This is a genomic window from Bradyrhizobium sp. CCH5-F6, assembly GCF_001556045.1.
GTDB lineage: Bacteria > Pseudomonadota > Alphaproteobacteria > Rhizobiales > Xanthobacteraceae > Bradyrhizobium.
Map to the genome: position 1 here is coordinate 55,335 of NZ_LSIC01000200.1, position 56,326 is coordinate 111,660.

The 56,326-nt window shown below is 64.2% G+C and carries 55 protein-coding genes and 2 pseudogenes (2 of these 57 only partly in view); 23 read left to right on the forward strand and 34 right to left on the reverse strand.

The window, feature by feature from the left end; all coding sequences use genetic code 11:
- From AX729_RS35265 to AX729_RS35280, 4 genes are all read left to right on the forward strand, one after another.
- Positions 1–96 carry the final stretch of an antibiotic biosynthesis monooxygenase gene (locus tag AX729_RS35265; RefSeq protein WP_061029095.1) on the forward strand. It extends 192 nt beyond the left edge of the window, so 96 of the gene's 288 nt are visible here — the last part of the coding sequence; its start codon lies beyond the left edge, outside the window; it ends in the stop codon at positions 94–96.
- A 104-nt stretch (positions 97–200) separates the two neighbouring features.
- Positions 201–971: a sulfite exporter TauE/SafE family protein gene (locus AX729_RS35270; protein ID WP_061029097.1), complete on the forward strand. Its 771-nt coding sequence runs from the start codon at positions 201–203 to the stop codon at positions 969–971.
- Positions 972–1,143: 172 nt separating this feature from the next.
- Positions 1,144–1,482 (forward strand): hypothetical protein, encoded by a 339-nt coding sequence (locus AX729_RS39220; protein ID WP_082770620.1) that lies wholly within the window; start codon positions 1,144–1,146, stop codon positions 1,480–1,482.
- Between the two features lie 2,583 nt (positions 1,483–4,065).
- A complete protein-coding gene (locus tag AX729_RS35280; RefSeq protein ID WP_061029101.1) occupies positions 4,066–4,818 on the forward strand; it encodes a Crp/Fnr family transcriptional regulator in 753 nt (250 codons plus the stop codon).
- Between the two features lie 32 nt (positions 4,819–4,850).
- Here the strand turns inward: AX729_RS35280 and AX729_RS35285 are convergent, their stop codons facing one another.
- The 7 genes and pseudogenes from AX729_RS35285 to AX729_RS35315 form a co-directional block, all read right to left on the reverse strand.
- Positions 4,851–5,054 carry a hypothetical protein gene (locus tag AX729_RS35285; RefSeq protein ID WP_061029103.1) on the reverse strand — a complete coding sequence of 68 codons (204 nt, stop codon included), beginning with the start codon at positions 5,052–5,054 and terminating at the stop codon, positions 4,851–4,853.
- Positions 5,055–5,717: 663 nt separating this feature from the next.
- Positions 5,718–6,027, reverse strand: a pseudogene (locus tag AX729_RS41910) (transposase); the annotation flags it as partial.
- 8 nt (positions 6,028–6,035) lie between these two features.
- A complete protein-coding gene (locus AX729_RS41915; protein WP_082770624.1) occupies positions 6,036–6,641 on the reverse strand; it encodes an XRE family transcriptional regulator in 606 nt (201 codons plus the stop codon).
- An 18-nt stretch (positions 6,642–6,659) separates the two neighbouring features.
- Entirely contained in the window at positions 6,660–7,622 is a 963-nt protein-coding gene (locus AX729_RS35300; RefSeq protein WP_061029107.1) for a PDR/VanB family oxidoreductase, read from the reverse strand.
- A gap of 7 nt (positions 7,623–7,629) precedes the next feature.
- Positions 7,630–8,148 carry an MOSC domain-containing protein gene (locus AX729_RS35305; protein WP_245325507.1) on the reverse strand — a complete coding sequence of 173 codons (519 nt, stop codon included), beginning with the start codon at positions 8,146–8,148 and terminating at the stop codon, positions 7,630–7,632.
- Between the two features lie 8 nt (positions 8,149–8,156).
- Positions 8,157–9,494, reverse strand: a complete 1,338-nt coding sequence (locus AX729_RS35310; protein WP_063817330.1) for an MFS transporter — start codon at positions 9,492–9,494, stop codon at positions 8,157–8,159.
- A gap of 6 nt (positions 9,495–9,500) precedes the next feature.
- Positions 9,501–10,616 (reverse strand): acetamidase/formamidase family protein, encoded by a 1,116-nt coding sequence (locus AX729_RS35315; RefSeq protein WP_061029113.1) that lies wholly within the window; start codon positions 10,614–10,616, stop codon positions 9,501–9,503.
- A 124-nt stretch (positions 10,617–10,740) separates the two neighbouring features.
- Between AX729_RS35315 and AX729_RS35320 the strand changes: the two genes are divergently transcribed.
- Positions 10,741–11,241, forward strand: coding sequence for an MOSC domain-containing protein (locus tag AX729_RS35320; RefSeq protein ID WP_061029232.1), 501 nt, complete (start codon positions 10,741–10,743; stop codon positions 11,239–11,241).
- 296 nt (positions 11,242–11,537) lie between these two features.
- Here the strand turns inward: AX729_RS35320 and AX729_RS35325 are convergent.
- Both AX729_RS35325 and AX729_RS40850 read right to left on the reverse strand, forming a co-directional pair.
- Positions 11,538–11,892 (reverse strand): annotated as a pseudogene (locus tag AX729_RS35325) (DDE-type integrase/transposase/recombinase); the annotation flags it as partial.
- Positions 11,850–12,032, reverse strand: coding sequence for a hypothetical protein (locus tag AX729_RS40850; RefSeq protein WP_197433752.1), 183 nt, complete (start codon positions 12,030–12,032; stop codon positions 11,850–11,852). The gene AX729_RS40850 and the pseudogene AX729_RS35325, both read right to left, overlap by 43 nt.
- A 114-nt stretch (positions 12,033–12,146) precedes the next feature.
- Between AX729_RS40850 and AX729_RS35330 the strand changes: the two genes are divergently transcribed.
- Positions 12,147–12,911 (forward strand): Crp/Fnr family transcriptional regulator, encoded by a 765-nt coding sequence (locus AX729_RS35330; RefSeq protein ID WP_197433750.1) that lies wholly within the window; start codon positions 12,147–12,149, stop codon positions 12,909–12,911.
- A 293-nt stretch (positions 12,912–13,204) separates the two neighbouring features.
- Here the strand turns inward: AX729_RS35330 and AX729_RS35335 are convergent, their stop codons facing one another.
- The 5 genes from AX729_RS35335 to AX729_RS35355 form a co-directional block, all read right to left on the reverse strand.
- On the reverse strand, positions 13,205–13,405 hold the full coding sequence (locus tag AX729_RS35335; RefSeq protein ID WP_061029117.1) for a DUF2158 domain-containing protein: 201 nt from the start codon (positions 13,403–13,405) through the stop codon (positions 13,205–13,207).
- 345 nt (positions 13,406–13,750) lie between these two features.
- A complete protein-coding gene (locus AX729_RS35340) occupies positions 13,751–14,503 on the reverse strand; it encodes an HAD family hydrolase (protein WP_061029119.1) in 753 nt (250 codons plus the stop codon).
- Positions 14,500–15,387 (reverse strand): oxygen-dependent coproporphyrinogen oxidase, encoded by an 888-nt coding sequence (gene hemF / locus AX729_RS35345; RefSeq protein ID WP_197433751.1) that lies wholly within the window; start codon positions 15,385–15,387, stop codon positions 14,500–14,502. The genes AX729_RS35340 and hemF overlap by 4 nt, the downstream gene beginning before the upstream one ends.
- A 68-nt stretch (positions 15,388–15,455) precedes the next feature.
- The gene (gene queE, locus AX729_RS35350; protein ID WP_061029121.1) at positions 15,456–16,088 is read right to left on the reverse strand and encodes a 7-carboxy-7-deazaguanine synthase; all 633 of its coding nucleotides are present in this window, start codon (positions 16,086–16,088) and stop codon (positions 15,456–15,458) included.
- A gap of 18 nt (positions 16,089–16,106) precedes the next feature.
- Positions 16,107–16,565 carry a tRNA (cytidine(34)-2'-O)-methyltransferase gene (locus AX729_RS35355; protein ID WP_061029124.1) on the reverse strand — a complete coding sequence of 153 codons (459 nt, stop codon included), beginning with the start codon at positions 16,563–16,565 and terminating at the stop codon, positions 16,107–16,109.
- Between the two features lie 281 nt (positions 16,566–16,846).
- Between AX729_RS35355 and petA the strand changes: the two genes are divergently transcribed.
- The 6 genes from petA (at position 16,847) to AX729_RS35385 (ending at position 24,207) form a co-directional block, all read left to right on the forward strand.
- Complete coding sequence (gene petA / locus AX729_RS35360; protein ID WP_061029127.1) at positions 16,847–17,377, forward strand: ubiquinol-cytochrome c reductase iron-sulfur subunit; 531 nt, start codon at positions 16,847–16,849, stop codon at positions 17,375–17,377.
- A gap of 61 nt (positions 17,378–17,438) precedes the next feature.
- Entirely contained in the window at positions 17,439–19,511 is a 2,073-nt protein-coding gene (gene fbcH / locus AX729_RS35365) for a cytochrome b/c1 (protein ID WP_061029129.1), read from the forward strand.
- 273 nt (positions 19,512–19,784) lie between these two features.
- Positions 19,785–20,459, forward strand: coding sequence for a dienelactone hydrolase family protein (locus tag AX729_RS35370; RefSeq protein ID WP_061029236.1), 675 nt, complete (start codon positions 19,785–19,787; stop codon positions 20,457–20,459).
- 58 nt (positions 20,460–20,517) lie between these two features.
- Positions 20,518–21,108 (forward strand): hypothetical protein, encoded by a 591-nt coding sequence (locus tag AX729_RS35375; RefSeq protein ID WP_245325508.1) that lies wholly within the window; start codon positions 20,518–20,520, stop codon positions 21,106–21,108.
- Positions 21,109–21,353: 245 nt separating this feature from the next.
- Positions 21,354–23,519, forward strand: a complete 2,166-nt coding sequence (locus AX729_RS35380; RefSeq protein WP_061029132.1) for an anthranilate synthase component I — start codon at positions 21,354–21,356, stop codon at positions 23,517–23,519.
- 148 nt (positions 23,520–23,667) lie between these two features.
- On the forward strand, positions 23,668–24,207 hold the full coding sequence (locus AX729_RS35385) for an adenine phosphoribosyltransferase (protein WP_061029134.1): 540 nt from the start codon (positions 23,668–23,670) through the stop codon (positions 24,205–24,207).
- 13 nt (positions 24,208–24,220) lie between these two features.
- On the opposite strand, the gene AX729_RS35390 is transcribed toward AX729_RS35385, so the two are convergent.
- From AX729_RS35390 to AX729_RS35440, 11 genes are all read right to left on the reverse strand, one after another.
- Entirely contained in the window at positions 24,221–24,553 is a 333-nt protein-coding gene (locus AX729_RS35390) for a GIY-YIG nuclease family protein (protein WP_061029137.1), read from the reverse strand.
- 82 nt (positions 24,554–24,635) lie between these two features.
- Complete coding sequence (locus tag AX729_RS35395) at positions 24,636–25,304, reverse strand: hypothetical protein (protein WP_061029139.1); 669 nt, start codon at positions 25,302–25,304, stop codon at positions 24,636–24,638.
- Positions 25,305–25,364: 60 nt separating this feature from the next.
- A complete protein-coding gene (locus tag AX729_RS35400) occupies positions 25,365–26,117 on the reverse strand; it encodes a P-loop NTPase family protein (RefSeq protein ID WP_061029141.1) in 753 nt (250 codons plus the stop codon).
- 198 nt (positions 26,118–26,315) lie between these two features.
- Positions 26,316–27,503, reverse strand: coding sequence for a M48 family metalloprotease (locus AX729_RS35405; protein ID WP_061029143.1), 1,188 nt, complete (start codon positions 27,501–27,503; stop codon positions 26,316–26,318).
- Positions 27,504–27,535: 32 nt separating this feature from the next.
- Positions 27,536–28,096 carry a LemA family protein gene (locus AX729_RS35410; RefSeq protein ID WP_028179392.1) on the reverse strand — a complete coding sequence of 187 codons (561 nt, stop codon included), beginning with the start codon at positions 28,094–28,096 and terminating at the stop codon, positions 27,536–27,538.
- Between the two features lie 136 nt (positions 28,097–28,232).
- Complete coding sequence (locus AX729_RS35415; RefSeq protein WP_061029144.1) at positions 28,233–29,210, reverse strand: small ribosomal subunit Rsm22 family protein; 978 nt, start codon at positions 29,208–29,210, stop codon at positions 28,233–28,235.
- A 124-nt stretch (positions 29,211–29,334) separates the two neighbouring features.
- Positions 29,335–32,799 carry a chromosome segregation protein SMC gene (gene smc / locus AX729_RS35420; RefSeq protein ID WP_061029146.1) on the reverse strand — a complete coding sequence of 1,155 codons (3,465 nt, stop codon included), beginning with the start codon at positions 32,797–32,799 and terminating at the stop codon, positions 29,335–29,337.
- Between the two features lie 217 nt (positions 32,800–33,016).
- Entirely contained in the window at positions 33,017–33,673 is a 657-nt protein-coding gene (locus AX729_RS35425; protein WP_061029148.1) for a DsbA family protein, read from the reverse strand.
- A gap of 126 nt (positions 33,674–33,799) precedes the next feature.
- On the reverse strand, positions 33,800–34,291 hold the full coding sequence (locus tag AX729_RS35430; protein WP_061029150.1) for a DUF721 domain-containing protein: 492 nt from the start codon (positions 34,289–34,291) through the stop codon (positions 33,800–33,802).
- Between the two features lie 11 nt (positions 34,292–34,302).
- Positions 34,303–34,626 (reverse strand): HigA family addiction module antitoxin, encoded by a 324-nt coding sequence (locus tag AX729_RS35435; RefSeq protein WP_028179397.1) that lies wholly within the window; start codon positions 34,624–34,626, stop codon positions 34,303–34,305.
- Positions 34,598–34,882, reverse strand: coding sequence for a type II toxin-antitoxin system RelE/ParE family toxin (locus AX729_RS35440; RefSeq protein ID WP_061029152.1), 285 nt, complete (start codon positions 34,880–34,882; stop codon positions 34,598–34,600). Before AX729_RS35440 ends, AX729_RS35435 begins: the two co-directional genes overlap by 29 nt.
- Before the next feature lie 83 nt (positions 34,883–34,965).
- Between AX729_RS35440 and mutY the strand changes: the two genes are divergently transcribed.
- Together mutY and AX729_RS35450 are read left to right on the forward strand one after the other, a co-directional pair.
- Entirely contained in the window at positions 34,966–36,063 is a 1,098-nt protein-coding gene (gene mutY / locus AX729_RS35445; protein ID WP_061029154.1) for an A/G-specific adenine glycosylase, read from the forward strand.
- A gap of 67 nt (positions 36,064–36,130) precedes the next feature.
- Complete coding sequence (locus AX729_RS35450; RefSeq protein ID WP_061029156.1) at positions 36,131–36,553, forward strand: PaaI family thioesterase; 423 nt, start codon at positions 36,131–36,133, stop codon at positions 36,551–36,553.
- A gap of 210 nt (positions 36,554–36,763) precedes the next feature.
- Here the strand turns inward: AX729_RS35450 and AX729_RS35455 are convergent, their stop codons facing one another.
- A complete protein-coding gene (locus AX729_RS35455) occupies positions 36,764–38,041 on the reverse strand; it encodes a flavin-dependent oxidoreductase (protein WP_061029158.1) in 1,278 nt (425 codons plus the stop codon).
- Positions 38,042–38,169: 128 nt separating this feature from the next.
- Here AX729_RS35455 and AX729_RS35460 point away from each other — a divergent pair, with 128 nt between their 5' ends.
- Complete coding sequence (locus AX729_RS35460) at positions 38,170–38,790, forward strand: glutathione S-transferase family protein (RefSeq protein WP_061029239.1); 621 nt, start codon at positions 38,170–38,172, stop codon at positions 38,788–38,790.
- A gap of 116 nt (positions 38,791–38,906) precedes the next feature.
- Here the strand turns inward: AX729_RS35460 and AX729_RS35465 are convergent, their stop codons facing one another.
- Complete coding sequence (locus tag AX729_RS35465) at positions 38,907–39,821, reverse strand: LysR family transcriptional regulator (RefSeq protein WP_061029160.1); 915 nt, start codon at positions 39,819–39,821, stop codon at positions 38,907–38,909.
- 91 nt (positions 39,822–39,912) lie between these two features.
- Here AX729_RS35465 and AX729_RS35470 point away from each other — a divergent pair, with 91 nt between their 5' ends.
- From AX729_RS35470 to AX729_RS35485, 5 genes are all read left to right on the forward strand, one after another.
- A complete protein-coding gene (locus AX729_RS35470; RefSeq protein WP_061029241.1) occupies positions 39,913–40,356 on the forward strand; it encodes a nuclear transport factor 2 family protein in 444 nt (147 codons plus the stop codon).
- 53 nt (positions 40,357–40,409) lie between these two features.
- Positions 40,410–40,577: a YjiS-like domain-containing protein gene (locus AX729_RS39235; protein ID WP_082770626.1), complete on the forward strand. Its 168-nt coding sequence runs from the start codon at positions 40,410–40,412 to the stop codon at positions 40,575–40,577.
- A 261-nt stretch (positions 40,578–40,838) separates the two neighbouring features.
- The gene (locus AX729_RS35475) at positions 40,839–41,288 is read left to right on the forward strand and encodes a biliverdin-producing heme oxygenase (protein WP_349643778.1); all 450 of its coding nucleotides are present in this window, start codon (positions 40,839–40,841) and stop codon (positions 41,286–41,288) included.
- The gene (locus AX729_RS35480; RefSeq protein WP_061029165.1) at positions 41,285–43,831 is read left to right on the forward strand and encodes an HWE histidine kinase domain-containing protein; all 2,547 of its coding nucleotides are present in this window, start codon (positions 41,285–41,287) and stop codon (positions 43,829–43,831) included. Before AX729_RS35475 ends, AX729_RS35480 begins: the two co-directional genes overlap by 4 nt.
- A 267-nt stretch (positions 43,832–44,098) precedes the next feature.
- On the forward strand, positions 44,099–46,108 hold the full coding sequence (locus tag AX729_RS35485; protein WP_061029167.1) for a methyl-accepting chemotaxis protein: 2,010 nt from the start codon (positions 44,099–44,101) through the stop codon (positions 46,106–46,108).
- A gap of 51 nt (positions 46,109–46,159) precedes the next feature.
- On the opposite strand, the gene AX729_RS35490 is transcribed toward AX729_RS35485, so the two are convergent.
- The 3 genes from AX729_RS35490 to AX729_RS35500 all read right to left on the reverse strand — a co-directional run bounded on the left by AX729_RS35490 (position 46,160) and on the right by AX729_RS35500 (position 48,610).
- A complete protein-coding gene (locus AX729_RS35490; RefSeq protein ID WP_061029169.1) occupies positions 46,160–46,840 on the reverse strand; it encodes a glutathione S-transferase family protein in 681 nt (226 codons plus the stop codon).
- Between the two features lie 126 nt (positions 46,841–46,966).
- The gene (locus AX729_RS35495) at positions 46,967–47,293 is read right to left on the reverse strand and encodes a hypothetical protein (protein ID WP_061029170.1); all 327 of its coding nucleotides are present in this window, start codon (positions 47,291–47,293) and stop codon (positions 46,967–46,969) included.
- A gap of 186 nt (positions 47,294–47,479) precedes the next feature.
- A complete protein-coding gene (locus tag AX729_RS35500; protein ID WP_061029172.1) occupies positions 47,480–48,610 on the reverse strand; it encodes a site-specific DNA-methyltransferase in 1,131 nt (376 codons plus the stop codon).
- A gap of 414 nt (positions 48,611–49,024) precedes the next feature.
- Between AX729_RS35500 and ypfJ the strand changes: the two genes are divergently transcribed.
- Together ypfJ and moaB are read left to right on the forward strand one after the other, a co-directional pair.
- The gene (gene ypfJ, locus AX729_RS35505; protein ID WP_061029174.1) at positions 49,025–49,966 is read left to right on the forward strand and encodes a KPN_02809 family neutral zinc metallopeptidase; all 942 of its coding nucleotides are present in this window, start codon (positions 49,025–49,027) and stop codon (positions 49,964–49,966) included.
- Positions 49,967–50,040: 74 nt separating this feature from the next.
- Positions 50,041–50,604, forward strand: a complete 564-nt coding sequence (gene moaB, locus AX729_RS35510) for a molybdenum cofactor biosynthesis protein B (protein ID WP_061029175.1) — start codon at positions 50,041–50,043, stop codon at positions 50,602–50,604.
- Between the two features lie 217 nt (positions 50,605–50,821).
- Here the strand turns inward: moaB and AX729_RS35515 are convergent, their stop codons facing one another.
- Together AX729_RS35515 and AX729_RS35520 are read right to left on the reverse strand one after the other, a co-directional pair.
- Complete coding sequence (locus AX729_RS35515; protein WP_061029177.1) at positions 50,822–51,781, reverse strand: bifunctional helix-turn-helix transcriptional regulator/GNAT family N-acetyltransferase; 960 nt, start codon at positions 51,779–51,781, stop codon at positions 50,822–50,824.
- Positions 51,782–51,843: 62 nt separating this feature from the next.
- Entirely contained in the window at positions 51,844–52,404 is a 561-nt protein-coding gene (locus tag AX729_RS35520; RefSeq protein ID WP_061029179.1) for a glycosyltransferase family protein, read from the reverse strand.
- 322 nt (positions 52,405–52,726) lie between these two features.
- Between AX729_RS35520 and AX729_RS35525 the strand changes: the two genes are divergently transcribed.
- Entirely contained in the window at positions 52,727–53,566 is an 840-nt protein-coding gene (locus AX729_RS35525; protein ID WP_061029181.1) for an RMD1 family protein, read from the forward strand.
- Here the strand turns inward: AX729_RS35525 and AX729_RS35530 are convergent.
- A complete protein-coding gene (locus AX729_RS35530; protein ID WP_061029183.1) occupies positions 53,560–55,170 on the reverse strand; it encodes a PEP/pyruvate-binding domain-containing protein in 1,611 nt (536 codons plus the stop codon). The two genes, AX729_RS35525 and AX729_RS35530, sit on opposite strands and share 7 nt — an antisense overlap.
- Positions 55,171–55,180: 10 nt before the next feature.
- Positions 55,181–56,326: the 3' portion of a hypothetical protein gene (locus tag AX729_RS35535; RefSeq protein WP_061029244.1), read on the reverse strand. Its footprint extends 783 nt past the window's final position; only the last 1,146 of its 1,929 coding nucleotides appear in the window; the start codon falls outside the window, past its right edge; it ends in the stop codon at positions 55,181–55,183.

A 56,326-nucleotide genomic window follows, 5' to 3' on the forward strand; every position in this document is an offset into this window, starting at 1 on the left:
TCCGACGCCTCGGTGCCGGCGACGATGGCCAAAGGCGGCGCCAAGGGCCGCCCGCGGTTCACCCCCGTCATCAGGGCGGGCCGGTTCGCCGCATGACGCTGGACGCGGCAGCCAGTTCGCCTGCCGCGTGCCTCGCCGGCGGTTGCCTTGCCGCGGATTCTCCCCTAGACGAGGCCGCAAATCAGCCGCGATCAGAAAAATTGACCATCGTCTCAGGCTTCGCCGACATCTCGCTTCCACAGCTCCTGCTGGTCGCAACGATGGCGTTGTTTGCTTCGGTCATCGGCGGTCTCGCCGGTTACGGCACCGGCGCCCTGATGCCCTTGGTGCTGGTGCCGCTGGTCGGTGCCGAGCCGGTGGTGCCGATCATCGCGATCTCCGCGATCTTCACCAATCTCAGCCGCGCAATCGCTTACCTGCGCTACGCCGATCGTCGCCGCGCGCTGATCGTGCTCGCCTGTGCGGCGCTCACCACGGCGCTCGGCGCCTACGGCTATACGCGGCTGACCAATGCGGGCGCCGCGCTCGTGATCGGCACCATGCTGATCCTGAGCGTGCCGCTGCGTCGCATGCTCCGCCGCCGAAGGGTACGGATCGGTGACGCCGGCCTTGCCGCCGGCTCTGTCGGCTACGGCGTCCTGGTCGGCGGCACCTCCGGCTCCGGCGTGATCCTGCTGTCGCTGCTGATGGCTGCGGGGCTCGAAGGCGCCGCGGTGATCGCGACCGATGCGATGATCTCGCTCGGCACCGGCCTCATCAAGATCTCGGTGTTCGGCCTCGCCGGCGCGGTGACGGTGCAGGTGCTCGCCTTCGCGCTGCTGATCGGAGCAATTGCGATCCCCGGAGCATTTGTCGCAAAAGCCTTCGTCGAGCGGATGCCGGTGCACATCCACGCCGCGATCCTCGACGTTGCCGTCGTCACCGGCGGGGTGGTGATGATCTCGGCTGCCGCGCGGCAGCTCGTCGGGTAGAGGGCGCCGGTTCGGTACGGTCGCGCGAGGATCGGCTCAGTCTCCCTTCCCCATACAGTCGGGTTCGCAAACCGGAATCTCTCTGGGTCTGGGTTCTTGCCGTGATCATGGCGATTGTTCTCGCGGCCCGGCTTCATCGGTGGTATCCTGTTCCGCCAAGGGAGCTGGCGCCATGCACCAATATGTCGCGCGGGCAAACATAGATCATTACATCGGTCTTCTGTACCGGCATGATCTCAGTCCCCACGATCGGAGCGTCGTCACGACGTTGCTCGTGGCCGAGGGCGAAAAGCTCCGTTTCGACGTTGCGGATCTGGAATTTGCCGAGCTCAGGGCTGCGAGTTGCCGCGAAAGGCTGATGCGCTCCAAAGCGGTCCGCGATGCCTGCGTTTTCGGAACCCCGGAACGGGGGCGCGCGGATAGCGCGTTCATCAACGTCGAGAATGTGCAGACTCAACTTGAAGGTATCTGCCACCGCTTGCGCGCTGGGATGGCGTCGTCTCGCAAATAGCGCCTGCCTTTTGAGGACACGGTGCGTGTCGTCGGGATCCGGAGCGGGTTCTTGAGCCCGCGCAAATAGCGGGAACATGTCCTGCCAAGCGCCAAAATTGGCGCCGCTCGTTCACCGGAAGCGAGGACGCGTCGCAATCGACGATCGGCCAACATTGGCCTCGCTAGTTCGCGAGAGGAGTGGTACACCGCCGGCATCACCGCGCGCTACGTGGCTGTTATCGGTGACTGAGAGCTTTGCGTGCTCCCGCCTTAACCCTGGTGAAGGCGGTCAGATGTCAGGTCCCGACAGATTCGACGTTCGTGAGTGGCTCGTACCACCCTTGTTGGTACCGATCTTCCTCGCACTGCTGATCGCGGTCGTCGCTGTTCTATGAAGTAGGCCGTTCATCCCCATGCGCCAAAGAGGCTCGCGCGGGCGCTGTTGCAGCCGACGCGAGCCGGGACAGGAGCCGACATTGGCAAATACGGCAATCATCAGGGATGCCTACGGCGTTCCCGCAATTTTCGTTGGTTCGAAAACGGGGCGGGACGACGCTCCCTTTGTCTTCGTGAGGGTCGGAGACGAGGAGCGCCGGATGCGTTGGTCCGAATGGGATGCCCTTCCGGCCTGGACCGGCGAGCGTCCCACCTGGGCGAGCAAGACCAGATAGCGATGGAGTCTTCCAGCATGGTGGTTCGAACAGGCACATGGACCGCGGCGCTTTTGCTGGCATCGGCACTGGGCGCATCCACGCCAGCAGCTTTTGCCGCGGAGCCGAACTGCCGTTCGATCGAAAGCGCCAACGCGCGCCTCTCCTGTTACGATGCGGCATTCCCTCCGAGAACAGGGAAGCCTGCCGAAGCCAGCATGGACCTGTCGTCACGCGACAAGGATCCATTTCTCGCGGAAGAAACCCGGACCGCCGCAAAGCTGAAGAATATTTGCCGCGGTTGCTGAGTGACACCGACCGCGGCGTGCTCCTGAACGTCGTGCTCCACAGTTCAGAGGGCCATCCAATGACGAAAGAAAATGCGAAAGGTGGCCGAGTGGTCCGACAACGAACGCGTGCCATTCACCTGGCCGGGCCGGTATTGGATGACAGGGCCGACAGTTCCGCGAGTTCCAGGGACCAATCGACGAGAAAACGGCGCCTGCTTGATGGGCCGAAGGAATTCAGGACAGTCCGCGTCGATCGCTCGAAGACGTCAGGCGATGACGATTGATCCAGCGAGCGACAAATCTTGTCTCGCCTGAGCCCGATGTGATGAACTTCACCACGCCGCGCCGCGACTAATCCTTATCGGGATTTTACTCTCACCCTCCCGGGGCTGGTAACCCGCCGCCTGCGCTTCATTTCAAGCGGGCGGCGTTTTTGCGCGTGGCAGCCGAGCAGCCGTGACCCTTTGCGAATGTCCGACGAAATCGAAGACGTCCGAAGGGCGACCGGATATGTGCGCCGACGGCAACCAGCGTTTTTTCGTCATTTGCATCAGGTTCCGCCCTCGTAGGTCTGTCCGGTAACGGACATGGCTGCTATCATGTGCCGGCACATCGCACCCGTCGATGACTGAGAGCGCGACGGCTCCCGCCTGATCACAAGGTGAGGTAATGGCAGATGACCGAAGCAGACAGGTCGGATGCGCCTCGGGCAAATGGCCCACATTGTCCCTCTTGCTTCCTGCCACTCGGGGAGCGGGCAGTCTTTGCGCTATTCGATGCGAATACAGACCGAAACGTTCGCCTATTCCAATGTAAGAACTGTCGCAAGCACGTTTGGGACGACGAGGCAGCTTGAGATTGCTCGAGTTCGTATTGCAGACGCGCCAGTCGGCAGTGCCGTTTTATGAGGAATTTGTGGATGCGACATTGGCTGGAGACGGGGCGTGAAGCTGCTGGCGAACGAGCTACGATCGAGGCCCGGCTTGTAGCTATAAACAAAGTCCTCGAGGCGTTGCAGCAGGTGAAGATCGCCGCAACGGAATGGCAGATTGAAGTGAGTCCGCCGCACGGCGGAGTCACTGCCCGAGTTTGCCTTCCGCGCGTTCGACGAGCTTCAGATCGTTGGCGGCGTCGCAGAGTGTGAAGACGGTCAGGCTGGATTGGCCTGATCACATTACGAACGCATGTCTTGCGAGACGCAGGTCAAAGGCCGGTTTCTTCATCATTGAGGCCGCGATCGGCCCCAACGCTCAGGGGCTGGGGACAAGCGCTGGGGCCGTCGCGCGGCTGAGCGGCTACCAGCCGCGCATGCAGTCGAAACGAAGTTTGGGGTTTTGTCTGTTCGGTCCCGAACATGCTGATCGCATCTCTTGAGTTATCCGATTTCAGACGCCTGCCTTTCGGCACTGGCCTTGGTTGGTGAAACCAAACACGATTGGTGTCACCACGGGCCTTATGCCCTGCACCGGTCATAGATGCCCAGGATCGCAAGGGACCCACCATGACCGAGCGACTTCGATTGCGCGGAAGCCATCAGACCTTGATCTGATATTTCGATACGTTGCGCACTATATTAGCTTCTTGCCGCGAGGAGCGTGCTCTCGGAACGTAGATGTAACCCCCTCGCGGAAGTCGGCCCGACCGATCGGGCGGAATGCTGCGATGTTGCAATCCGGGTTCGCTCACCCCAACGAGCTTCTGTCCTCCTTGCCAGCCGACCAGCTCGACCGGCTTCTGCCCTATATGATGCCGGAGGTCATACCCCAGGGTACGGTGCTGATGGAGGCGGGTGACGAAGTCGACTTCGTCTACTTCCCCCACAGTGGCATGGTCTCCTTGCTCGACGTTCTGGCGGATGGCCGGGCCATTGAAACCGAAACCGTGGGACGGGAGGGGGCATTGGGCGCCATGGCGGGGCTAGGGTCGCCCATTTCGCTGGCGCGAGTCATCGTGCAGGTGCGCATTGAGACCAGCAAGATACCCGTCAAGCGCTTTCAACAAATCGCGGGTGACAGCGAAGCTATTCGGGCACTCTGTATTCATCACAACGATGTGCTTCTGTCCAAGGCCAGGGTAACCGCTGCCTGCAATGCAGTGCACGAAATCGAAGCGCGCTTTTGCCGTTGGATCCTGCAAACCGTCGATCACGACGGCGGCGATGTTGCGGAACTGACGCAAGAGTTCCTCGCCGAGATGCTCGGCGTGCGTCGATCATCAGTCACGGAAGTTGCCGGGAAGGTGCAGCGAACGGGAGCAATCGTCTATTCCCGAGGAACGATAAGGATAAAGGACCGATCGAAACTGGAGGCGATGTCCTGCGATTGTTATACGCGGCAGAAGGAGCACGGCTTGATATTGGCCCGGTCCTACATCGCGCGCCAAAAGGCGCACGGGGCGGCCAGTGCACGGCTCTAGGTTACCTGCAGTTCGACGGCAACGCACCCGGTTCAACCTCTTGTCTCGTCGGCATCCGAGACGATTGGTATTCGGTCTTCGAGCTCCTCGTCGAGTTGGCGAGCTCGCTGCTCTATGGCATCGGCGATTGCGAGAAGAGCCTTCTTCTTGCGAGAATCGGCGGTCGCGGCAGCCAATTGACGAGTGCGGAGGATCTTGCCCTGAATCGCTGCAAGCGCGGTAATATTATCGCTCATGGCATTGCTGCCTTTCCTCAAGCTTTGAAAAGCGTTGGACAATATGGCCGTTTGATTGGAAGCGAATTGGTCCTTGGCGCTCGTAATCGCGAGCGTCGCTCGATCTTAAAAAAAGCCGTTCTCCGATTTCACTTGTGGGCATGGATGCAATGATCCGCTCAAGGCCCTTTCCGCCTTGTTCAGTCAGCAGCTCAACTGAGGCTACGTTCAGAAGCCGGTTCGACCTGTAGGGATCGCCGGCCGTTTCATCGCGAAATCTCCGACGATACCGTAATCACTTGATCGCATTTATTGCATTCAAACGAGCGAAGGTTGAGTCCTCTCGGGCCGGTCGTAATTCCAACAAGGCTGGCCAGGTCATGGCACTTCGGGCAGCGCGGAGGATCGATACGAGCGTGATGCAGACCGGGGTTTTCTGGCATGTGCTTGGTCCTGCGGTCAGGCGGGAGCACAACACTCTCTGTCACCGTTAGGGGCCTGATGAAGGACGGTGATGCCAGCCTTATAGCACAAATGTCCGGTATCCGACACAGGAACCGCGCGGTGAGAGAGCTGGTCCCGTTTTGTCTGAACAGATTTTCCGCGTCGATGAGTGGAGCCTCTGCCAAGGTCAGGCCGCCAGGCGGAGTGGCAGCGGGTTGAAGTAGGCTTGATCCGGCGTGCTGCAATGCCGTTATCGGCGAGCACGCCGGTAAAGGTCTGTCCGGTGAACTGCGAGCCCTGATCCGTGTCGAAGACGTCCGGCTTGCCGTGGCGAGCCAGGGCATCCTGAAGCGTCTCGACGCAGAACGCCGCCTCCATTGTGATCGATACGCGCCACGACAGCACGCGGCGGCTGAACCAGTCGAGCACGACCGCCAGATAGACGAAGCCGCGCGCCATCGGGATGGAGGTGATGTCCATCGCCCACATCTGGTCCGGCCGTGTGATCTCCATCCCGCGCAGCAGGTACAGGGTAGATCTTGTGGCCCGGCTCTTACTTCAGTCCTGCAGAATGACGATCAGCACGAGCGCCTTGTCGGAAAGGCGCCGCACCTGATGCTGGAGGTGCCCGGGGAATTGCAAATAGTCCCCTTGCGACATCGCGACGCTGCGGTCTGCGAAACTGATTTCCACCTTGCCTTCGAGGACATAGAAGACCTCTTCGCCAGCATGGTTGATGAAACCCTCGTCGTTGAAGACCTCGGGCGGCACCATCACAAAGCTCTCGACGCGATTGTGGTCCCCGGGTTTACTCAATGTCGCGAACGGATACGAACCGTGCTCTGGACTGGCCTTGATCATACGGCGCGATTTTGCACGCACCAGATGGATGGCATTATCGTCGATTGTCTCGCCGAAGAACGTCGCGACAGGCACTTTAAGTGCCTGCGCCAGCTTAACTACTGTAGCAACCGAAGGTGACTTCTCGCCGCGTTCAAGGCGAGACAAATGACTCTTGTTGAGACCCGTTTTCTCGGCAAGCACGTCAAGAGTCAAATTGCGATCTCGCCTCAAACGCTTCATCTGCGGTCCGATCGGCGGCACCTCGCCCGCTTCAGGGCCGGGGCGTTGGAGCGCAGTGGATCGTTTCGACTTCGAGGTCATATCGCCGAACAGCGTCAGTTAGAGGTCGAGAATGAGCATCGATCCCTTACTGCCGGACACGCATGGTATCAAGCACTGTTTCCGCTCCTCGTCATTGAGAACGTGATCGCGATGATCTGGGTCTCCTGAGATATAATTGGTCTTGCACATCCCGCATATTCCAGCCTCACAAGATGTCTTCACGGCAATCCCGTTACGTTGGAGAGCCTTTGCCATGGTTTCTCCCGAGAGCACCTCGATCACCTTGCCGGCTCGGCCAAGAGAAACTGCATAAGCAGGCCCGGAGGGTGCAGCGGCGCCAAATCTTTCATAATGGACGCAATCCGTCGGCCAGTCGGCAGATGCGGAAACAAAAGCTTCGAGCAGGCCTTCCGGCCCGCAACAATAGGCGTGCAGTCCTTCTTCATGGCGGCCGAGAGCCGCGCCTACGTCGAGCCTGCACCCCGACGGCTCATCACTATGGTGGAAGCTTGCAAAACCAGCCGCATGGAGTTCGTCCAACGTGTCGATAAAAGGCGTGTGCTTGCGGGACCGCGTGCAGACATGGAGGTGGAACGAGGCGCGGTTGGCCACAAGCTCCGGCAGCATTGACATGAACGGCGTTAGGCCAATGCCTCCCGCGATCATGATATGATGACGCGCCTCCCCGGCCAGCGCGAACAGATTTCTCGGGAGCGAAACTGGGACTATGCTCCCCACGGTGACCTGCTCGTGAAGGTGTCGTGAACCACCCCGCCCTTCATCCTCGCGCTGAACCGCGACGATGTATCGTTTGTTTTCGCCCGGGGCTCCGCAAAGAGAATATTGCCGGATCATGTGATCCGACAGGACTATGTCGATGTGCGCGCCCGCAGTGAATGCCGGTAGCTCCCAGTCATCCGGGTCGGCAAGCTCAAAAAGTCGTATTCCAGGGGTCAGATCCTTGCAGGATTTGACCACCGTCGTGACATATCTGTTGAGGAAGAACTGCTCGTAGTTCATGTCATTCTCAAAGAAGTTCGATCGTATCACCGACCCTGATGGTGCCACCGTTCAAGAGACGGGCATGCAGACCACCGCGGTTGATCAGGAGCCGTGTGACCGGTTGTCCGATCACATCCTCCATGTGTTTGCAGGGAGGCGCCGGGCTGCCCTCCATGATGACATCCCCGACACGAAACCTTCGACCGATGAGATGGCCGAGCGGCACGCCCACGGTGGTGATGTTGCGCCTATGGGAGCTCGGTCCGATCGAAATGCCGTGATCCCTGAGAAGCGCATCGATGGTCTCCTGCTCGAACAGGGAAACATCTCGTTTAGAGCGAATGCCCAGCTCTCGGATGATCTCGGTCAAATGACCAAGATCGTTCGCATATCGATCACCCTCCACACCGACGCCTTCGATGAGGTTCAAGTGATCGACGGAGCGCATCGGCAACATGGCCCGAGGCGCGTAATGAAGATGGCCGACGAGGCCGCGCCAGCCGACTATTTCGGTGGAGCGGTCCTCGGACTTGGTGCTCGGCATCCCGTCCATCATGGCCTTCGGCGAAGCGCCTGAGCGAACAGCTTGTCTTTCGGCAGGCTGACGATGATCACGGCGGCGATGATTCCGAATGATGCCAGACCGACCAGCGCGCCACCGAATGACCCAGTAAGATCCTTGAGCCAGCCGATCGCAAACGGACCCACGAAGCCACTGAGATTGGCGAAGGCGGAGATCGACGCGAATGCTCCGGCGGCGGCGGTACCCGTGAGAAAGGTCGTGCTCATCGTCCACAACATCGACATTGCCACCAGCGTGCCGGTGATCGCAAAGGCCATGCAGATCATCGCATAGAGTGGATTTGTAAAGGTCGTGCTCGCAGCGAGGGAGATCGAGACCAGAACACACGCCGCCGCAGCGTTAAACACACGCTCGCCGGATCGATCGGAGAGCCTGACCCAGGTCAGCATTGCTACGGTAGCAAACAGGAACGGCGCGGCGGTGACGAAGCCGATCGCAAAGTTGCTAAAACCGAACGTCCGGATGATCTGCGGAAGCCAGAACGTGATTCCATACAGGCCGATCGTAATGCAGAAATAGATCACGGTGAGCGTAAGGACCCGCCAGTTCAACAGCGCTTCCCAGAGCGAGAAATGCCGCACGGCCTTCCGTTCAGCCTCTTCACGCTGGAGCATGGGAACGATTACATTCTTTTCCTGCGGCAAGAGAAAATTACAGGATTCCGGCTTGTCGGGCATGATCTTCCAGGTCACGAAGGCCAACAACACCGTGGGGAGCCCTTCGAGAATGAACAGCCACTGCCACCCCTTCCATCCCCAGATCCCATCCATTGACAGCAGTGCCGAGGAGATCGGAGAGCCGATCACGCTGGCGATCGGGATGGCAACGAGATATGCGCCGATCACACGCGCCCGATATGCGCTTGGGAACCAATATGTCATGTAGAGGATCATTCCGGGGAAGAAGCCGCCTTCCGCGACGCCTAGTAGGAAGCGGAGCCAGTAGAAACTGGTCTCACCGGCCGTGAATGCCATGGCCATCGCAGCGAGCCCCCAGCTGAGCTGGATGCGCGCAATCCAGCGGCGCGCGCCGTAGCGCTCAAGCATGAGGTTGCTCGGAATCTCGCACAGGAAAAAGCCGAGGAAGAAGATGCCAGCACCGAATCCGTAGACCGTTGCAGAGAACCCCAAATCCTTGCTCATCGTCAGTGCTGCAAAGCTGACATTCACACGATCGATGAAATTCAGCATGTAGAGAACGACGATGTATGGGAGCACCCGCCAGAAGATCTTGCGGATCACATCCTTTTCCGTTGGCGCCTGGCTCAGGGCCACGCCGTCCGTTTCGGCAACAGCAACAGTAGTCATTGTGGTTCACCGGTTCATGAAGATGTCTAGGGGAAGAAAAGCGCTTACCGTGACGTTCGGAACATCGACGATCTGACTGATGCGCAGGTTCGCCGCGACGCTGATGATCGAATAGGCCTGCTCTGTGCTGTAGCCGTGCTTGTCGCAGAGATACTCCAGCATGTTGAGAAGGGCATTCCGGGTCGCGAGACTGATGTCCTCGGACAGGTTCTTGCCGTCGCGCGTGATGCAGGTCCCGGTTGTCGCGTAATACGGGCCCTTCATCTCGGTGGTGGCGAGCGTGCCGTATTCGGACCCGAACGACACATCGCGAAGTCCACGGCGTCTTGCTTCACCCTTGAGAATCTCAAACTTCGCGGTAAACACCGCCGAAGTCTCGATCGCGGTACCGCAGGACTCTCCATCGCCTTGCGCAAAATGGGCATCGCCGACCGAGAACAAGGCACCCTTCTCGTAGACGGGAATGTAGAGAGTCGTGCCAGCGACCAGCTGCTTGATGTCCAGATTGCCACCGGTCTCGTGCGGAGCGATGGTGCGGATCGCATTTGCGAATCTCTCACCGCTCGGAACTGCTCCGTCCGAATTGGGCGGCATCGCGAACCCGCCCCGGTCGATCAGCTCCTGCTCCCGCTTGATGATGTCCGCAAGCAGCTTCTGTGAGGGCGCGACCCCCATGACGCCCATGAAAGGCGCACCTGGAATCCGGATGTTCGGCAGTTGCGGCGAATACGCAAAGCCCTTCTCCATCTCCCAATGGACGATATGGGGCTCGGTAAACAGATCGCGGAGGTACCCGAAGCCCGGCATGATGACAGTAAAGCCCTCATCGTGGGGCTGCACATCCTTGACATGCACCGCGAGGAGATCACCCTCCTCCGCACCTTCGACATAGACCGGCCCCGTGAGAGGATGCGCGCGCTCCAGCTTGGCGCTTTCAAGATCCTTTGACGTCGTGGTTGCACAGATCTGACAGTCGAAAGAGTCGCGTGTCTCGATCTCGACGGTGTCTCCACTGCAAACGCGACACATCGGCTCAATGCAAGGATGCCAGCGATTATGCCCCTCGCGCGGTCTATCCGCGAGAGGGACGGTTCTATCCACCGCTAAGGAATGAAATGCCATGATACCCCATATGGACAACTAGTTGCCTCAGGGGCTACAATAATCAGACTTGCCCCGGTAGCAACATTTGCAGGCCGAGCGGCTGCTGAAATTTGCGACAAAGCTAGAGGATAAATTGAGCAACATGCCTTCTGCTCCAACATGGATCGGCGTCGTCCGTCACCTGCACCTGACACCGAGAGCGTCGCTCCCAATGCGTGCGCAAGACTCTCTCACTCTGATCGCAGGCAAGGGCATCGTGGGCGACAGATATACGAATGAGACGGGCTATTACTCGGAGCGCCCGGAAGAAGGCCGTCAAATTACGCTGTTCGAGGAAGAGACGCTCGAGGCGCTCCGCCGTGACCACGGAATTGATCTTTTTCCGGCCGAGCACCGCCGCAACGTTACGACCTTTGGCGTTCCCCTCACGCATCTCGTCGGCCGGCGCTTCTGGTTGGGCGAAGCTCTTCTCGAAGCAACTCGTTTGAGCGTGCCTTGTAAGCACCTGGAGGAAGTCACCGGGAAGCCAGTCTTCAATCCTTTGATTAATCGCTCGGGACTGAACGCGAAAATTCTGGTTGGTGGCACAGTGCGGGTAGGCGACCGTCTTTCACCCGAAAAGTGTGAGAGGGCCAAGCGATAGATTGTAGTCATCTGCGCTCAGACGGTGGGGGCTACATTGCTGACGAATGGGCGCTCGAACGCTGAAGCAAGCGTTAGCGATAGAGGCTGCTTGAGTAGCCTCGATTGTCTGCGCTTATTCTCCGCAATCTCGACCTCTGCGGTATCACCGAGAACACGGGCCGCTTCTTACGTAGCCTCCCAACCGCGACGTTCGCCGGCAAGAGGTGGTCCAGGTTGTCTGAACAGATTCTCCGCGTCGATAAGTGGAGCCTCTGCCAAGGTTAGGCTGCCAAGCGGAGTGGCAGCGGGTTGAAGATCGGTGTTGAAGACGTCTGGCTTGCCGTGGCGAGCCAGGTCATCCTGAAGCGTCTCGACACAGAACGCCGCCTCCATTGTGATCGATGCGCGCCACGACAGCACGCGGCGGCTGAACCAGTCGAGCACGACCGCCGGATAGACGAAGCCGCGCGCCATCGGGATATGGGTGATGTCCATCGCCCACACTTGGTTCGGCCGTGTGATCTCCTTCCCGCGCAGCAGGTACGGGTAGATCTTGTGGCCCGGCTCGGGCTTTGTCGTGCGGACGGCGATTGAGTGCTTCTATCCTCATCCGTCGCATCAGCGTCTTCACATGCCGACGGCCGATCTTGCACCCATCGGCAGCCAGCAGATGCGCGCCGCATCGAGGTGCGCCATTGCGATTGGAGGCCGCAGCGCTATCAGCGTCATCACCACGACATCTCCGCAAAATACCTCCATGTGTCCTGTACCGTGCTTATAGTGCGAATTGCTGCGGGTGACTCCTGTCATTTTCTGCTTCGTTCCGAGGCCTTTCGACTACGCTGACGTATGACGGTTATCGGACCGACAAGCGCGTCGAAACTTTCGATAATGCTTCTTCCCGCCGGAACGTGCCCTCGGAGCGTGACCATCCCCCCTGCGGAAGGCGGCCTGTCCGAACAGGCAGGATGCACCGTGCCGAAGAACAATGCAGGCCGCCCGTTGGATGCGGCCAACTCGATACTGTCCTCGTTACCGCATGATCAATTCGAGATGCTCCTGCCCTACATGACGCGGGAGACATTCGCGCAAGGCGTCGTTCTGGTCGAGGCTGGCGATGAGATCGATTTCGTCTACTTTCCTCACAAAGGGGTGGTGTCGCTGCTGTCGGTCTTGAAGGACGGCCGCGCCGTCGAGATCGCAACAGCCGGACAAGAAGGGGTCGTCGGCGCGATGGCGGGTCTCGGCTTTCTTACCTCGTTTGTTCGCGTCGTCGTACAACTCCCGCTCGAGGCGACCAGGGTGCCGGCGAGTCGCTTTCGAAAGGCGGCTGCCCGCTCCGATGTCATGCGGAGTCTTTGTCTGCGCTACAACGAATCTCTCTTTTCTCAGACCAGGATCGCCGCGGCCTGCAACGCCGTCCACCTGATTGAAGCTCGATTTTGCCGCTGGCTGCTGCAGACGTCGAATCGTGCAGGCACCAAGACGGTCACTTTGACGCAAGAACTGGTGGCTGAGTTGATGGGAGTGCGGCGCACCTCGATCACCGAGGTCGCGAGCAAGTTGCAGGCAGCCGGTGTCGTTCACTATTCTCGCGGGGTGATCAACATTCTCGACGCAGCCGCATTGGAAAGATTGTCTTGCGAGTGCTATTCATTGCAACTGGATCAGTCTGAAGCACTGCGGTGATCGCATTCCGCCGAAGATGTCGAGGATCCAAATTTCCAAATCCACGCGGCCTGACGGCATCATGCGGGAGATGGTGTTCAACCGGACAAGATGACGATCCGAGCGCCCATGTGCCGCGGCGATCGGCCGTCTCCGGCGCCTTTGCGGACAGCCCGAGTCCGATGACCGCGGCTGACTGACCCTCTGCGACCTCCAACGACGTCCTCTACTGCGCTGCTACCGGCAGAGAAGCGGACATTGGGAGCGCTGGAGCGGAACGCTCCGTTCTGACGAGGATGCGGCGTCAGGCGTGCCTAGTCGTCCTCGTCGTCGTCATCGTCCTCATCTTCCTCTTCTTCCACCTGCACGAGCACGGCCAGCGGCAGCGTCTCGCGGAACAGGTCGCCTTCCATGCCCATCCAGAGGCACAGTGCCTCGTTCTCCTTCACCTCCGCGACGGTCAGCGCCTGGCCGCCGGACTTCAGCATCACGATATCGCCGGCTTTCAGATCCATGGGGTGTCCTTTCGGTTGATCAACGGCCACACGCTAACAGGCCGTCATGACAGGCCGATCACGTGCGCTTCCGAACCGGCAAACTCCGCCCGCGCGTCAGATTTGCGCTCGTTCGCGATCGGCGGGTCGGGCAGGCTCGTGTAGAAATCGTCGATGGCATCGTTGAAGGCGGAACTTGATGCACGAAGCCGGTGAGGCGGATGTCGGCACGTCCCGCAATGATGACATCATGCTCCTGTTTTGCCCGACGAGTCAAAGTCGTTTCGCATATTCCGTAAGTTCTTGATTTTGCTGCACTCGGCTACTGTGCATGGGGTTGTTTTCGATGTTTTACGTTGTGCCTGGTTACGCCTGGTCAGGCAGCAGCTCGCCGAGCGAGCGGATGATGCGATCGGGCCTAACCGTCGAGCCTTCGGGCAGGCCGTCGCCGTGCACGTCGATCCAGATCGAGTAGATGCCGAGGCGCTGCGGCGTCACGACCTCCCATTCGAGATTGTCGCCGATCATCCAGGTGTCCTTTGCGGTGACGCCGAGCGCCTCCATGGCGTGCAGATAGGCGCGCTCCTCGGGCTTGCCGAAGCCGTGCTCGCCTTCGATCTGGATGTGGTGGAAGCGGTGCGCAAGCTCGAAGCGCTCGACCTTGGCGCGCTGGGTGTCGGCGGCCCCGTTGGTCACCAGCGCCAGCTTGATGCCGAGCGCCTTCAGCTGGTCGATCGCCTCGTGCGCACCGGGGAAGACGAACATTTCCTCCTCCCGATAGGCGGTGAAGCGGTCGGCGAGGCGAATGGCGAGATCGTCGGGCAGGGCGCGGTGGCCGGCGGCCGCGAGCGCGGCAAAGCCGCCCTTGACGGTCAGATGTCGCGCCTCGGCGAGCTTGAGCCGCCACGCGGCTTCCGCGTTCGCCCAGAAGTTTCGCGCGAACGCCAGCACCGCGGTTGCGACCTGGGCCGGCGGCAGCGGCGCGAGCTCTTCGGCGAATTCGTTCGCGATGGTGTTCCAGGCGATCTCGGGCCGGCCATAGGCCGACAGGATGGTATCGTCCATGTCGATCAGCATGGCGCGCGGGAGCGGCCTCGATGCCGGCTTCATCGTCGTCATGGCCACTTCACCTCCGGGGGGAGCGACGACAGGATCGAGTCCACATTGCCGCCGGTCTTGAGTCCGAAGATGGTGCCGCGGTCGTAGAGCAGGTTGAACTCGACGTAACGCCCGCGCCGGATCAGTTGCTCCTCGCGATCCTCCGCGGTCCAGCTCGTCGCGAAATTGCGCCGCACGATCTCGGGATAGATTTTCAGGAAGGCGCGGCCGACGTCCTGGGTGAAGGCGAGGTCGGCGTCCCAGTCGCCGCTGTCGTGCCAGTCGTAGAAGATGCCGCCGATGCCGCGGGCCTCTTTCCGGTGCGGCAGGTAGAAATATTCGTCGCACCACTTTCTGTACTTGTCGTAGTCGGCAACGCCATTCGGCTGCGCGCAGGCCTGTTTCATCGCGGCATGGAAGGCCACGGTGTCGGCATCGTCCTGCGTCCGCCGCCGGTCGAGCACCGGCGTGAGGTCGGCGCCGCCGCCGAACCAGGCTTTGGTGGTGACGACGAAGCGCGTGTTCATGTGCACGGCAGGGACGTGCGGATTGCGCAGATGCGCGATCAGCGAGATGCCGGAGGCCCAGAATTTCGGGTCGTCCGCGGCGCCGGGAATCTGTGTGCGAAACTCGGGCGCGAACTCGCCATGCACGGTCGAGCAGTGGACGCCGACCTTCTCGAACAGACGGCCATGCATCATCGACATCACCCCGCCGCCGCCGGGCGTGCCGCTGTGGTCGGTGCGCTGCCACGGCGTGCGCCTGAAGCGGCCGGCTTCGCCCGGATAGAGGCTGGGCGGCGCGTCGTCTTCCAGCCGCTCGAAGCTCGCGCAGATGTCGTCGCGCAATCGCTCGAACCAGGCGCGGGCGAGGGCCTTGCGATCGTCGATCAAGCTCGGGTTCATGGGGGATGCCACTCCGTCAATCTTGTGGTCCGTCATGGGTGCAGCCCTCGTTGCAGTGGTCACGGGCCTTATCTGATGCCGAGCGATTTGTGCGTCTGCACGCTGAGCCGCCATTGCGGATGGCGCAGGCAATAGTCGATCGCGCGCGCGGTGTTCTCGACGACCTCGGGTCCGTCCATCGGCTGCAGCGAGAAGCGCTCGAAGGGGAGATGCTCGAAGGTTTCGGGCGCAGCCAGCGGCTGCGGATAGACCAGCTTCAGTTCGTGGCCCTGGCGCAGCACCAACTCGCTGCCGCCCTTGGGGCTGACGCAGATCCAGTCGAGCCCGTCCGGAGGGGCAATCGTCCCGTTGGTCTCGACGCCGATCTCGAAGCCGCGGGCGTGGAGCGCGTCGATCAGTGCAGCGTCGACCTGGAGCAGCGGCTCGCCGCCGGTCAGCACCACGTAGCGGTTGTCGGCCGTCCCGCGCCATTGCGCGGCGATGGTGTCGGCGAGTTCCTCAGCCGTGCCGTAGCGGCCGCCGAGGGTGCCGTCCGTGCCGACGAAATCCGTGTCGCAGAACTGGCAGATCGCCTCGCCGCGGTCCGCCTCGCGGCCGCTCCAGAGGTTGCAGCCGGCGAAACGGCAGAACACGGACGCGCGCCCGGCATGGGCGCCTTCGCCTTGCAGGGTCAGGAAGATTTCCTTGACCGCGTAACTCACTCGTCTCTCCTCAACCTGTCAAACTTGCGGGTTCCGGACCTGCCGCAGCGCCTCGCCGGCCGCCATCGCCGCACTCATCGCCACGTTGAGCGACCGCAGCCCCGCCTTGATCGGGATCACCAGCCTCGCATCTGCGGCCTCGACCACCGCGTCGGTGACGCCGGCGCTCTCGCGCCCGAATAGCAGGATGTCCGACGTCTGGTAATGGAAATCGCGGTAGTCGGTGGCAGCCTTGGTGGTGAAGAGCAGCAGGCGGTCACCGCGCGCCGCGCGCCAGTCCTGGAACGTCGCCCATGAGTCGTGGCGGGTGATGCTGACGTGGTCGAGGTAATCCATTCCCGCCCGGCGGAAATGCCGGTCAGAGACGGGGAAGCCGGCCGGTTCGATGATATGGGCAGCCACTCCCAGGCAAGCGCACAGCCTGAGAATCGTGCCGGTGTTCTGGGGGATGTCTGGCTGGAAAAGTGCGATCTGCATGGGCGGTGGCGGGTCGGGTTGCGGGCGCAAAATGTCTCAATAAAACATCGCTCGCCCGGGAATTCGTGCATTGCACGCTCCCACGCCGTTAGCGGGCTTGCGCTCGCCCGGCAAGGGTGCCAATAGAACGATTCTGGACTGCTGTTTTCCCCATTTTGGGCGTGAGCAAGCACAAGTTCTGCCGCCGCGGGGGGCCGCGGGCGCCGGCAGCCTTTCCGGGGACCTCATGGGCGCCCCCTGGAGCGGTTCCACCGGTCGCATAAGAAGAAAGGGTTGGAATCGTGACGACAGCGTCTTCGGCGGACCATCCGACACGCCGTGATTTCTTATTCGTTGCTACCGGGGCCTTCGCAGCAGTTGGGGGCGCGGCCGCGCTCTGGCCTTTCATCTCGCAGATGAATCCGGACGCTTCGACCATCGCCGCCGGCGCGCCGATCGAAGTCGATCTCAGCCCGATTGCCGAGGGGCAGGACATCAAGGTGTTCTGGCGCGGCAAGCCGATCTACATCAGCCACCGTACCAAGAAGCAGATCGAAGAGGCGCGCGCCGTCAACGTTGCGAGCCTGCCCGATCCGCAACCCGACGACGCCCGCGTCAAGTCCGGTCACGAGCAATGGCTGGTCGTCATCGGCATCTGCACCCATCTGGGCTGCATCCCGATCGCTCATGAAGGCAGCTACGACGGCTTCTTCTGTCCCTGCCATGGTTCGGTGTACGATACGTCCGGCCGCATCCGCCAGGGCCCTGCGCCTTCGAACCTGGCCGTGCCCCCGTACACGTTCGTTTCCGACACCAAAATCCAGATCGGCTGAGCTTCGGATCTAGTCCGAAGCTTCGCGCCGTCTCGTCGTACTATTTCCTCAGGATCGCATCATGAGCGGACCATCCGACTACCAGCCGAGCAATCCGGCCCTGCAATGGATCGAGCGGCGCCTGCCGATCTTTGGTCTCATCCACTCTTCCTTCGTCGCCTATCCCACCCCGCGCAACCTGAACTATTGGTGGACCTTCGGCGCCATCCTCTCCTTCATGCTCGGGATGCAGATCCTGACCGGCGTGATCCTGGCGATGCACTACACGCCGCATGCCGATCTCGCCTTCAAGTCGGTCGAACTGATCGTCCGTGACGTGAACTACGGCTGGCTGCTGCGCAACATGCACGCGGTCGGCGCCTCGATGTTCTTCGTCGCCGTCTACGTCCATATGTTCCGCGGCCTCTACTACGGGTCGTACAAGGAGCCGCGCGAGGTGCTGTGGATCCTCGGCGTCATCATCTACCTCCTGATGATGGCGACGGGCTTCATGGGCTATGTGCTGCCTTGGGGCCAGATGAGCTTCTGGGGTGCTACCGTCATCACCAACCTGTTCTCCGCCGTTCCCTATGTCGGCGAGAGCATCGTGACGCTGTTGTGGGGCGGCTATTCGGTCGGCAACCCGACGCTGAATCGCTTCTTCTCGCTGCACTATCTGCTGCCGTTCCTGATCGCGGGCGTCGTGGTGCTGCACGTCTGGGCGCTGCACGTCGCCGGCCAGAACAATCCTGACGGCGTCGAGCCGAAGACCGAAAAGGACACGGTGCCGTTCACGCCGCACGCGACCATCAAGGACATGTTCGGCGTCGCCTGCTTCCTGATGCTCTACGCCTGGTTCATCTTCTACATGCCGAACTATCTCGGCGACGCCGACAACTACATTCCGGCGAACCCCGGCGTCACGCCGCCGCACATCGTTCCGGAATGGTACTACCTGCCGTTCTACGCGATCCTGCGCTCGATCCCGGACAAGCTCGCGGGCGTCATCGCCATGTTCGGGGCGATCATCATCCTGTGCTTCCTGCCTTGGCTGGATAGCGCGAGGACGCGGTCGTCGAAATATCGTCCCCTGGCCAAGCAGTTCTTCTGGATCTTCGTCGCGGTCTGCATCCTGCTCGGCTATCTCGGCGCACAGCCGCCGGAGGGCATCTACGTCGTCGCCGGCAGGATCCTGACATTCTGCTACTTCGCCTACTTCCTGATCGTGCTGCCGCTGCTCGCGCGCATCGAGAAGCCGCGGCCGGTTCCGAACTCGATCTCGGATGCCGTCCTGGCCAAGACCGGCAGCAGGTCGACGCCGATGGTCTCGACCGCGATCGTGCTGGCGCTCGCCGGTTCGTTGTTCGCGGGCTCGATCGACAGCGCGAAAGCGTCTGAAGGCGGCGACAAGCCGCCGGGCAACAAATGGTCGTTCTCGGGCCCTTTCGGTAAGTTCGACCGGGGCGCGCTGCAACGCGGCCTGAAGGTCTACAAGGAGGTCTGCGCCAGCTGCCATGGCCTGTCCTATGTCGCCTTCCGCAACCTCGCCGAGCCGGGCGGGCCCGGCTATTCGGTGGCGCAGGCGGCGGCCTTCGCTTCGGAGTACAAGGTCAAGGACGGCCCGAACGATGCGGGTGACATGTTCGAGCGTCCGGGCCGGCCGGCCGACTATTTCCCCTCGCCGTTCCCGAACGAGCAGGCCGCGCGTGCCGCGAACGGAGGTGCGGCGCCGCCCGACCTGTCTCTGATCACCAAGGCGCGCTCCTATAAGCGCGGCTTCCCCTGGTTCATCTTCGACCTCTTCACCCAGTACCAGGAGCAGGGCCCGGACTACGTCGCGGCGCTGCTCCAGGGCTACGAGGACAAGGTGCCCGAGGGTGTGACCATTCCGGAAGGCTCCTACTACAACAAGTACTTCCCGGGGCACGCCATCAAGATGCCGAAGCCGATCAGCGACGGCCAGGTGACTTATGACGACGGCTCGCCGACCACGGTCGCGCAATACGCAAAGGACGTCACCACGTTCCTGATGTGGACCGCCGAGCCGCACATGGAAGCGCGCAAGCACCTCGGCTTCCAGGTGTTCATATTCCTGATCATCTTCGCCTGCCTGATGTACTTCACCAAGAAGAAGGTCTGGGCCGACGCGCACTGAGCGCCGCGCGAGGCAAGACGAGAAATGAAGAAGCCCCCGCAAGGGGGCTTTTTGTTGACTACCTCGCTGTCATTCCGGGGCGATGCGTCAGCATCGAGCCCGGAATCCATTCATCGACCAACTCTGCGGCCTGATGGATTCTCAGGTGCGCAATTGCGCACCATAGCTCGCGCTGTCGCGCGCTCCGGAATGACGAGAGTGTGGATTGCGCTGCGGGCTTGCAGCGGCCAAAATACCGCCAACCGCTCCCCCAAGAACTCACCGGAGGACACCATGGGAACCGCCATCACCTTCAAGCGACCGGACGGCAAGGACGCCTCGGGCTATCTCGCCAATGCGGCGCGCGGCAACGCGCCGGGCGTGGTCGTGATCCAGGAATGGTGGGGGCTGTCGGACCAGATCAAGGGCCTGTGCGACCGCTTCGCGCTCGCCGGTTTCGATGCGCTGGCGCCCGATCTCTACAAGGGCAAGGTCGTGCCCTATCACGACACCGATTCCGCGAACAAGGAGATGAACTCCCTCGACTTCATGGACGCCACGACGCAGACGGTGCGTGGCGCCGCGCAATATCTTGCGCGCAACGGCGCCAAGGTCGGTCTGACCGGCTTCTGCCTCGGCGGTGCGGTCACTATCATCGGCGCGACCAAGATCCCGGAGCTCGCGGCCGGCGTCGTGTTCTACGGCATTCCGCCCGAGCAGGCGGCCAAGCCCGCGGACGTCAAGATCCCGCTCCAGGCCCACTTCGCCAACAAGGATGATTGGTGCACGCCGGAGCTGGTCAACGGCTTCGAAAAGGCGATGAAGGCCGCCGGCAAGTCGCTGGAGCTGTTCCGCTATGACGCCGAGCACGCCTTCGTCAACGAGCAGCGCCAGGCCGTGCACGACCGCGAAGCCGCAGAACTCGCCTGGGGCAGGGCGACGGAGTTTTTCCGGAAGCATCTCGGCTGATGCTGTAGCGACCGAGCAGGATCAGCGAAGTATGTCGGCATCGTCTATCACGCGCGGCGTGCTCGGCCTGATCGTTTGGTCGATGGCCGGTGCTGCTGGCGTCATCGCGTTGATGACCGCCCAGGCCGCCGCACAGCAGGCATTCGTCACGCTGAACGGCGACCTCAAGAAGGAGGCATGGTGGGTCATTGCGGATTTCCATCCATTCACGACCGAGGTTCGCGGCATCCCCGCGAACCAGATTCGCAAGAGCTGGTGCAAGGCAACTGAGTTCCGCAAGGACCTGATCCCGAAAGAGCTGCTGTTCGAGAATGGCGCCGATGTGATGAAGGGTGCCGACATGTCCTTTGCCATCGAAGGGCGCTTCGACGGCGCCGCCACGAAGCAAATTGCTGTGGTCGGTGTGTTTCAGGAGTGTGCGGGCCCAAAGGGAAGGTTCATGCTGGTCCTCGATCAGCCGGACGGCGAGAAGCCCAAGGTACGCTTTGTCGACGCCATACGTACGAACCGCCAGTTCGCAGCTCTTTCGAAGGACAAGGGCGGCAAGCTCGTCCTTTGGGGGTGCATGGAATGCGACGGCTATTCTGTCCTCAAATGGGATCGGAAGAAGAACAGGTTCGGCTGGGTGCCCCAGCCTGAGCAGCCGTAGCCACGCAGCGCGTCCCGGTCGCAAGGTCATCGGGGCGCCCGACCCTTGACGCCGTCCCCGCGCCATGGTGAGTATCCGCCCATGAGCACCGCCCTCCGCCCAGCCCGTCTTTGGTGGCGCACCTCCTGAAGAGGTGGCCGGTGCGATTTTCCTTTCCCAAATCGTCTGAGGTCGCCAACGCAGTGCGGCGGCCTGATCGTTTGTCCTGTGTGGCGTTCCCTCGGCAAGTTTCGTAAGAGGACCCCATGAACAGGACCGTCTTTGCCCTTCCGGCCCGAAGCGACTATGTGACCCGCGCTGGTCTTGCGATCACGCGCGTGGCCGAGCAGTTCACCGGCGGCGCCAGCAGGCTCGACGATCTCGTCAGCCTGCTCGACCGCCGCCGCGGCGTGGTGCTGTCCTCGGGTACCACCGTGCCGGGCCGCTACGAGAGCTTCGACCTCGGCTTCTCTGATCCGCCGCTGAAGCTCGAGACCGTCGGGGTCAATTTCAAGCTGGAAGCGCTGAACGCGCGCGGTCAGGTGCTGATCGCCTTCCTCGGCGACGTCCTGCGCGAGCCATGCGTGGTGATCTCCGAGAAGACGCCTGCGCGCCTCGCCGGCCACATTATCCGCGGCGACGCGCCGGTCGAGGAAGACCAGCGCACGCGGCGCGCCAGCGTGATGTCGCTGGTGCGCGACCTCGTCGCCGCCTTCTCCGCCAATGACGACGGGTTGCTGGGCCTGTTCGGCGCCTTCGCCTACGACCTCGTCTTCCAGATCGAGGATCTCGTGCAGAAGCGGCCGCGCGAGGCCGACCAGCGCGACATCGTGCTCTATGTGCCCGATCGCCTGCTCGCCTATGACCGCGCCACCGGCCGCGGCGTGGTGCTCTCCTACGACTTCGCCTGGAAAGGGAAGTCTACCGAAGGCCTGCCGCGCGAGACTGCCGACAGCCCCTATCTCAAGACGCCCCGTCAGGGTTTCGCCGACCACGGGCCCGGCGAATATCAGGCCACCGTCGAGACCGCGCGTGCGGCCTTCGCGCGCGGCGACCTGTTCGAGGCGGTGCCGGGGCAGCTTTTCGCCGAGCCCTGCGACCGATCGCCGGCCGAGGTGTTCCAGCGCCTCTGCGTCATCAACCCGTCGCCCTACGGCGCGCTGATGAATCTCGGCGAGGGCGAGTTTCTCGTCTCCGCCTCGCCGGAGATGTTCGTGCGCTCGGACGGGCGTCGTGTCGAGACCTGCCCGATCTCGGGCACGATCGCGCGCGGCACCGACGCGATCGGCGACGCCGAGCAGATCCGCCAGCTCCTGAACTCGGAAAAGGACGAGTTCGAGCTCAACATGTGCACCGATGTCGACCGCAACGACAAGGCGCGCGTCTGCGTGCCCGGCACCATCAAGGTGCTGGCGCGGCGGCAGATCGAGACCTACTCAAAACTGTTCCACACCGTCGATCACGTCGAGGGCATGCTGCGGCCCGGCTTCGATGCGCTCGACGCGTTCCTCACCCATGCCTGGGCCGTCACCGTGACCGGCGCGCCGAAGCTCTGGGCGATGCAGTTCGTCGAGGACCACGAGCGCTCGCCGCGGCGCTGGTATGCGGGCGCGATCGGCGCGGTGAACTTCGACGGCAGCATCAACACCGGCCTCACCATCCGCACCATCCGCATGAAGGATGGCCTCGCCGAAGTGCGCGTGGGCGCGACCTGCCTGTTCGACTCGGATCCCGCCGCGGAAGATCGCGAATGCCAGGTCAAGGCCGCCGCGCTGTTTCAGGCGCTGCGCGGCGATCCGCCAAAGCCGTTGTCGACCTTCGCGCCAGATGCCACCGGCTCGGGCAAGCAGGTGCTGCTGATCGATCACGACGACAGTTTCGTCCACATGCTCGCCGACTATTTCCGCCAGGTCGGCGCCAGCGTCACCGTGGTCCGCTATGTGCATGCGCTCGACATGCTCAAGCAGAAGAGGTGGGATTTGCTGGTGCTGTCGCCCGGCCCGGGCAGGCCCGAAGATTTCGGGATCAGGAAGACCATCGATGCGGCGCTGGAGAAGAAGCTGCCGGTGTTCGGAGTCTGCCTCGGCGTGCAAGCGATCGGCGAATATTTCGGCGGCGAGCTCGGCCAGCTCACTCATCCCGCCCACGGCCGGCCCTCGCGGGTGCAGGTACGCGGCGGGCGCCTGATGCGCAACCTGCCGAACGAGATCGTCATCGGCCGCTATCACTCGCTCCATGTCGAGCGCGACAGCATGCCCGAAGTGTTGTCCGTCACCGCCAGCACCGAGGACGGTGTCGCCATGGCGCTCGAGCACAAGACCCTGCCGGTCGCCGGCGTGCAATTCCATCCGGAATCGCTGATGTCGCTCGGCGGCGAGGTGGGCTTGCGTATTGTCGAAAATGCCTTCCGGCTCGAAGCGGGGGCGAATTGAGTAAAGGCCTTCATTGCGAGGAGCTCGCGACAAAATTGCGGAGCAATTTTGCGCTGGCGACGAAGCAATCCAGACTGCTGCCGCGGAGAAGACCTGGATTGCTTCGCTTCGCTCGCAATGACGGTGGAAACACCAGAGCGAGATAACCATGACCTTTGACCACGACCTCAAGGCAAGCGTCCGCACCATCCCGGACTATCCGAAGCCCGGGATCATGTTCCGTGACATCACGACCCTGCTCGCGGATGCGCGCGCCTTCCGCCGTGCGGTCGACGAGCTGGTCAATCCCTGGGCCGGCAACAAGATCGACAAGGTCGCCGGCATGGAAGCACGCGGCTTCATCCTCGGCGGCGCGGTGGCGCATCAGCTCTCGGCCGGGTTCGTACCGATCCGCAAGAAGGGCAAGCTGCCGCACACCACCGTCCGCATCGCGTACTCCCTCGAATACGGCATCGACGAGATGGAGATGCATGTCGACGCCATCCAGCCCGGCGAGCGCGTGATCCTGGTCGACGACCTCATTGCCACCGGCGGCACCGCCGAGGGCGCGGTGAAGCTGCTGCGGCAGATCGGCGCCAATGTCGTCGCGGCCTGCTTCATCATCGACCTGCCCGAGCTCGGCGGCGCCGCCAAGCTGCGCGCCATGGACGTGCCGGTGCGCACGCTGATGACGTTCGAGGGGCACTGAGCCGCTGCAGCGGTCAGATCAGCTCGGCCTTCAGTTCGGCCCGCCAATGCAGCAGGCGCTCCTTCAGGAGCGCGTTCCTGACATAGGCGCTCTCCTCATCCTCGAGACGCTCGCATTCGCCAAACGTCAGGCCCGCCTCACCATGCGTGGTCCAGGCGGCCTGGAGGCTGCGGCAAGTGTGGCTGCGCTGGCGTAGCGAGAACCAGATGCGGTTCTGGATCGTCTCCAGATTCGGCGCCTGGCCGACCCAGGCCTCGCCCGAGGCCGCGCAGCGCACGACGAAGATGCCCGCGATGGTCTTTCGCTCCTTGTAGGCGGTGATCGCTGCTTTCCGGTCGATGCTCATGGTGACGGGCCTGCTGAGGGAATATCAATGCCCGCCTCAATAAGCCCGCTGCACCCGGGAGTCAATATTATCCGGGTAAAAATCAAGACCGTTGCAGGATCAGGCTCAGCTCGAGCTCGCGGAAGGCGATGTAGTTCCGGCGGGTCCACTGGTGCAGCTCGGTGGAGGAATCCTTTTCCTGGCGCAGGTAGCCGGTGAAGGAGAAGTTCAGCCGGTCGATATAGGTCTTCAGGAATCCGGGCAGCGCGGGCAGGCGGAACAGCCGTCCGCCGGCCATCGCGGGCGGCAGCTCGCCGCGTATGACGTACTCATTGTCCACCGTGATCAGGTTCATGCGCGGAATTCGCCCGCGCAGCATCTCGTGGGCGCGCGCCGAGGCACGGTCGGTATCGGCGACGAACAGGATCTGAGGCGCGACATGGCGGCGCGCGGCTTCCTTCAACAGGCCGATCTCGTCGGTCATCTTGAAGAACTCGTCGAAGGCGTGGAAGCCGAGATCGATCACCTTGGCAACGCCGTCATCGACGATGACGCGGTCCATCAGCTGCATCTTGCCGTAGGTGTCGATCACGTCGGCGGTTTCCGTGACCCTCGGCAGATAGTCGAGCAGCGACGGCTCCTTCAGGTTGACGTCGAAGGCCGCGACGCTGCCGTTCTTGAGCAGCAGGAATTCGCTGAGGAGCCGCGCCAGCAGGGTCTTGCCGACCTGCGGGCGGGGCGAACAGATGATGTAGACAGGTGTCGCGGGCATCGACAGCTATATCAGGCCAACTCACTGCCCAATCCAGCCGTATCAGCCCGGGCTTCGCAACTATTTTTCGCTGTTGCGGGTCACGGGCTTCGAGCCGACGATGTCGGTCAGGCGGATGCGGTCGAACTCGCTCCAGACATTGGCCAGCCAGTGCCGGACATAGCCGCGCAGAACGAACGAATAGTTCGCGGCCTCGTCGTTGATGCCCTTGTTGGCGACGAATTTCAGGAACGGGACGGAGGACACCTCGACCTGCTCATAAGCCATTTCGTTGAGCTTGGGGATGGTCAGCTCGGTCGCGTCCTTGATGCGGTTGAAATACGATTGGTAAGTCGCCTGGTCCCACTGGAAGAACTGGGTGTCATTGATGAAGTTCTTCACCAGGAAATATTTCGCGCCGCCCATGAAGCCCGCGGTTTCGGCGATCTCGTCCAGCGAGGCGATCGAGGGGCCCAGGATGTGGAACACCGCAAAGGTGATCTGGCCGGCCTTGGCGGCGTCGAGGAATCCGATGTCGCGCAGCGAGGCCAGAGCCGGCGAGAGCAGGCCGGCGCGAACGTCGATCACGGTCACCGACGGGCTTGTCGCATTGAGCGTGTCGAAGATCTTCATCTGGTCGGCCGTGGTCGTCATGTCGACGATCTCGGTGATGTCGGGGTGGAAGCGCTTCAGGGTTCCGCGCGGCGACTCCGTATCGAACGCGCGCGTCGGCACGTTGTTGGCTGAGAAATAATCGAGCAAGGTGCGGGACACCGTGGTCTTGCCGACCCCGCCCTTGTCCGCGCCCACCACAACCACTGCCGGCTTTGCCATTGCTGTCCCCTAACGCGCGCCCCCCGATCGCGAGATCGCAATCGGCCGGGCCCCAAATCGATGTCCCGAGTCTGCTGTTGGGCGCGAACATGGCAGAAACAAGGGAGAATTCAATTCCGCAGGCCGCAGTTACGGCAATTCCCGAAGTTTTTCCCGATTGCTGTGAAACCCGCCACGGAGCGCGCCCGATCGCGTGCCTCAGTGGCGGCCCCACGGTCCCATCGGATTACCTGCCGGGGCTCCTGAGGGGCTTCGTGCCGGTATGGGCGGCGGACCAGCCGGGTTGCCTGCGTCGTTCCACGGCCCATGCGGCACCGGCGGCTGGGCATCCTGCGGGTCGTTCTGCGCCTCGGGCTCTTCCATCCCTTCGGTGAGGTCCGGCAGCGGGCCGGGATCATGGCCGCCGGCGAACTTGACCAGTGCGTCCACCCGGGACTGCACCGACGGGTGTGTGGCGAACAGATCGGCGAAGCCCTCGCGCGGATTGTCGACGCAGAGCTCCATGACGGCCGAGGTCGCGCCGGGCAGTTCGCCGCGGCCCTCGATCTTGCGCAACGCCGAGATCATGGCATCGGGGTCCTTCGTCAGCTCGACCGAGCCCGCATCGGCGAGATATTCGCGCGACCGCGACAGCGCGAGCTTGACCACCTGCGACAGCAGCCAGGCCAGCACGATGAGCACGACCGCGATGATGATGACGATCACCGCCCCTCCGCCGGAGCTCTTGCTGTCGCTCGACGACGAGGACGAGCGCGACGACGAGGAGCCCCCGGAGCTCCAGTTGAAGTTCGTGAACAGGCGGAAGAACAACTCGCCGAAGAAGCCGACCACGCCGGCGATGATGACGGCGACCACCATGAGCTGCACGTCGCCGTTCTTGATGTGGGTCAGCTCATGGCCCAGCACCGCCTCGATTTCCTTGTCGTTCAGCGCGTCGAGCAGGCCGGTGGTGACGGTGATGGAGTATTGCCGCGGATTGAGGCCGGTCGCGAATGCGTTCAGCGCCGGGCTCTCCATGATCTTCAGCTTCGGCATGGTGATGCCGCGCGAGATGCAGAGGTTTTCGAGCAGGTTGTAGAGCTGCGGCTGCTCCTGACGGGTGACGTCGTGGCCGCCGGTCACGGCATCGATCATCGACTGGTGGAAGAAATAGGCGATCGCGATCCAGGCGATCGCCGCAACGGTCGCGAAAGGTGCGGCCTTGAGCAGGTCCGCGAAAGCGCGGCTCAGATAGTAGGCGACCGTCCCGTTGCCGTTGATCACGACCTCGGCGACCAACGCGCCGGCATAGACCAGCACGTAGACCAGCATGAACAGGCCGGCGAGCAGCAGCATCGAACGAAACTTGTTCGAGGCGATGTGCGTGTAGAGACCATACGCGGCCATGACGCGATGCCCTGCCGGCCTATCGGCTCAGTTCAGAACTTCACCTGGGGTACGGTCTCAACCTCGGTGCGGCTCGCGCCGAGATCGAAGAAGTCCTTCTTCGTGAAGCCGAACATGCCGGCGAACAGCGCAGCCGGCAGCTGCTGGATGCCGGTGTTGTATTCCTGGACCGCGTTGTTGAAGAAGCGGCGGCTCGCCGCGATCTTGTTCTCGAGGTCGGAGAGCTCGGATGCGAGCTGCTGGAAATTGGCGTTGGCCTTGAGGTCTGGATAGGCCTCCGACAGCGCGATCAGCCGGCCGAGCGCGCCGGAGAGCTGATTCTCGGCGGCGGACACCTGCGCCGGCCCCTGCGCCGACATCGCCGAATTGCGCGCCTTGATGACGTCGTCGAGCGTGCCGCGCTCATGCGAGGCGTAACCCTTCACCGTCTCGACCAGGTTCGGGATCAGGTCGTGACGCTGCTTGAGCTGCACGTCGATATCGGCAAAGGCCTGGCCGACGCGCTGGCTCAGCGCCACCAGGCGGTTGTAGGCGCTGAAGGCGAACAGCGCGAGGACGACGATGACGCCGAGAACGATCCAGCCGGTCGACATGGAGAACTCCTGATGGGGGAATTAGGCAGCGCAGCCTAGACCAAAATGGCCCGGGATGAGAGCCCGATGCAGAGGGGAGGCAAGACTTGGTCGGATGGGGAGGCATCCGAGTTCAAGGCGAAAGCCCTGAACGAGGTTAACTTTCCGCAACGACGGCGTCGCCCCAGCGCCAGCGGCGGGCACTTGCATAGGCGGCCTTATCGCGGCGAGGCACTTTCGCGAACTCGACACCGTCCTCAGCACAGAGCTTCGCCGTGACCTCGACCTTGCCGACATCCGGCGGCGCCAGCACGCGCGCGGCGCGCGTGGCAGGCGCTGTGCGGGTCAGGGCGACGTAGATGAAGCGCTCGTCCTCGAACGGCACCTCGGCACCCTTGATCTGGCGGTGCGCCTGGGAGCGCGGCAGGCGCTGGCTGAAATGGCACCAGTCGGGCGGGGTGAGCGGGCAGGGCTTTTCGTGCGGGCAGGGGGCGGCGACATGGGCACCCAGCGCGATCAGCTGCTGGCGTAGCGCGAGGATGCGGGCATAGCCGGCGGGCGTGCCGGGCTCGATCACGACCAGCACGTGGCGCGCTTTTGCCCACATGGCTTCCGCGAGCTTGCGTTGATCGGCCTCGCCGAGCTCGCCGATGACGTAGCTGGCGAGAACGAGATCGGCTGGCGAGATCTCGGCGAGATTGCCCCCGGCGTCGCCGGATAGACAGCGGCACTCCGCGAGGCGCGAGCTGTCGCGCGCCAGTTCGAGCGCGAGCCGGCTCAGCGTGGCGTTGGCATCGAGCAGGGTGAAGTCCTGCAGCGACGGAAACGCTTCCGCCGCGGCCCAGCTCGCGGTGCCGGGCCCCGCGCCGACGTCGAGCAACGTTTCCGGAGCGAAGTCCGGCGCAATCCCGGTTAGTGCATTCAGGCTGGCGGCCACCGCCGCGTAGGTCGCCGGCATGCGCGCGAGCGCATAGGCGAGGGCATCGGCTTCCGACTTGATCGTGCCGGAGCCGCCGCCGGCGCGATAAGTGGTCGAGATTCTCTGTGACCGTTGCGCCGCATCAGTGCGCGAAAAGCCCTGGAGCTTGCTGTCGAGGGCGGCCTTCAGTTCGGCGGGGAGGGTGGGTGCGATCATTTTGGCCCACCATCGTCATTCCGGGGCGATGCGAAGCATCGAGCCCGGAATCCATCGCGCGGCAACGTCGGTCGATGAATGGATTCCGGGTTCTCGCTGCGCGAGCCCCGGAATGACGGCCATGTCACGCCACGTTCTGGTCGAGAATGTCCACGGCCTCGGCGAGGCTCACCGAGACGAGCTGAGACACGCCGCGCTCGGCCATGGTGACGCCGAACAGCCGGTTCATCCGCGCCATCGTGATCGGGTTGTGCGTGATGATGATGAAGCGCGTGTCGGTCGAGCCGGTCATCTCGTGCAGCAGGTTGCAGTACCGTTCGACGTTGTGGTCGTCGAGCGGCGCGTCGACTTCGTCCAGCACGCAGATCGGCGAGGGGTTGGTGAGGAACACCGCGAAGATCAGCGCCATCGCGGTCAGCGCCTGCTCGCCGCCCGAGAGCAGCGACAGCGTCTGCGGCTTCTTGCCCGGCGGCTTGGCGATGATTTCGAGGCCGGCTTCGAGCGGGTCGTCGCTCTCGATCAGGTGCAGCGCGGCCTCGCCGCCGCCGAACAGCTCGACGAACAGGCGCTTGAAGTGGTTGTTGACGACCTCGAACGAGGTCAGGAGCCGCTCGCGCGCCTCTTTGTTGAGGCTCTGGATGCCCTGGCGCAGCCGCTTGATGGCTTCGACGAGGTCGTCGCGCTCGGTGACGAGGCCGGTATGCTGGGTCTCGACCTCGCGCAGCTCTTCCTCGGCGCGCAGGTTGACTGCGCCGAGGCGCTCGCGGTCGCGGCGCATCTTCTCGAGGTCTTCCTCGATGTCGTGCAGCGGCGGCAGCTCGGCGCCGGGTTCGATCTCGGCGAGGCCGGCAACGGCCTGCGGCTCGACCTCGAGCATGTCGCGGATCTCGCGCTCGACGTCCTCGAGCCGGCGCCGCGCACCCTCCATGCGCTCCTCGGCGCGGGCGGTGGCCTCGCGGGCGCTCGACAGTGCTTCGAGCGTCAGCTTCGCGACACGGTCGGTCTCCGCCATCGCGGTCTCCGCGGTGGCGAGCGCGTCGGCGGCCATGCGGCGGTCGTTCTCGGCGTATTCGATCTCGGTGATCAGCGCGCTGCGCTTCTCGGCGAACACGGAGGGCGCGTTCTCGAGCTCGCTGCGCTCGATCGTGAGTTCTGCGATGCGGGCCTGGATGGTGTCGATATGGGAGGCCGCGCTCTCCTTGCGGTTCTGCCACTCGGTGCGCTCGGCAAGGATCGCCTGCACGCGACGGTCGGCGAGCTCGGCCTCGCGTGCCAGCGCCTGCGCTTCGGCGCGGACCTGGGCGGCCATCCGGCGATGGCCTTCGATGTCGCTGCGGACGGCAGCGAGCCGGGTCTCGGTGTCCTCGCTCGACGGCAGCTCGCTGATGCCGGCTTCGGCGTATTCGTAGGCGGCCTCGGCTTCGGCGCGGTCGGCCGCGAGACGGCTGTGCGCTTCCGACAGCGTCGCCTTGCGTGCGGCGTGGCGGCTGATCTCGCGCTCGGCGGTGGCATGGCGCTCGCGCGCGACGTTGAGCTCGCGCTGCGCGGCGCGCCAGGCTTCGCGGCTGGCCCCTTCGGTGCTGGCCGCCATCTGTAGCTCGGACTCGGCATTCTCCAGCGCCTGACGCTTGATCTGGGCGTCGATGCGGGCCTGTTCCAGCTCGTTCTCGATGTCGACGAGGCGGGCGCGCTCGGCAAGCCGCCGGGCGGCTCCGGTCGGCGCGTGAGCGGCGGCGACGAAGCCGTCCCAGCGCCAGACGTCGCCCTCGGGCGAGACCAGCCGCTGGCCGGTCTTGAGCTGCGAGACCAGCTCGGCGCCGCGCTCGCGCGGCACCACGCCGATCTGCGCCAGGCGGCGCGCGAGTTCAGCCGGAGCCTGGACGTGGTTGGCGAGCGGCACGACGCCCTCGGGCAGCGCGGGATCGCCTTCGGTGTGTCCGACATTGGTCCAGCGCATCGGCGCGGATGGATCGATCGGTGCATCGAGATCGTCGCCCAGGGCGGCGCCGATCGCTTTTTCGAAACCCTTGTCGACGGTGATGCCGTCGATGATCGGCGGCCACAAATTCTTGGTCTCGCCGTTGACGATCTTGGAGATCGTGCGCGCCTCGGTCTCGAGCCGCTGCACGCGCTTGTCGGCTTCGACCAGCGGCGCGCGCGAGGATTCCAGCGTCTGGCGGGCGGCGACATGAGCGGCTTCGCTCGCCTGCGCGGCGGCTTCCGATGCGGCCAGCGTCTCCTCGGCGGTCTCGACCAGAGCGGTCAGCTCGTCGAGGTCGCCGAAGCCGCCGGTCTCCTGCGCGAGCTTCTGCTCTTCCGCGGCGACGTTCGCGATCTCCTGGTCCAGCCGGGCGAGCTTGTCGCGGTGGGTGCGGACGTTGGCCTCGAGCTGGTTGCGCTTGGCGGTGAGGTCGGCGAGCGCCGTGGTCAGCTCGGCGAAGCGCTGCTCGGTTTCGGTCAGCACCGCCTCGGCCTCGGCGACGCGCTCGTCCACACCGGAACGTTTCTCGACGCGCGACTTGATCTCTTCCTTGAGCTCGGCGTCTTCGGTGTCGAGCCGCTGCAGCGCGACGTCGGCGTCCATGGTCTGCTGCTGGGCGCGGGAGATGTCGCCCTCGAACTGGGCGAGGCGGCGCTCGAGCTCGGCGACGCGCTCCTTGGCACGCTCCTCCTCGCGGTCGAGCAATTCGCGGGCATTGGTCAGGCGCTGGAGACCGGCCGCGGCGCGCGCTTCGGCATCGCGCAGCGCCGGCATCTCGGCGGCGCGGATGGCCTGGATGCGGGCGGCTTCGGCCTGGTGCTGGGTGCGCTCGGCCATCTCGCGGACGGCGAGATCATGGGTCTGGCCGGACTCGTTGACGTCGGCATGGGCGCTGATCCAGCGCAGGTGGTAGAGCGTGGCCTCGGCCTTGCGGACCTTGGCGGCGACCTCGCGGTAGCGCACGGCCTGGCGGGCCTGCTTCTTCAGGCCTTCCATCTGGCCCGCGAGCTGGCCGATCACGTCCTCGACGCGGGTGAGGTTGGTTTCGGCTGCCTTCAGCCGCAGCTCGGCCTCGTGGCGGCGGGCGTGCAGGCCGGCGACACCGGCCGCGTCTTCCAGCACGCGGCGGCGCTGCTCGGGCTTGGCCTGGATGATCTCGCCGATCTTGCCCTGGTGGACGAGGGCGGGCGAGCGCGCGCCGGTGGCGGCGTCCGCGAACAGGATCTGCACGTCGCGGGCGCGGACGTCGCGGCCGTTGATGCGATAGACCGAGCCGGCCTCGCGCTCGATGCGGCGGGAGATTTCCAGAATCTGGCTGTCGTTCATCGCCGCCGGCGCGGTGCGATCGGCATTGTCGATCGTCATCGTCACTTCGGCGTGGTTGCGCGCGGGACGGTTGCCGGAGCCGGCGAAGATCACCGCGTCCATGTCGGCGGCGCGCAGCGATTTGTACGAGGTCTCGCCCATCGCCCAGCGCAGCGCCTCGACGAGATTCGACTTGCCGCAACCGTTGGGGCCGACCACGCCGGTCAGGCCGGGCTCGATGACGAAGTCCGTGGGCTCAACGAAGGACTTGAAGCCGTGAAGGCGCAGGCGGGTGATTTTCATAAGCACGCATCTCTGTTGGCAGGCGCGAATCCCGCTGCCGGGACAATACCATGGAAGGCAATGTCGCTGTCTGGGTGAGTCGCGCGAGGCGGCTCATGCGGCTGGACAATGGCCGTGGTGCGCCGCGAGGGCAACCGGCGAAAGCCGCTTTTCCCAAGGGATTTACGCCGGGAAAGATACGGCTTTGGATGCGCGAATCAGGACTGCGGCGTGCGAATCAGCTCTTCAGAAGCGGATTGATCTTCTTGGCGAATTCCTCGAACGAGGTGTCGCCCTTGATCTTCTCGCCGTTGATGAAGAAGGTCGGCGTCGAATCGACCTTCAACACGTCGCTGGCGTATTTCTGATCGGCGGCGATCTTGTCGAGCAGCGCCTGGTCCTTCAGGCAGGCCTCGACCTGCTGCTGCGTAAGGCCGGCCTGCTTGCCGATCCGAGTCAGGGTCTCGGTGGTGTTCTTCATCACCCAGTCGTTCTGCTGGCGAAACAGCATGTCGGTGACCGCGAAGTATTTCGGCGCATCGTCCTTGGCGATGCAGCGCGACAGCATCGAGCCGGCAGCGGCTTTGATGTCGAGCGGGAACTCGCGGAAGATGTACCGCACCTTGCCGGTGTCGATGTATTCCTTCTTGATCCTGGGGAACACCTGCTCGTTGAAGGCCGCGCAATGCGGGCAGGTCATCGAGGCGTATTCGGTGATCGTGACGGCGGCATCGTTGGGACCGAGCGCCATGTCGGGCAGCGACACCGGCTTGGCCACATCGGCGGCGGACTGCGCCATGGCTTCCGAGACGAGGCGCAACGGCGAGAGCCCGGCGAGCGCGGCAAGCCCGGTCAGCGACAGCATCGTGGTGAAGGCGCGGCGCGTGATGATCAAGGTCGGCTCCCGGGATTGGCAAGGTTCGCCCGAGGTTCCGCTCGGACGGCCTGTCGCTAGCTTGAAACGTCGATTGAGGCAATGGCGAGCGGCACGGACGGGTCCGGTTTGGCGGCGGAATGAAGCTCAATTTCGCTTGATGGCGGCCCCGAGCCGGGCCAGTGCCGTCTTCAATTCTTCATCTTCGATATCCGCCAAGCCGTCCGCCACCTTGGCCACAGCTGCGGGGTCCGGCGGGCCGGGCCGTTTCCGCGCCCGGGGCCGCGACAGGGGGGCCTGACGGAATGCCAGCTTGCCGACCGCGTGCCAGCCGAAGAAGCGGTTGACGCGCTCCAGGATGACGTCGGCGGAGTGCTGGATCTCCAGCGCCATCGGCCCCTCGACCCGCAGCACCAAGGTCGCCGGCTCCTGCGGCTGGCCCTCCACCGGGCGCGGCCATTGCATCTTGAGCGGCTCGGCATGGGCCGCGATCTCCGGCCCCGCGATCTGCGCCCACCGCGTCACCAGCTCGCGCGCGGCAAAACCCTGCTTGGCATAGGCCTCGGCAAAGACGTCGTCGAGCAGGATGCCGAGCGGCTTGGCGCTGATGGGACCGGGCTTGGGAGGGAATTTGGACATGGGCACCAGAACTAGGCTGCCGCGCGGGGCCGGATGGCCTTGAGGTCGCGGTCGATCTCGCGCCGTCGCTGCATCAGGTCGTAGTCCATCTGAAGCCCAAGGAAAAAGCCCTCCGACAGACCAAAATAGCGGGCGAGCCGCAGGTCGGTGTCCGCGGTGATGTCGCGCTTGCCGAGGACGATCTCGTTGATCCGCCGCGGCGGCACGCGAACGGCGCGCGCCAGCGCGTTCTGGCTGAGATCCATCGGTTTCAAAAACTCCTCCAGCAGGATCTCGCCCGGATGGGGATTGCGGAGCAGCCCGTTCCTAGGCGTGGTAGTCGACGATTTCGACATCTCTCGGTCCTCCGGCGTCCCAAACAAAACAGATGCGCCACTGATCGTTGATCCGGATCGAATGCTGACCTTGGCGGTCGGCTTTCAGGGCTTCGAGCCGGTTGCCCGGGGGAACCCCGAGATCGGCCAGCACGCGTGCTTGATTCAGCAAGCGCAGTTTTCGCAAGGCTGCGTTTTGAATGTCAGGCGGCAGTTTTCGACTTCGCCGCCCGGACCAGATCAACTCTGTCTCGGAGTTGGCGAAGCTCTGGATCATGATTGTGTATAACGCAAGGCGTTATAGTCTGCAACGGTCGGGTCTCGCTGGCCACAGGCGGAATCCTCCTCTAGTAAAGGCGAATGTCCTCCACGACCGCGCGCAAGAAGGAACGGAGCACGACGGCGAACTCGCCGGCTCGCCCCGCGCTCCTGCTCGCCTGGTACGACCGCCACCGTCGCCGCCTGCCCTGGCGCGCGGCCCCCGGTGAGACATCGGACCCCTACCGCGTCTGGCTGTCGGAAATCATGCTCCAGCAGACCACGGTGAAGGCGGTCGGTCCCTACTTCGAGAAGTTCGTGGAGCGCTGGCCCGACGTCACGGCGCTGGGGCGGGCCTCTCAGGATGACGTGCTGAGGATGTGGGCGGGGCTCGGCTATTATTCGCGCGCGCGCAATCTCTACGCCTGTGCGGTGACCGTGACGCGCGAGCATGGCGGCGTGTTTCCCTCCACGGAGGAAGGGCTGCGAGCGCTGCCGGGCATCGGCCCGTATACGGCAGCGGCGATCGCCGCGATCGCGTTCGACCGCCGCACCATGCCGGTCGACGGCAATATCGAGCGGGTGGTGTCGCGCCTGTTCGCGGTCGAGGAGGAATTGCCGCAGGCCAAGCCGCGGATCCAGCAACTGGCCGCGACGCTTCTCGCAGACTCCCGTGCAGGCGACAGCGCTCAGGCGTTGATGGATCTCGGCGCCTCGATCTGCACGCCGAAGAAGCCGGCCTGTTCGCTGTGTCCGCTGAACGAGGATTGCACGGCGCGCGCGCAGGGCACGCAGGAGACCTTTCCGCGCAAGGCGCCCAAGAAGAGTGGGGCGCTGCGTCGAGGTGCAGCGTTCGTTGTCACGCGCGGCGACGAGCTGCTCGTCCGCTCGAGGCCGGAAAAAGGGCTGCTCGGCGGCATGACCGAAGTGCCGGGCTCGGACTGGCGGGCCGGCCAGGACGATGCGGCGGCGAAGCAGCAGGCGCCGGAGCTGAAGGGGCTGTCGCGCTGGCAGCGCAAGGTGGGCGTCGTCACCCACGTCTTCACGCATTTTCCGCTGGAGCTGGTGGTCTACACGGCGCAGGCGGAGGCCCGCACCCGTGCGCCCGAGGGCATGCGCTGGGTGCCGATCGCGACACTCGCCGGGGAGGCGCTGCCCAATGTCATGCGCAAAGTGATTGCGCATGGATTGGGTCTCTAGGATCCATCCTGCTGACACCAGGCTGTCAGCAGACTTCCGCTACTCCAGGCAGGCAACGGAGGTTCGCATGGTCAAGACCGCGCTCGATAATTTTCGAAAGCCACCCTGCGCCGAGCTGTTGGGCTGGCGCCTGCTCGATGCCCGCCCGCAGGAGGGCTGGATCAGGCTCGGCTTCGAGGGCAAGCCGGAGTTCTGCAACCCCGCGGGCTTCATCCAGGGCGGCATGCTCTCGGCCATGCTCGACGACACCATGGGCCCGGCGGTGCTCGTGATGAGCGAGGGCCGGCTCTACACCACCACCATCAGCATGACCGTGAATTTCCTCGCGCCCGCAAAGCCCGGGCCGATCATCGGCGAGGCGAAGGTGACGCAGCTCGGCAAGACGATTGCGTTCGTCGAGGCCAAGCTGTTGGCGGAGGACGGCACGGTGCTGGCCACGGCAAGCGCGAGTGAGCGGTTGCTGGAAGCGGCGAGGGTGGTGGGGAAATAGTTTAGTGTTGCGCACTGCTCTTCCTTCTCCCCTTGTGGGAGAAGGTGGCGCGAAGCGCCGGATGAGGGGTTTCTCTCCGCGAGTCTAAACTGCGAGTTGGACTCGCGGAGAGATACCCCTCACCCGAGTGAGCCCGCGTCTACCGCATCGCTGCCCTCTCCCGCAAGGGGCGAGGGCACATCAACGGGCATCTCGCTTCGTGCGAGAGCGTCACGCCCTCGCGCTCGCCCCCGCACTCACGATCGGCGGCTTCGCATTCAGCGCCTCGACCTGGAATCCGGCCACGCGCTTGTAGTTCGCGGCGATGTCTTCCAGCTCCTTCTGCGACAGCACATCCGTCACGACCTTGTAACCATCCGGCGCGCGCTCCTCGACGAGCTGCATCACCTGCTCGGGCCCGTTCTTGCGGTTGAGCAGGACGAGGTCCGTGGTCGCGGGCCGCCGCTCGGCCTCATAGGCGAGCAGCGCGGCATGCGTCGGGCCATGCGCCAGGATCTCGCGCGCGATGACTCGGGCGTCGAGGATCGCCTGCGAGGCGCCATTCGATCCGATCGGATACATGGGATGCGCGGCATCCCCCATCAGCGTGACGCGGCCGAAGGTCCACTGCGACACCGGATCGCGATCGACCAGCGGATATTCATAGGCGTGCGGGCAGTTCTTGATCAGCCCGGGCACGTCGAGCCAGTCGAACGTCCAGCTCTCGAACCAGGGCAGGAACTCTTCCAGCCGCGCGGTGCGGTTATAGTCCTCGCGGCGCCACTGATAGGTCGGCGGCATGTGCCGTTCGGCGACCCAGTTGATCAGATGGTTGCCCGCCGCATCCGCTTCCTTCGAGATCGGATAGCAGACGAATTTCAGGATCTCGTGCCCGGCCATGATCATGGTGCGGCCGGTGAGGAAGGCCTTCGCGGGCGTGACGCCGCGCCAGAGGATGCGGCCGTTCCAGATCGGCGGTCCTTCGCCCGGATAGAGCTTTTCGCGGACGGCGGAATGGATGCCGTCGGCGGCGATCAGAATCGTGCCGTCGTAGGTCCCGGCGGCTTTGCCGGTCGCCTTGTCGATGAAATCGGCGCGCACGCCATCCGCCGTCTCGGTCCAGCCGGTCAGGTGATGGCTGGTGAGGATGTTCTCGCGGCCGAGCCGTTCGATCGCGGCGTCGAGCAGGAGCTGCTGCAGCGTGCCGCGATGGATCGAGAATTGCGGCCATTTGTACCCGGCCTCGAGCCCGCGCGGCTCGCTCCAGATCGGCTTGCCGTGCTTGGAGAAGTAGGCGAGTTCGCGGGTCCGCACGCCGCTGGCGTCCAGCCTGTCCAGCAGGCCGAGCTCGATCAGCTCGCGCACCGCATGCGGCAGCACGTTGATGCCGACGCCGAGCGGCTTCAGCTCGGCGACGCTTTCGAACACCTTTGCGGGAACGCCGATCTGGTGCAGGCTGAGCGCAAGCGTCAGTCCGCCGATGCCGCCACCGGCGATGAGTACCGTCATGACAAACCCCTCCCTATCGCAGGCGTCTTGGCACAGGCGGGCGGCGGTGGGCAACTGCGAAGAGAGTATCCTGCTATGGACCTCGGGGACGACAGCCGTTAACTTCCGGCTTTCCCATGAGGTCCGACATGCTCAAGCTCTACTACGCCACCGGCACCTGCGCGCTCGCCACCTACATCACCCTGGAGGAGGCCGGCGCCGACTACACGGCCGAACGGCTGAGCTTCAAGGACAACCAGCAGAACAGCCCGGACTATCTCGCCATCAACCCGAAGGGCCGTGTGCCGGCGCTGGTGACCGACCGCGGCGTCCTGACCGAGACGCCGGCGATGCTGGCCTATATCGCGCAAGTGTTTCCCAAGGCGAAGCTCGCGCCGCTCGACGATCCCTTCGACTTCGCCCAGGTGCAATCGTTCAACTCCTATCTCTGCTCGACCGTCCACATCAACCACGCCCACAAGATGCGGGGCGCGCGCTGGGCGACCGAAGAGAGCTCGTTTGCCGACATGAAGGCGATGGTCCCGAAGACCATGGCGGCCTGCTTCAAACTCATCGAGCAGAAGATGTTTCGGGGACCCTGGGTGATGGGCGAGCAGTTCACGATCTGCGATCCCTATCTCTACACGCTCTCGAACTGGCTCGAAGGCGACAGTGTCGACATCAATGCGACGCCGAAGATCGCGGACCATTTCAAGCGCATGTCGGATCGCGCCGCCGTGCGCAAGGTGATGGAAGCGCAGAAGGCGTAAGGGCGTAGCTCTTGTAAGGTGGGCAAAGGCGCAAAGCGCCGTGCCCACCATCTTTCCAAGCAATGAAGGAAGCGGTGGGCACGCTTCGCTTTACCCACTCTACGACAGCTACGAAGTTACGAAGCCTTCTTCTCCAGCTCGCGCCCGGTCTCCAGCATCAGCCGCCGCAGCCAGATCGAGCCGGGGTCCATCTGCGCGCGGGTCGGATGGAACATGAATTGCTCGTCGATCCCGGGGTCGAGCGGCGGCGTCACCGTGACGATGCCGAGCTGCTTCGATAGCGCGGCGATCAGCCGGCGCGGCACGAAGGCGACGAGGTCGGTGCGGGCGGCGACGTGCAGCGCCTCGAGATAGCCTGACACCACCAGCGAGATGTGCCGCTCGATGCCTTTGCTGCGCAGCCAGGTGTCGATCAGATCCTCGGCACTGCCGCGGATGATCACGCCGACATGACGCGCGGCCAGGAACGCCTCGCGCCGCTTCAGCTTCGCTCCCATCGGATGGCCGCGCCGCACCGCCAATGCGTCGCTGTCGGTATAGAGCAGCTGGCGGTGGAAGCCCTTGAAGGCGTTGCCGATCGAGATCACGAGGTCGATGGTGCGGGCGAATTCGGCATGGAAGATCGTCGATCCCCGCCATGGCACCACGTCGATGCGGACGTTGGGCGCGGCCTGCGTTACCTTCTCCATGAACCGCGGCATCAACAGCTCGACCGCGAGGTCCGGCATCATCAGGCGGAATTGCCGCTCGCTGCGCGCGGCGTCGAAATCCTCCGGCACGAACAGCCCGCGGACCTGGTCGAGTGCCTGGGCCAGCGGCGCGCGGAGCGCCTGAGCCCGCGGGGTCAGCTCCATCCGCGCGCCGGTGCGCACCAGGAGCTGATCGCCGAAGATGTCGCGCAGGCGCTGGAGCGCATGGCTCGTCGCCGGCTGCGAGAGTCCGATCCGAAGTGCGGCGCGGCTGACATTGGCTTCGCGCAGCAAGGCATCGAGCGCGGTCAGCAGGTTGAGGTCGAGCGAATTCAAATTCATGAAATGAATAGATATCATATTCGCTATCGATTTGAAGAATTTCGATCCTGCGTCGATGATCTTCCTGTTCTCAGCACAAGGAGATGCCGCCATGAACACGACCGCCAACAAGAAGCTGATGCAGGATATCTTTGCCGCCGCGGCCGATCCCGATCCGGCCGCGCGGGACCGAGCCCTGTTCGCCGCCAGCCTTGCCGACGACGCCAAATGGGTCGTGACCGGACAATATTCCTGGTCACGCACCTTCGCGGGGAGGGAGGCGATCCTCAACGATCTGCACGGCTATGTCCGCACCCGCCTGCGTGACCGCACGCGCACGACCGCTCACCGCTTCATCGCCGAGGGCGACATCGTCGTGGTGGAAGCCAAGGGCGACAACGTCACGCCGGACGGAGTGCGTTACGACAACGACTATTGCCTCGTGTTCCGCCTCGAGGACGGCAAGATCAAGGAGATCCGGGAATATTGCGACTCGATCCTGACCGAGAAGGCTCTCGGTCCTTTTCCGCAGGCTCCGGTGAGGGCTGTGAGCTGACTGGACTGAGCCGTGTTGCCTCCGCCGGCGGATCCCATCAGGCCGCGCCGGCGATGGTCGTGCGGGCCTGGCAGGCGTTGGTCGACTTGATCCGTATCAGGCGCGAACGGTCCCGAGCCCGGGATCGACTCGCTGCCATGACCGAGCGGGAACTTCTGGACCTGGGGATGACACGATCGGAGATCGCTTACGAGCTGCACAAGCCCCGCCGGCGAAGATAGGGCTCGGCCGGACACGGCAGGCGTCTCGCCCGCTTTTCGATGCCGGCGGAACTTTCGGGTTTCGCCGGCGTTTTCTTCGCTTCCGGGGCAATTGCGCCCCCGGCATCGTGCGCGCTCAGGAATTTCATGCTGGCTGGGGTTTCTAACGTTTCGATACAGGTTAACCGCAGCTTCCCCGGACTCCGCGAGCGACTGAGAGATGCGACTGCGGATGCGCACCGGGAACTCGATGCACGGCTTTCATCGTTCGATCTCACCGTCATGGCGGGCTATCGTCGCTTTCTTCAAGCCAGCGCCGGCGCGCTGCTTCCGCTCGAAGCTGCGCTCGAGCAGGCGGGCGTCTCCCGGATGTTTCCGGACTGGCCGGAGCGGTCGCGTCGCGCCGCGATCGCAGCCGACCTCGGACGGCTCGGCAGTGCCGCGCAATCCACCGTGCTCGTGCCGCCGCTGACGCCCGGTGGTGTGCTCGGCACGATGTATGTGCTGGAGGGCTCGCGGCTCGGAGCCAAGTATCTGCTGAAGCAGGTTGCGGATGCGGACGACCCCCGTATCAATGAAGCCACCAGCTATCTCAGCCATGGTGCAGGCAAGCGGCTCTGGCAGAGCTTCCTGTCGAAGCTTCAATGCGAAGCGGCTTGCGACGAGGATGAGGTGATCCAGGCGGCGCGCGCCGCCTTCGCCGCATTCGAGCAGGCGGCGGACCGCGCATGAACGAGGCGGTCAATCTCACCAATTGCGATCGCGAGCCGATCCACATTCCCGGCAGCACGCAGCCGTTCGGTTTCCTGCTCGCCGTGCTCTCGGATTTCACGATCTGCATGGCCTCGGACAATGTCGGCAGCTTCCTTGGCGTTGACGTTGCCGACCTGCTCCAGCGACCGTTGTCGAGCGTGATCTCGGAGGCAGCCGTCGAGACGATCCGCAGCCGTGTTGATCATCTTGGTGACCCGGACGCGACCGAACGGCTGTTCGGCGTGGAGCTGGAGCCGGGCAAGAGGCCCTTCGATCTTTCGATTCATCTTTCCGGCGTCTATCTGATCATCGAGGCGGAGCCGAGCGTCCACGAACCCGGCGTCAATTCCGGCGAGCTCGTGCGTTTGATGCTCGAACGGATCCGCAAGACGCGCGGCATGGCCGATCTCGCGCGGGAAGCGGCGCGCCAGCTCAAGGTGCTGACCGGCTTCGACCGGGTGATGGTCTATCAGTTTCACCCGGACGGATCGGGCGAGGTGATCGCCGAGACCGCGGAGGCGGGACTCGAGCCCTTCCTCGGCCTGCGTTATCCCGCATCCGACATCCCGCGGCAGGCCCGCGCCCTCTATCAGCGCAACTGGCTGCGCATCATCGCCGACGTCAACGCCGTGCCGGCGGCGCTGGTGTCCACGGCCACGCACAATGCCGGGCTGCTCGACCTCTCGATGAGCGTGCTGCGCTCGGTGTCGCCGATCCACATCGAATACCTGCGCAACATGGGGGTCGCCGCCTCGATGTCGGTGTCGATCCTGCGCGACGGCAAGCTGTGGGGTCTGTTTGCCTGCCATCATTATTCGCCGCGCTATATCTCGTTCGACAAGCGCACCGCATCCGAGCTGTTCGGGCAGATGTTCTCGTGGATCGTGGAGGACCGCGAGCGCGAGAGCGACGTTGCCTACGAGGCGCGTGCTCACCAGATCCAGGAACGGCTGATCGAGACCGCCGCGTCGCACGAGCATAGCCGGCGCGCGATCGTCGATTTCGTCGGCGATTACCGGAAGATGATCGAATGCGACGGCGTCGCAGTGTGGTCCGACAACAGGATCACGCTCCAGGGCGAGACGCCCACCGAGGACGAGGTCAAGGATCTCGTGGCTTTCATCAACCGGACCTCGCCGGGCCGAATTTTCGCCAGCGCCCAGATTGCTCAGGTCTATGCCGCCGGTCGTGCCTTTCGCGACCGCGCGGCGGGCTTTCTCGCCATCCCGATATCGAGGACGCCGCGCGACTGCCTGATCTTCTTCCGGCGCGAGGTTCTCCAGTCCGTGAAATGGGCCGGGGATCCCAACAAGGTCTACGATGAAGGTCCCAATGGTTCTCGGCTGACGCCGCGCAAGAGCTTCGAACTCTGGCAGGAGACGGTCGCGGGACAATCAAAACCGTGGTCGGCGTCGGACATCCGCATTGCCGAAAGCCTGCGCGTCACGCTGCTCGAGGTCATCCTGCAACTGTCGGACCTCGCCGCGCGCGAGCGACGCGGTGCCCAGGAGCGGCAGGAGCTGATGATCGCCGAGCTCAACCATCGCGTTCGCAACATCCTGAGCCTGGTTCGCGCCTTGGTGGCACAGAGCAAGGACACCGCGACCGGCGTGGAGGAATTCGCCAGCGTTCTCGGCGGCCGAATCCAGGCTCTGGCGCGCGCGCATGACCAGATCACCAACCTCAACTGGGCGCCGGTCGCGCTCCGGACGCTGGTCGAATCCGAGGCGGGCGCCTATCTCGGCGCGCGTGCCGATCGCATCAAGGTGGGTGGGCCCGACGTCGCGCTCGATCCCAAGGCGTTCGCGACGCTGGCGCTCGTCGTGCACGAGATGATGACCAATTCCGCCAAATACGGCGCGCTCGCCGATTCCACCGGCAGCGTCGAGGTGATCTGGCGGCTCGATCCGTCGTCGAGCCTCGTCATCGAATGGAAGGAGAGCGGCGGCCCGCCGGTGCAGCCGCCGTCGCGGCGCGGCTTCGGCACCACCATCATCGAACGCTCGGTGCCGTTCGATCTCAAGGGAGATGCCGAAATCCATTTCGACCTCCTGGGTGTGCAGGCGAAGTTCGTCATTCCGCCCAATTTCGTCCAGCTCCTGCCATCCATCGGAACCGCCACCATGCGCATCGAGGAACAGCAATCGGCCCGACCCAGGCTCTCCGACACGACGCTGATCGTCGAGGACAACCTGATCATCGCCATGGCCGCGGAGGTCATCCTGCTCGACCTCGGCGCCCGCCACGTCGACACCGCCGCGAGCGTCGACCAGGCGCTGCGCTCGATCGAGCGCACCCGACCAAGCTTTGCGCTGCTCGACCTCAACCTCGGCAACGAGAGCAGCATCAAGGTGGCGCAGAAGCTGAAGGAGATCGGCGTGCCCTTCATCTTCGCGACCGGCTATGGCGAGCGTGCGCCAATCCCCGTCGAGCTGGCTTCGGCGCCGGTGATCCAGAAGCCCTACACGCTGGAAGTGGTCGAGAACGCGCTCGGCAAATTGCAGGAGGCCGCCGCAGGGTAAAGCGTCCGATGCGAGCGTCATGCGGGGCCGCATGGCTTGGGCGGCCTTCGCATGCGGCTTTGCATGGCTGCCGATAATATCGGCAGCTTTTGCGCGTCACGATTCGACACGCGCGAATAAATTGAAGGTTCAATTAAGAAGTGTCCCCCATTGTGTCGCAGTGCAGCGTGGGTCGCCAGGACGCGACGTGCGGCTGCCTGGGTGGCCGTAGCGATCGCCGGAGTTGTTCGGCCCCTCGAATTCAATGCATCTGGGTGGACAGTGGGAATGCCGAAATTTCGTTTGCGGATCAGGGGACGCCTGTACGCAGGATTCATGGCCCTGGTGGCGGTCGGTCTGGTGATGGCAGTGGTGGCCGTCTGGAATTTGCGGGAGGTGCAGGATCAGGTCGCGAGACAATCAGCGCTCTCGGACAGCACGGCGCGGGTGCTGGAAATATCGGCCCATCTGCAGGCGATCCAGCGGGCCAATTTGCGCTACGTCTACGACGCCAACGAGTCTGCGATGAAAGAGGCGCAAGAGCGGGAAACTGCGGCGACCGAGCTGTTGCGGGTCGGCGTGAAGGGATCGCTCTCCGAGGAGCGGCGAGCGCTCTACAACGGCCTCATCGACGACATCGCCAAAATGCGACGCCTGCGTGACAATCTCGGCGACGCCGTCAACGATACGAGAACGGGCAAGGCGACGCTGCTGCCGAGCGGCGAGGAGCTGGCCACCAAGACGAACAAGCTCGTCGACGTGGCACGAGCCGCCGTCGATGAAGATACCGCGGCCCTCGTCGCCGATCTCGAATCGCGAATCCTGCTCGTGCGGATCGCAAACTGGCGTTTTCTGGCCCTTCGCGATGTGCAGGGTCCTGCGACCTTCAGGACGGGCGTCGACAGGGCATTACAACGGCTCGGGGCACTCGAAAAGAGCCCGCAGGCGGCGGTGTTGCGGGCCACGTTGGCGCCGGTGAAGACCTCGCTTGAAACCTACAAGACGGCGTTCGAGACGACCTCCGCAGCGATGCTTCAGGCGGACGAGATCTACAACAGGAATCTCGCGCCCCTGATCGTCGACAGCATCGGCAAGCTCAAGGTCGCGGAAACGACCCTGAAGAAGGACTACCAGGACTCGCGAAGCAATGCCGAAGCCGTGATCGCCGGCACGACCACCGTTCAGGAGATCGCCGGCGGGCTCGCCATTTTGTTCGGCGTCGTCGTCGCCTTCCTGATCGCCCGCAGCATCGTCGGTCCCCTGACCTCGATGACGGGTGCGATGGGGCGGCTTGCCGGCGGCAATCTCGATGTCGAGATTCCCGGCCGCGGCAGGGCCGACGAGATCGGCGACATGGCCAAGGCGATCCAGGTGTTCAAGGACAACATGATCGAGACCGAGCGCATGCGCGCCGAGCAGGCCGAGCTCGAGGCACGGCAGGCCGAGAACCGCAAGAAAGACATGGCCAGGCTCGCCGATCAGTTCGAGCAGGCGGTCGGAGAGATCGTCAACACGGTGTCGTCGGCCTCGAGCGAGCTCGAAGCCTCCGCAGGCACTTTGACCACGACCGCGGCGCGGGCCCAGGACCTCTCGACGGAGGTCGCCAGCGCGTCGCAGGAGGCCTCGGCCAATGTGCAGGCTGTCGCCTCTGCCACCGAGGAGCTCTCCTCGTCGGTATCCGAAATCGCCCGCCAGGTGCAGGAATCCGCCCGCATCGCCGCGGATGCCGTCGGTCAGGCGAGCAGGACCAACGCGCGCGTCGGCGCGCTCTCCAAGGCCGCCGCCCGGATCGGCGACGTGGTCGAGCTGATCAGCACCATCGCCGGCCAGACCAACCTTCTGGCGCTTAACGCCACCATCGAGGCGGCCCGCGCCGGCGAAGCCGGCCGCGGCTTTGCGGTGGTCGCCTCGGAAGTGAAGGCGCTCGCCGAGCAGACTGCGAAGGCCACCGGCGAGATCGCCCAACAGGTCTCCGGCATCCAGGCCGCGACGGAGGAGTCGGTCGGCTCGATCAGGGAGATCAGCAACACCATCGAGCGGCTGTCGGAGATTTCGTCGACGGTCGCCGCCGCCGTGGAGGAGCAGGGCGCGGCGACGCAGGAGATCTCCCGCAACGTCCAGCAGGCGGCCCAGGGCACGCAGCTGGTGTCGTCGAACATCGGCGACGTGCAGCGCGGTGCCTCCGAGACCGGCTCGGCCTCCTCGCAGGTGCTGTCGGCGGCGCGCTCGCTCTCGGCCGACAGCAACCGCCTCAAGCTCGAAGTGGCCAAGTTCCTGAACTCGGTCCACGCCGCCTGAAGTCTCGAACGCGACAGGCCACGCGCTTGCGCGTGGCCCCGAAGGGCGCGATCAGGCGACCTTGGTCGTCATGTGCTTGAACATGTTGCTGCGCGCCTCGTCGTCCATCTCGGCCTTGAAGGTGAACTTGTCCTTGAGCGCGATGGCGCGCGCGGCGGCCGGGCGCGCCGAGATCTCGTCGACCAGCCGCTTCACGTTCGGGTATCGCGCAAAGGCGTCGTCGCCGAGCTTGAACGGCACCATGCGCGCCCAGCCCCACAACGCCATGTCCACGATCGAATAATCGTCGCCGACCATGTAGCGGCGGCCTTTGAGGTGGTCGTCGAGAATCTTGTAGTGGCGATCGGTCTCGTACTGGTAGCGGTTATGGGCGTAGTCGTGGTTCTGGTCCTTCGGCGCGAAGTGCTTGAAGTGCACGGCCTGGCCCGAATAGGGGCCGACGCCGGTCGCGACGAACATCAGCCAGGACAGCAGCTCGGCGCGGTTCGAGGGCAGGAATTTGCCGGTCTTCTCGGCGAGATAGAGCAGGATCGCATTCGAGTCGAACACGATGGTGCCGTTGTCGTCGATGGCCGGCACCTTGCCGTTCGGATTGATCTTCAGAAATTCCGGCGTGAACTGCTCACCCTTGCGGGTGTCGATCTTTACCGGCTCGAAGGCCAGTCCGGACTCCTCCAGAAACAGTGCAACCTTGGTCGGGTTCGGCGATCCGTTGAAATAGAATTTGAGCATCGAGCGTCTCCCAGGTGTCTGTTGTGCGCGTGGACGCGGCGTGGTTCGGCGGCCCCTGTCTTGCCTGAATCCGTTGCGGGAGAGCAACCGGCGAGTTTGCCGGGCGGTATCTGCGCGGCACGCAGGTCAGGCGGCGTAACAAAGGCCGATGGCCGCCGTAATGACCATGGCCGCACCCGCCGCCTCCAGCCGAAGCCCGAGCCGCGCGGCCAGATGCATGTCGGAGGCCCGCGCCGCGCGCTCCGGTCCGCGGGCATAGCCGTGAACGATGACGTCGTGGTTGAAATTGTCGTGCGCCTCGTTGCTGCTGGCGAGACCGACGCAGATCACGAGCACGCCGAACAGAGCCAGGCCGAAAAATCCCAACAGTGCGATCAGGAACATCGGAAACATGCCGACCAGGAAGATCGGCAGCAGCGGCACCAGCAGCAATGTCTCGGACTGTCGTCGCATGGGAGCCGGCCCGGTCGGTGCGGGACTGATCGGGCGAGTCTAGTCCTGACGGAGGCGGCTTTCAACCGTGCCGTCATTCCGGGGGCGCGGCTGGCGCGAGCGAGGAATCCAATGGCACGTGCGACGTCGTTCGATGGATTCCGGGTTCTCGCTTTGCGAGCCCCGAAATGACGATCGAGCGGGGACCTACTCGGCCGCCATGCCGGCGCGGATCTCGGCACGCAGCTCGTCGATCAGCTTGAGGCCCTTCTTGGTCTCGACGTGCCAGAAGGTCCAGCCGTTGCAGGCCTGCGCGCCTTGCGCCACGGCGCCGATGCGGTGGATCGAGCCAACCTTGTCGCCCAGCATGATGGCGCCGTCGGCGCGCACCAGCGCACCCAGCTTCTTCTTGGCGTCGAACAGTTTCGTGCCGGGCATGATCATGCCGCGCTCGATCAGCTCGGAGAACGCGACCCGCGGCGCTTCGCGCGCGGTCATGAACGGGGCGAGGCTCTCTTCCGGCAGCGGCTCGACCGCGGCGATGCGCGCCTCGGCCGCCTTGGCGTAGGTCTTGTCGCGCTCGAAACCGATGTAGGAACGGCCGAGACGCTTTGCGACCGCGCCGGTCGTGCCGGTGCCGTTGAAAGGATCGATCACGAGATCGCCGGGCTTGGATGACGACAGCAGCACGCGCGCGAGCAGGCCTTCCGGCTTCTGCGTCGGATGTACTTTCTTGCCATCGGCGCCCTTGAGGCGCTCTTCGCCGGTGCAGAGCGGGATCAGCCAGTCGGACCGCGCCTGCACGTCCTCATTGGCGGCCTTCAGCGCCTCGTAGTTGAACGTATAGCCCTTGGCCTTCTCGTCGCGCGCGGCCCAGATCATGGTCTCGTGCGCGTTGGTGAACCGGCGGCCGCGGAAATTCGGCATCGGATTGGTCTTGCGCCAGACGATGTCGTTCAGGAGCCAGAAGCCGAGGTCCTGCATGATCGCGCCGACGCGGAAGATGTTGTGATAGGAGCCGATCACCCAGATCGTCGCCGACGGCTTCATGGCGCGGCGAGCGGCGAGCAGCCAGGCGCGGGTGAAATCGTCATAGGCGGCAAACGAATCGAACTTATCCCAGTCGTCGTTGACGGCATCGACATGGGATTCGTCGGGGCGCTTGAGATCGCCCTTGAGCTGGAGATTGTAGGGCGGGTCGGCGAACACGAGGTCGACCGAACCGGCCTGAAGCTTCGACATCTCGGCGACGCAATCGCCGAGAATGATGCGATGCGACGGAGACTCAAAATTTGTGCGGGGCGCCCTTGCAGACGCCCCGCGACGCGACTCTACCATGACTCAAGAACTCTGACTCAGGCGACGCTGTCGGCGACGCGGGACCAAACAACCGACTGGCCGTTACATTGAAGGGGCAAAGTAAAAATCGACTTAACCCGCTGCTTTTGTGAGCAGGCCTTGCGTCGTCGTTCGCGCGCGCGTCGCTGCGCGCATTCGCCGTATTTTACAGTGCATTTCGCCCTTGCTTGCGCTGCGGCAGCAATCATGGCCGCATCAAGGCTGCAAATTTCTCTCGGAAAAAACTGCTCGCCCCTCGGAAAAAATTGCTGGCATCGACATGCTGTCGCACTAGGCAATTTTTGCCGGCCACGATATTGATGAAATCAACGGAAATTTTACGTGTGTGGCGCGTTGAGCTTTCGCGCTCCTGCGCCCTCGAAACTGAATCAGGACCCCCAAGGGAAAGCCGCCATGCGTTACGATGACTTCCGCCGCAGCGACGACATCGAGGATCGTCGCGACGAAGGTGGCGGCTTTGGCGGCGGCGGCGGAGGCGGGTTCGGCCTGCCGATGGGCGGCGGCGGGCTCGGCATCGGCACCATCATCATCCTCGGCCTGGTCGGCTACGCCTTCGGCATCGACCCCCGCATCCTGATCGGCGGTGCCGAGATCCTCACCGGCGGCGGCCAGGCGCCGACTTATCAGACCGATCGCCAGGCGTCCTCCGGCAAGCGCGGCGCGCCGACCGACGAGATGGGCAGCATGATCTCCGGCATCCTCGGCGAGCTCGACGATCGCTGGACCGAAATCTTCCAGGCCAGCGGCCAGTCCTATACCGGTCCGAAGATCGTGCTGTTCCGCAACGCCACCAACGGCGGCCGCTGCGGCATGGCGCAGTCGGCGATGGGGCCGTTCTATTGTCCGCCGGATCGCACGATCTTCCTCGACACTTCGTTCTTCCGCGAGGTCGAGACGCGCTTTCGGGGCTGCTCCGGCAAGTCGGCGTGCAATTTCACCACCGCCTACATCATCGCGCACGAGGTCGGCCATCACATCCAGAACCTGCTCGGCATCATTCCGCGCGTGACGCGGCTCCAGCAGCAGGTCGGCTCGAAGGCCGAGGCGAATGCGCTCCAGGTGAAGGTGGAGTTGCAGGCCGACTGCCTGTCCGGCGTCTGGGTCAACCGCGAGGCGAAGAAGCGTCCGAACTTCCTGGAGCCCGGCGACATCGAGGCCGCGCTGACCACGGCGAGCGCGATCGGCGACGATACGCTGCAGCGCCAGTCGACGGGCCGCGTCGTGCCGGATTCCTTCACCCACGGCTCGGCGGCGCAACGCAAGCAATGGTTCATGACCGGCTACCAGCAGGGCACGGTGCAGGCGTGCAACACGTTCGGCGCCGGGGCGTTGTAACGGAGGTTTTGTGCGCCGGACGCCGCGTGAACTATGATGCGCGATTGCGCATCTGGGAATCCAGGAGTGAAGTTGTGGCCTCCATCGACGAGACGAAGCAGTTCATCCCGCTCAACATCGCGGTGCTCACCGTGTCGGACACGCGCGTGCTGGCCGACGACAAGTCCGGCCAGACGCTGGCCGATCGTCTCACCGCCGCCGGCCATCGTCTCGCCGCGCGCGAGATCGTCACCGACGACGTCGAGGCGATCCGCGCCGTGATCCGCCGCTGGATCGCGGATAGCGGCGTCGATGTCGTCATCACCACCGGAGGCACCGGTTTCACCGGCCGCGACGTGACGCCGGAGGCGATCGAGCCCCTGTTCGAGAAGCGCATGGACGGCTTCTCGATCGCGTTCCACATGCTGAGCCACGCCAAGATCGGCGCATCGACGATCCAGAGCCGCGCCACCGCCGGCGTCGCGGGCGCCACCTACATCTTCTGCCTGCCGGGTTCGCCCGGCGCCTGCCGCGACGGCTGGGACGGCATCCTTGCGGCTCAGCTCGACTATCGCACGCGTCCCTGCAATTTCGTCGAGATCATGCCGCGCCTGGACGAGCATTTGCGGCGGCCGAAGGCGCAGGGCGCGACGGTGTAAGGCGCGTTGTGCGGATGATGTCCAGTTGATCGAGGCACGGACTTCTTCCCTTCTCCCCTTGTGGGAGAAGGTGGCGCGAAGCGCCGGATGAGGGGTGCTATCCACATGCACTGACGCTCGCGGAGGCATACCCCTCACCCAAGCGAATCTGTGTCAGCCAACGGCGACGCCCATCAATGCGCACCTCGCCACGATGCGCATTTCGCCGGCAGCAAGCTCAGAGATCCCGTTCCCAGGTCTCGCCGACAAGATCCTGCCCGAAGCTGCGATGTGGCTCGGTGGCGACGAGCCTGAAACCGGCACTTTGATAGATGCCGCGCGCGGCCACCAGAATGCTCTGCGTCCACAGCGTCATCTTGCCGTAGCCCCGCTCGCGTGCGCCCTGAATGCATTGCTCGACCAGCGCGCGCCCGACACCGAGCCCCCGTGCTTTCTTCTCCACCAGCAACAGGCGCAGCTTCGCGATCTCGTCCGTGGCCTTGACCAGAAAGATCGAGCCGACCGGCTCGCCGCCCGCCTCCGCGATCCAGCAGTGCTCGCGCGTGGCGTCGTAGTTCTTGATGAACTGCGCGCAGATCTCGGCGACCAGCGCCTCGTAGCTGATGTCCCAGTCGTACTCCGCGGCATAGGCCATGGCCTGCCGGGAGATGACCCAACCCATGTCACCGACGCGATGGCTGCGCAGGATGAAAGCCGCGGGCTGGCTTCGACGTTGCTCCAGCATGGACTCGATGGTTGCCATGGCCTCCGTCAGCCGCGTCACGTCGCTGGCCGAAAGCCGAGCCAGCATGGCGGCGACCTCGTTCTGCGAGTTCAGGTTCAGCTTGGCGAAGGCCTGGCGGCCCTTGGTGGTGAGGCTGAGCTGGTATTGCCTGCGATCTGCGGGCAGGGGCCTTCGCGTGATCAGCCCCTTTTCATCGAAGCTCTGGACGATGCGGCTGAGATAGCCGGGGTCCAGACCCAGCTCGGCTCCGATCTCTTTTGCCGCGAGGTCGTCGCGATGCGCCAGTTCGTAGAGCACCCGGGCTTCGCTGAGCGAAAACGGGCTCTTTCCAAGGTGCTGGTCGAGTACACCGAGCTTGCGGGTATAGAAACGGTTGAAGGCGCGGACGGCTGCGATCTGGTCGTCGGCGACCTGTCCGGCCGCCGGGCTCGATGTCGAAGATTGGGAAGGCATGGGTCACCTCAATAATTGCCATTGTCAATTAATTGATTGACTTTGGCAAGTATCGGGTCGCTTCAACCGACCATGACGATCCGGCTGCGGAGCATGGTCCGGGAGGACCGGCCGAGCCGCCTGAGCAGCCGCGCCTCGGCATGGCGGGCTTGGGTCGGGTAATAGTGATCACGCGCGATCAGGAGCCCCTGATCGCCGAAAGGACCGACGAGCCTGCGCGCCACGGCCCGGAGAACATCGCGCAACGAGGTATTGGCGTAAGGTGAACGCGCGTAGCGGAACACTGCTGCTCGATCCCGGCCGCTGGTCGCGACGGCCTGGATGAACTGGGTGGTTTCCTCGATCCAGCCGGTCTCCAGCACGGCGCCGGCGGGCAGGAACATCAACCATGGCGACCGGGCCTGGAGCGCGCCGGCGGCGAGCGCAGCGCCTTGCGAGGGGCCCTCGAACCCGATGAAACGGCAGCCTGCGACGTCGGCAACCCGCTCGATGACCCCATTGCGGGTGCCGTCGACCAGAAGGACCTCCCGGATGACGCCTGCAGCAGCGCCGGGGACCAGCGCGGCCAGGGTTGCGACGGCCGTCTGCTCGACACCTTCGGTCGCAATGATGACGCTCAGCATGATTGAGGCTTCGGTGTCTGCACTTCGGGAGAAGCGTAGCGTGATATGATGTTGTCATAAACCCGTAGCGTTGCCGAGCGCAACTTTCCGGCGGTGCTACGGCGTGCGATGGTAAACCGCAGCCAGTCTTCGCAGCCAAATGTGTCATGCGCGGGCTGGTAATATTGCCGAATGTTTCGGCACACGCCCATCCTGACGGTATTAATCCGAAGCTTCATGGCGTCATTTCGCTGCGCGCCGTCGGTGGTCCTCTCAGAGGGAGATGCAGCTTGCAGGCAGGTGGAAAGAAGATGTGTGATCTTGGTGCCAGGGGAGGCCTCACATGAACGCCGACCAACTGCCCGTTGGCACGGCGTCGACGTCGCCGAAGCAGGAGGCTGTACCGACCTTGCGGATCCGGGCGCTGATGCTGGGCGACCGCATCAATGCGTCCGGCCTGGAGATCGGCACGCTGGTGTCCTCGACGCCGGCCGCCTTCCGCGTCCATGCCGGTCTTGCCGTGATCTTCCGCTACGGCGTCGTCGTGCTGATCGGGCTGCTACCGTCCGAGGAGAAGGTCCTGATCGACACCTTGAAGTCGCGCGTGACCGGAGAGTTCAGCCCGTACGAGGAGGAGATTGCGCAGGCGCAGCTGTGCAACGATGAAGCGGCAGAGGCGATCCAGCCGGGCGGACTGATTTGTCTCGCCAAATTCTCCGACGACCGGCTGCTGCTGGTCGCGGATGCGCTCGCCAAGAGCACGTCGCTGGCGCGCGACGAGCGCCGCGTCGCCGCGGTCTTCGACGTGATCGAGCCGTTTGCACGGGAGCTCGCCGAGCAGGGCCGCACACCGCCTGGCCGCAAGGGCATCCTGCAACTGATCGGAAGCGCGCTGCTGGTGCAGCAGCGCGTCGCCGGCCGCGTCGCCGTGGCCGAGAAACCCGACGTGCTCTGGGAAAAGCCCGAGCTCGACCGGCTCTATTCACGGCTCGAGGACGAGTACGAATTGAAGGAGCGCCTCGACACGCTCGAGCGCAAGCTCACGGCCATCTCGGAGACCGCCAACGCGCTCACCGACATCATCGACACCCGGCGCTCGCTCCGCCTCGAGATCGCGGTTGTGGTGCTGATCGTGATCGAGGTCGCGATCAGCTGCTTCCAGATCCTGACCGGCACTCACTGAGGCGCGGCGGCGCGCCGGCCATGTTGTTCCGATCGCGACTGCCACGCCGCGATTTCGGCAAGCTCGGCTTCCGGTCGTGTCCGGATCGTCTCGCAGCGTCCGAGATGAAGCTCTCCGGCGTCGCCCTCGATCGTAATCCACTCGCCTTCGGCAAGCGTGGCCTTGCCGAGCCGGGCTCGCTTCGCGACGGGATCGATCTCCAGCTCACGGCAGCCGACGACGCAGGGCTTGCCCATCTGCCGCGCCACCAGGGCCGCATGCGACGTGCGCGCACCGACCGACGTGACGATGCCGGCCGACAGGGCGAAGCCTGCGACGTCGGCCGTGCTGGTATCGGGACGCAGCAGGATGACCGGCTGGCCCGCCGCCGAGAGGCTCTGGGCGCCTTCGGACGAGAACGCCGCGCGTCCGATCGCGATGCCGCCGGAAGCGCCGATGCCTGTCGCTGCGGGTTTGCCCGGAGCAGCCAATCTGGTTTCGGTGAGCGAGGCGAGGTCGATCTCCGCAATCCGTCGCAATGCCTCGTCCTTCGAGATCAGGCCTTCATGCACGAGGTCGATCGCAATCCTGGCGGCGGCGCGCGGCGTCCGCTTGGCCGTGCGGGTCTGGAGGATCCAGAGCCTGCCGTTCTCGACCGTGAACTCGACGTCCTGGACGTCGGCGAACGCGTGCTCGAGCCGCCTCAGGACATCGCCGAGTTCTGCTTCGAGTTTCGGCAGCTCGCGGGAGATCGCCGCGGCCGTATCAGGTGCGCGTCGTCCGGAAACGACGTCTTCGCCCTGCGCATCGAGTACGAGGTCGACCATCGGGCTCCGCGCGCCCGTCGACGGATCGCGCGAGAATGCCACGCCCGCGCCGGAGGCAAGGCCGCCATTGCCGAAGACCATCGCCTGCACGGTCACGGCAGTGCCCTCGAGCGCGTCGAGGTGCTGGAGGCTTCGATAAGCCAGCGCACGCTCGCTCACCCAGGAGCGATAGACCGCTTGGGCAGCCGCCTCCAGCTGCGCGAAGGCGTCCTCCAGCCGGCCATCGGCGTGCTCCTCGATCAGCGCCAGCTCGCTGCCGGCGAGCCGCTCGAGCGCCTCGCTGTCGAGCTCACGGTCGCTGCCGGCGCCTTCGGCTGCGACGAGCTCCGAGATGCACGCGGCCAAGGCGGACCGGTCGAACTCGAGCACGGTCTCGCCAAAGCTCTCGAGGAAACGGCGCCGGCAATCCCAGGCGAGCCGCGGCCGTCCGGTCGCGCGGATCAGGCCGTGCACGGCATCGGGCGTGCAGCCGACATTGAGAACGGTGTCGAGCATGCCCGGCATCGATCGTGCCGCACCCGAGCGCACCGACACCAGGAGCGGCTGCCGGCGGTCACCGAAGCGCTTTCCGGTGGCATTCTCCAGGAACGAGATTCCCTCCTTCAAGCCATCGCGCAAGTGCCGCGTTGCGTGCGCATGGCCGGCGACGACGTCGGCGCAGAGCTTGACCGGGAGTACGAAGGCAGGCGGCACCGGCAAGCCCAGCGCGGCCATGCGGGCGAGATTGGCGGCCTTGGCGCCGATGTCTTCGGCCGGCCGCAGTTCGGCGGAGTCAGCGCCGATACGCACGATATGCATGGTGGCTTCCTCAAGCTGCGAGATCGATCATGATGTGACGGCGGAGCAGATGGCCGAACGCGGCGAAGCGGTCGGTGGCGCGCTCGACGGCGCGGGCGAGCTCGATCACCGACAGCGAGGTCGCGACGTCGAAGCCGCCGCAGAAGACCAGCGCGGTCGTCGCGCGTTCGCGGTCGTCGGCGGCATGCTCGGCGTCGATCAGGCGGGTCACGGCCGCGAGCGCGTCTTCTGAATCGGCGCGCCGCCCTTCCGGCACGTCGATCGATGCGGCGATCCCGCTCGCGGCCACTTCGGTCGCGGTCTCCGCCACTGCGCAAAGCTCGGCCAGCGATGCCAGCAAGGATGGATCGGTCGTTTGCGGCATCAGCGAGGCGATGAAGGCGGCCTGCTCCAGCTCGTCGACGGCCTCTTCGGCGCGATCGATCAACTGTCCGATCACCGGGCGGGCATTGAGGCGGTCGACCTCCTTGCGGCCCTCGAGTGCGATGCGATCGGCCTTCTGCTCGATCGCGCCGCAGCGTTGGGTCAGCAGATTGCCGTCGGCAGGCTGGCCGGCCCGCAACGCGGCGATATGGCGCGAGATGGCCGCGACGAGATCGTGGGCGAGGCCGATCTGACGCAGCACGGCGGCCAGCAGAGCCCCATCGACGCGATCCAGGTGCCGCATCAGATCGGCTTCGATCTGGTCGCGCACCGTCCTGACCGAGCGGCCCGCGAGCAGCGCCTCGGTGGCGGCGCGCAGAGACGCCTTCAGGAAATCGATTGCCGCGTTGCGGCCGAGCGCCTGATCGAGCCGCTCGCCGAAGCCGATCCGCGTGGGGGCGGCGTTCCGGACTGCGGAGCCAAGCAGATCGTTGCCCCCGAGTTCGAGGAAGCCGCGATGGCCGATCCGCTGACGCGCAGCCCATTCCAGGATGCGTGCCGCGTCCTCCTTGGCCACCCAGGTCCTGAGCAGCTTGCGGGCCTTGTTCCAGTCGATCAGAAACACCAGTGCGGCACCGACCGCCGCGAGGAATTCGTTGCGATCGGCGGCGTGTCCGGCGTGATACTGGCCGGTGACGAGATAGAACGAATTGTCTTCGCCGAGGCCGGCTGCGGTGTGACGATCGAGCCCGCTCCACGTCGCCGCGAAAGCGTCGAACAGCGAGATGAAGAA

Bases quoted from the DNA above. Each gene is read 5' to 3' on its own strand.
- AX729_RS39220 (WP_082770620.1), top strand. From the start codon at position 1,144: ATGCACCAATATGTCGCGCGGGCAAACATAGATCATTACATCGGTCTT.
- AX729_RS35280 (WP_061029101.1), top strand. From the start codon at position 4,066: ATGTTGCAATCCGGGTTCGCTCACCCCAACGAGCTTCTGTCCTCCTTG.
- AX729_RS35285 (WP_061029103.1), bottom strand. From the start codon at position 5,054: ATGAGCGATAATATTACCGCGCTTGCAGCGATTCAGGGCAAGATCCTC.
- AX729_RS41915 (WP_082770624.1), bottom strand. From the start codon at position 6,641: ATGACCTCGAAGTCGAAACGATCCACTGCGCTCCAACGCCCCGGCCCT.
- AX729_RS35300 (WP_061029107.1), bottom strand. From the start codon at position 7,622: ATGAACTACGAGCAGTTCTTCCTCAACAGATATGTCACGACGGTGGTC.
- AX729_RS35305 (WP_245325507.1), bottom strand. From the start codon at position 8,148: ATGCCGAGCACCAAGTCCGAGGACCGCTCCACCGAAATAGTCGGCTGG.
- AX729_RS35310 (WP_063817330.1), bottom strand. From the start codon at position 9,494: ATGACTACTGTTGCTGTTGCCGAAACGGACGGCGTGGCCCTGAGCCAG.
- AX729_RS35315 (WP_061029113.1), bottom strand. From the start codon at position 10,616: ATGGCATTTCATTCCTTAGCGGTGGATAGAACCGTCCCTCTCGCGGAT.
- AX729_RS35320 (WP_061029232.1), top strand. From the start codon at position 10,741: ATGCCTTCTGCTCCAACATGGATCGGCGTCGTCCGTCACCTGCACCTG.
- AX729_RS40850 (WP_197433752.1), bottom strand. From the start codon at position 12,032: ATGACAGGAGTCACCCGCAGCAATTCGCACTATAAGCACGGTACAGGA.
- AX729_RS35335 (WP_061029117.1), bottom strand. From the start codon at position 13,405: ATGGATCTGAAAGCCGGCGATATCGTGATGCTGAAGTCCGGCGGCCAG.
- AX729_RS35340 (WP_061029119.1), bottom strand. From the start codon at position 14,503: ATGACGACGATGAAGCCGGCATCGAGGCCGCTCCCGCGCGCCATGCTG.
- hemF (WP_197433751.1), bottom strand. From the start codon at position 15,387: ATGAACCCGAGCTTGATCGACGATCGCAAGGCCCTCGCCCGCGCCTGG.
- AX729_RS35355 (WP_061029124.1), bottom strand. From the start codon at position 16,565: ATGCAGATCGCACTTTTCCAGCCAGACATCCCCCAGAACACCGGCACG.
- fbcH (WP_061029129.1), top strand. From the start codon at position 17,439: ATGAGCGGACCATCCGACTACCAGCCGAGCAATCCGGCCCTGCAATGG.
- AX729_RS35370 (WP_061029236.1), top strand. From the start codon at position 19,785: ATGGGAACCGCCATCACCTTCAAGCGACCGGACGGCAAGGACGCCTCG.
- AX729_RS35380 (WP_061029132.1), top strand. From the start codon at position 21,354: ATGAACAGGACCGTCTTTGCCCTTCCGGCCCGAAGCGACTATGTGACC.
- AX729_RS35385 (WP_061029134.1), top strand. From the start codon at position 23,668: ATGACCTTTGACCACGACCTCAAGGCAAGCGTCCGCACCATCCCGGAC.
- AX729_RS35390 (WP_061029137.1), bottom strand. From the start codon at position 24,553: ATGAGCATCGACCGGAAAGCAGCGATCACCGCCTACAAGGAGCGAAAG.
- AX729_RS35395 (WP_061029139.1), bottom strand. From the start codon at position 25,304: ATGCCCGCGACACCTGTCTACATCATCTGTTCGCCCCGCCCGCAGGTC.
- AX729_RS35400 (WP_061029141.1), bottom strand. From the start codon at position 26,117: ATGGCAAAGCCGGCAGTGGTTGTGGTGGGCGCGGACAAGGGCGGGGTC.
- AX729_RS35405 (WP_061029143.1), bottom strand. From the start codon at position 27,503: ATGGCCGCGTATGGTCTCTACACGCACATCGCCTCGAACAAGTTTCGT.
- AX729_RS35410 (WP_028179392.1), bottom strand. From the start codon at position 28,096: ATGTCGACCGGCTGGATCGTTCTCGGCGTCATCGTCGTCCTCGCGCTG.
- AX729_RS35415 (WP_061029144.1), bottom strand. From the start codon at position 29,210: ATGATCGCACCCACCCTCCCCGCCGAACTGAAGGCCGCCCTCGACAGC.
- smc (WP_061029146.1), bottom strand. From the start codon at position 32,799: ATGAAAATCACCCGCCTGCGCCTTCACGGCTTCAAGTCCTTCGTTGAG.
- AX729_RS35430 (WP_061029150.1), bottom strand. From the start codon at position 34,291: ATGTCCAAATTCCCTCCCAAGCCCGGTCCCATCAGCGCCAAGCCGCTC.
- AX729_RS35435 (WP_028179397.1), bottom strand. From the start codon at position 34,626: ATGTCGAAATCGTCGACTACCACGCCTAGGAACGGGCTGCTCCGCAAT.
- AX729_RS35440 (WP_061029152.1), bottom strand. From the start codon at position 34,882: ATGATCCAGAGCTTCGCCAACTCCGAGACAGAGTTGATCTGGTCCGGG.
- mutY (WP_061029154.1), top strand. From the start codon at position 34,966: ATGTCCTCCACGACCGCGCGCAAGAAGGAACGGAGCACGACGGCGAAC.
- AX729_RS35450 (WP_061029156.1), top strand. From the start codon at position 36,131: ATGGTCAAGACCGCGCTCGATAATTTTCGAAAGCCACCCTGCGCCGAG.
- AX729_RS35455 (WP_061029158.1), bottom strand. From the start codon at position 38,041: ATGACGGTACTCATCGCCGGTGGCGGCATCGGCGGACTGACGCTTGCG.
- AX729_RS35460 (WP_061029239.1), top strand. From the start codon at position 38,170: ATGCTCAAGCTCTACTACGCCACCGGCACCTGCGCGCTCGCCACCTAC.
- AX729_RS35465 (WP_061029160.1), bottom strand. From the start codon at position 39,821: ATGAATTTGAATTCGCTCGACCTCAACCTGCTGACCGCGCTCGATGCC.
- AX729_RS35470 (WP_061029241.1), top strand. From the start codon at position 39,913: ATGAACACGACCGCCAACAAGAAGCTGATGCAGGATATCTTTGCCGCC.
- AX729_RS39235 (WP_082770626.1), top strand. From the start codon at position 40,410: ATGGTCGTGCGGGCCTGGCAGGCGTTGGTCGACTTGATCCGTATCAGG.
- AX729_RS35475 (WP_349643778.1), top strand. From the start codon at position 40,839: ATGGCGGGCTATCGTCGCTTTCTTCAAGCCAGCGCCGGCGCGCTGCTT.
- AX729_RS35480 (WP_061029165.1), top strand. From the start codon at position 41,285: ATGAACGAGGCGGTCAATCTCACCAATTGCGATCGCGAGCCGATCCAC.
- AX729_RS35485 (WP_061029167.1), top strand. From the start codon at position 44,099: ATGCCGAAATTTCGTTTGCGGATCAGGGGACGCCTGTACGCAGGATTC.
- AX729_RS35490 (WP_061029169.1), bottom strand. From the start codon at position 46,840: ATGCTCAAATTCTATTTCAACGGATCGCCGAACCCGACCAAGGTTGCA.
- AX729_RS35495 (WP_061029170.1), bottom strand. From the start codon at position 47,293: ATGCGACGACAGTCCGAGACATTGCTGCTGGTGCCGCTGCTGCCGATC.
- AX729_RS35500 (WP_061029172.1), bottom strand. From the start codon at position 48,610: ATGGTAGAGTCGCGTCGCGGGGCGTCTGCAAGGGCGCCCCGCACAAAT.
- ypfJ (WP_061029174.1), top strand. From the start codon at position 49,025: ATGCGTTACGATGACTTCCGCCGCAGCGACGACATCGAGGATCGTCGC.
- AX729_RS35515 (WP_061029177.1), bottom strand. From the start codon at position 51,781: ATGCCTTCCCAATCTTCGACATCGAGCCCGGCGGCCGGACAGGTCGCC.
- AX729_RS35520 (WP_061029179.1), bottom strand. From the start codon at position 52,404: ATGCTGAGCGTCATCATTGCGACCGAAGGTGTCGAGCAGACGGCCGTC.
- AX729_RS35525 (WP_061029181.1), top strand. From the start codon at position 52,727: ATGAACGCCGACCAACTGCCCGTTGGCACGGCGTCGACGTCGCCGAAG.
- AX729_RS35530 (WP_061029183.1), bottom strand. From the start codon at position 55,170: ATGCATATCGTGCGTATCGGCGCTGACTCCGCCGAACTGCGGCCGGCC.